The 57,671-nt window shown below is 44.3% G+C and carries 40 protein-coding genes and 3 tRNA genes (1 of these 43 running past the window's edge); 25 read left to right on the top strand and 18 right to left on the bottom strand.

Annotation, left to right across the window (positions count from 1 at the left end; genetic code table 11):
• The 3 genes from ACVBIL_RS01165 to fabV all read left to right on the top strand — a co-directional run.
• A protein-coding gene (locus ACVBIL_RS01165) for a peptide ABC transporter ATP-binding protein (RefSeq protein WP_447165158.1) crosses the window boundary here: on the top strand, positions 1-1,001 show its 3' portion. It extends 7 nt beyond the left edge of the window; 1,001 of the gene's 1,008 nt are visible here — the last part of the coding sequence; the start codon falls outside the window, past its left edge; its stop codon occupies positions 999-1,001.
• Positions 982-1,767, top strand: a complete 786-nt coding sequence (locus ACVBIL_RS01160) for a peptide ABC transporter ATP-binding protein (protein ID WP_447165157.1) — start codon at positions 982-984, stop codon at positions 1,765-1,767. The genes ACVBIL_RS01165 and ACVBIL_RS01160 overlap by 20 nt, the downstream gene beginning before the upstream one ends.
• A gap of 180 nt (positions 1,768-1,947) precedes the next feature.
• Complete coding sequence (gene fabV / locus ACVBIL_RS01155; RefSeq protein WP_447165156.1) at positions 1,948-3,150, top strand: enoyl-ACP reductase FabV; 1,203 nt, start codon at positions 1,948-1,950, stop codon at positions 3,148-3,150.
• 547 nt (positions 3,151-3,697) lie between these two features.
• Here the strand turns inward: fabV and ACVBIL_RS01150 are convergent.
• From ACVBIL_RS01150 to ACVBIL_RS01110, 9 genes are all read right to left on the bottom strand, one after another.
• Positions 3,698-5,563 carry a SurA N-terminal domain-containing protein gene (locus ACVBIL_RS01150; protein WP_447165155.1) on the bottom strand — a complete coding sequence of 622 codons (1,866 nt, stop codon included), beginning with the start codon at positions 5,561-5,563 and terminating at the stop codon, positions 3,698-3,700.
• A 213-nt stretch (positions 5,564-5,776) separates the two neighbouring features.
• Positions 5,777-6,049 (bottom strand): HU family DNA-binding protein, encoded by a 273-nt coding sequence (locus ACVBIL_RS01145; RefSeq protein ID WP_447165154.1) that lies wholly within the window; start codon positions 6,047-6,049, stop codon positions 5,777-5,779.
• Positions 6,050-6,305: 256 nt separating this feature from the next.
• On the bottom strand, positions 6,306-8,663 hold the full coding sequence (lon, locus tag ACVBIL_RS01140; protein WP_447165153.1) for an endopeptidase La: 2,358 nt from the start codon (positions 8,661-8,663) through the stop codon (positions 6,306-6,308).
• 148 nt (positions 8,664-8,811) lie between these two features.
• A complete protein-coding gene (clpX, locus tag ACVBIL_RS01135) occupies positions 8,812-10,089 on the bottom strand; it encodes an ATP-dependent protease ATP-binding subunit ClpX (protein ID WP_447165152.1) in 1,278 nt (425 codons plus the stop codon).
• Positions 10,090-10,173: 84 nt separating this feature from the next.
• Positions 10,174-10,785: an ATP-dependent Clp endopeptidase proteolytic subunit ClpP gene (gene clpP / locus ACVBIL_RS01130; protein WP_447165151.1), complete on the bottom strand. Its 612-nt coding sequence runs from the start codon at positions 10,783-10,785 to the stop codon at positions 10,174-10,176.
• 90 nt (positions 10,786-10,875) lie between these two features.
• Complete coding sequence (gene tig, locus ACVBIL_RS01125) at positions 10,876-12,180, bottom strand: trigger factor (protein ID WP_447165150.1); 1,305 nt, start codon at positions 12,178-12,180, stop codon at positions 10,876-10,878.
• 255 nt (positions 12,181-12,435) lie between these two features.
• Positions 12,436-12,511 (bottom strand) — tRNA-His (locus tag ACVBIL_RS01120).
• A gap of 8 nt (positions 12,512-12,519) precedes the next feature.
• Positions 12,520-12,596, bottom strand: a tRNA-Arg gene (locus ACVBIL_RS01115).
• Between the two features lie 63 nt (positions 12,597-12,659).
• Positions 12,660-12,736 (bottom strand) — tRNA-Pro (locus ACVBIL_RS01110).
• A gap of 468 nt (positions 12,737-13,204) precedes the next feature.
• Between ACVBIL_RS01110 and folD the strand changes: the two genes are divergently transcribed.
• Positions 13,205-14,059 (top strand): bifunctional methylenetetrahydrofolate dehydrogenase/methenyltetrahydrofolate cyclohydrolase FolD, encoded by an 855-nt coding sequence (folD, locus tag ACVBIL_RS01105; RefSeq protein ID WP_447165149.1) that lies wholly within the window; start codon positions 13,205-13,207, stop codon positions 14,057-14,059.
• A gap of 250 nt (positions 14,060-14,309) precedes the next feature.
• Here folD and cysS read toward each other — a convergent pair whose 3' ends face one another.
• Positions 14,310-15,689, bottom strand: coding sequence for a cysteine--tRNA ligase (gene cysS / locus ACVBIL_RS01100; protein WP_447165148.1), 1,380 nt, complete (start codon positions 15,687-15,689; stop codon positions 14,310-14,312).
• 298 nt (positions 15,690-15,987) lie between these two features.
• Here cysS and ACVBIL_RS01095 point away from each other — a divergent pair, with 298 nt between their 5' ends.
• Both ACVBIL_RS01095 and ACVBIL_RS01090 read left to right on the top strand, forming a co-directional pair.
• On the top strand, positions 15,988-16,482 hold the full coding sequence (locus ACVBIL_RS01095; RefSeq protein WP_447165279.1) for a peptidylprolyl isomerase: 495 nt from the start codon (positions 15,988-15,990) through the stop codon (positions 16,480-16,482).
• 10 nt (positions 16,483-16,492) lie between these two features.
• Positions 16,493-17,209, top strand: a complete 717-nt coding sequence (locus ACVBIL_RS01090; RefSeq protein WP_447165147.1) for a UDP-2,3-diacylglucosamine diphosphatase — start codon at positions 16,493-16,495, stop codon at positions 17,207-17,209.
• Positions 17,210-17,341: 132 nt separating this feature from the next.
• Here ACVBIL_RS01090 and miaE read toward each other — a convergent pair whose 3' ends face one another.
• Complete coding sequence (gene miaE, locus ACVBIL_RS01085; RefSeq protein WP_447165278.1) at positions 17,342-18,130, bottom strand: tRNA isopentenyl-2-thiomethyl-A-37 hydroxylase MiaE; 789 nt, start codon at positions 18,128-18,130, stop codon at positions 17,342-17,344.
• Between the two features lie 216 nt (positions 18,131-18,346).
• Between miaE and ACVBIL_RS01080 the strand changes: the two genes are divergently transcribed.
• Complete coding sequence (locus ACVBIL_RS01080; RefSeq protein WP_447165146.1) at positions 18,347-18,943, top strand: Yip1 family protein; 597 nt, start codon at positions 18,347-18,349, stop codon at positions 18,941-18,943.
• Positions 18,944-19,092: 149 nt separating this feature from the next.
• Here ACVBIL_RS01080 and glnS read toward each other — a convergent pair whose 3' ends face one another.
• The 3 genes from glnS to ACVBIL_RS01065 all read right to left on the bottom strand — a co-directional run bounded on the left by glnS (position 19,093) and on the right by ACVBIL_RS01065 (position 23,471).
• On the bottom strand, positions 19,093-20,763 hold the full coding sequence (glnS, locus tag ACVBIL_RS01075) for a glutamine--tRNA ligase (protein ID WP_447165145.1): 1,671 nt from the start codon (positions 20,761-20,763) through the stop codon (positions 19,093-19,095).
• A gap of 181 nt (positions 20,764-20,944) precedes the next feature.
• A complete protein-coding gene (gene feoB / locus ACVBIL_RS01070) occupies positions 20,945-23,239 on the bottom strand; it encodes a Fe(2+) transporter permease subunit FeoB (RefSeq protein WP_447165144.1) in 2,295 nt (764 codons plus the stop codon).
• Complete coding sequence (locus ACVBIL_RS01065) at positions 23,232-23,471, bottom strand: FeoA family protein (RefSeq protein ID WP_012155917.1); 240 nt, start codon at positions 23,469-23,471, stop codon at positions 23,232-23,234. Before ACVBIL_RS01065 ends, feoB begins: the two co-directional genes overlap by 8 nt.
• A gap of 442 nt (positions 23,472-23,913) precedes the next feature.
• Between ACVBIL_RS01065 and ACVBIL_RS01060 the strand changes: the two genes are divergently transcribed.
• From ACVBIL_RS01060 to panP, 16 genes are all read left to right on the top strand, one after another.
• On the top strand, positions 23,914-24,876 hold the full coding sequence (locus ACVBIL_RS01060; RefSeq protein WP_447165143.1) for a DmsE family decaheme c-type cytochrome: 963 nt from the start codon (positions 23,914-23,916) through the stop codon (positions 24,874-24,876).
• Between the two features lie 15 nt (positions 24,877-24,891).
• Positions 24,892-27,012, top strand: a complete 2,121-nt coding sequence (locus tag ACVBIL_RS01055) for an MtrB/PioB family decaheme-associated outer membrane protein (protein ID WP_447165142.1) — start codon at positions 24,892-24,894, stop codon at positions 27,010-27,012.
• Between the two features lie 34 nt (positions 27,013-27,046).
• A complete protein-coding gene (locus tag ACVBIL_RS01050) occupies positions 27,047-28,960 on the top strand; it encodes an OmcA/MtrC family decaheme c-type cytochrome (protein WP_447165141.1) in 1,914 nt (637 codons plus the stop codon).
• A 100-nt stretch (positions 28,961-29,060) separates the two neighbouring features.
• A complete protein-coding gene (locus ACVBIL_RS01045) occupies positions 29,061-31,244 on the top strand; it encodes an OmcA/MtrC family decaheme c-type cytochrome (RefSeq protein WP_447165140.1) in 2,184 nt (727 codons plus the stop codon).
• 527 nt (positions 31,245-31,771) lie between these two features.
• Positions 31,772-34,216 carry an OmcA/MtrC family decaheme c-type cytochrome gene (locus ACVBIL_RS01040; RefSeq protein ID WP_447165139.1) on the top strand — a complete coding sequence of 815 codons (2,445 nt, stop codon included), beginning with the start codon at positions 31,772-31,774 and terminating at the stop codon, positions 34,214-34,216.
• A gap of 453 nt (positions 34,217-34,669) precedes the next feature.
• Positions 34,670-36,988 carry a multiheme c-type cytochrome gene (locus tag ACVBIL_RS01035; RefSeq protein WP_447165138.1) on the top strand — a complete coding sequence of 773 codons (2,319 nt, stop codon included), beginning with the start codon at positions 34,670-34,672 and terminating at the stop codon, positions 36,986-36,988.
• A 364-nt stretch (positions 36,989-37,352) separates the two neighbouring features.
• Positions 37,353-39,398: an OmcA/MtrC family decaheme c-type cytochrome gene (locus ACVBIL_RS01030; protein WP_447165137.1), complete on the top strand. Its 2,046-nt coding sequence runs from the start codon at positions 37,353-37,355 to the stop codon at positions 39,396-39,398.
• Positions 39,399-39,514: 116 nt separating this feature from the next.
• Positions 39,515-40,501, top strand: coding sequence for a DmsE family decaheme c-type cytochrome (locus ACVBIL_RS01025; protein ID WP_447165136.1), 987 nt, complete (start codon positions 39,515-39,517; stop codon positions 40,499-40,501).
• 13 nt (positions 40,502-40,514) lie between these two features.
• The gene (locus tag ACVBIL_RS01020; protein WP_447165135.1) at positions 40,515-42,632 is read left to right on the top strand and encodes an MtrB/PioB family decaheme-associated outer membrane protein; all 2,118 of its coding nucleotides are present in this window, start codon (positions 40,515-40,517) and stop codon (positions 42,630-42,632) included.
• A gap of 471 nt (positions 42,633-43,103) precedes the next feature.
• Positions 43,104-43,682, top strand: a complete 579-nt coding sequence (locus ACVBIL_RS01015; protein WP_447165134.1) for a hypothetical protein — start codon at positions 43,104-43,106, stop codon at positions 43,680-43,682.
• Positions 43,683-43,724: 42 nt separating this feature from the next.
• Positions 43,725-44,330 carry a uracil-DNA glycosylase family protein gene (locus tag ACVBIL_RS01010; protein ID WP_447165133.1) on the top strand — a complete coding sequence of 202 codons (606 nt, stop codon included), beginning with the start codon at positions 43,725-43,727 and terminating at the stop codon, positions 44,328-44,330.
• Between the two features lie 137 nt (positions 44,331-44,467).
• The gene (locus ACVBIL_RS01005; protein WP_447165132.1) at positions 44,468-45,628 is read left to right on the top strand and encodes a sugar diacid recognition domain-containing protein; all 1,161 of its coding nucleotides are present in this window, start codon (positions 44,468-44,470) and stop codon (positions 45,626-45,628) included.
• A 3-nt stretch (positions 45,629-45,631) separates the two neighbouring features.
• Entirely contained in the window at positions 45,632-46,168 is a 537-nt protein-coding gene (locus ACVBIL_RS01000; RefSeq protein WP_447165131.1) for a pilus assembly FimT family protein, read from the top strand.
• Between the two features lie 276 nt (positions 46,169-46,444).
• Complete coding sequence (locus ACVBIL_RS00995) at positions 46,445-47,803, top strand: GntP family permease (RefSeq protein WP_447165130.1); 1,359 nt, start codon at positions 46,445-46,447, stop codon at positions 47,801-47,803.
• A 128-nt stretch (positions 47,804-47,931) separates the two neighbouring features.
• The gene (locus ACVBIL_RS00990; RefSeq protein ID WP_447165129.1) at positions 47,932-49,098 is read left to right on the top strand and encodes a glycerate kinase; all 1,167 of its coding nucleotides are present in this window, start codon (positions 47,932-47,934) and stop codon (positions 49,096-49,098) included.
• Positions 49,099-49,349: 251 nt separating this feature from the next.
• Positions 49,350-50,996, top strand: a complete 1,647-nt coding sequence (gene panP / locus ACVBIL_RS00985) for a pyridoxal-dependent aspartate 1-decarboxylase PanP (protein ID WP_447165128.1) — start codon at positions 49,350-49,352, stop codon at positions 50,994-50,996.
• A 41-nt stretch (positions 50,997-51,037) separates the two neighbouring features.
• Here panP and ACVBIL_RS00980 read toward each other — a convergent pair whose 3' ends face one another.
• Positions 51,038-51,679 carry a class I SAM-dependent methyltransferase gene (locus tag ACVBIL_RS00980; protein WP_447165127.1) on the bottom strand — a complete coding sequence of 214 codons (642 nt, stop codon included), beginning with the start codon at positions 51,677-51,679 and terminating at the stop codon, positions 51,038-51,040.
• Positions 51,680-51,998: 319 nt separating this feature from the next.
• Here ACVBIL_RS00980 and ACVBIL_RS00975 point away from each other — a divergent pair, with 319 nt between their 5' ends.
• Positions 51,999-52,343 carry a hypothetical protein gene (locus tag ACVBIL_RS00975; RefSeq protein ID WP_447165126.1) on the top strand — a complete coding sequence of 115 codons (345 nt, stop codon included), beginning with the start codon at positions 51,999-52,001 and terminating at the stop codon, positions 52,341-52,343.
• Between the two features lie 424 nt (positions 52,344-52,767).
• Here the strand turns inward: ACVBIL_RS00975 and ACVBIL_RS00970 are convergent, their stop codons facing one another.
• Together ACVBIL_RS00970 and ACVBIL_RS00965 are read right to left on the bottom strand one after the other, a co-directional pair.
• Positions 52,768-53,253 (bottom strand): VOC family protein, encoded by a 486-nt coding sequence (locus tag ACVBIL_RS00970; protein ID WP_447165125.1) that lies wholly within the window; start codon positions 53,251-53,253, stop codon positions 52,768-52,770.
• Positions 53,254-53,634: 381 nt separating this feature from the next.
• The gene (locus ACVBIL_RS00965) at positions 53,635-55,356 is read right to left on the bottom strand and encodes a phospho-sugar mutase (protein ID WP_447165124.1); all 1,722 of its coding nucleotides are present in this window, start codon (positions 55,354-55,356) and stop codon (positions 53,635-53,637) included.
• A gap of 327 nt (positions 55,357-55,683) precedes the next feature.
• Here ACVBIL_RS00965 and ACVBIL_RS00960 point away from each other — a divergent pair, with 327 nt between their 5' ends.
• Positions 55,684-56,535 (top strand): pseudouridine synthase family protein, encoded by an 852-nt coding sequence (locus ACVBIL_RS00960; RefSeq protein WP_447165123.1) that lies wholly within the window; start codon positions 55,684-55,686, stop codon positions 56,533-56,535.
• A 76-nt stretch (positions 56,536-56,611) separates the two neighbouring features.
• Here ACVBIL_RS00960 and ACVBIL_RS00955 read toward each other — a convergent pair whose 3' ends face one another.
• The gene (locus ACVBIL_RS00955) at positions 56,612-57,367 is read right to left on the bottom strand and encodes a cytochrome b/b6 domain-containing protein (protein WP_447165122.1); all 756 of its coding nucleotides are present in this window, start codon (positions 57,365-57,367) and stop codon (positions 56,612-56,614) included.
• Positions 57,368-57,671 lie beyond the last annotated feature (304 nt).

The raw sequence follows: 57,671 nt of genomic DNA, 5'->3' as shown, positions 1-57,671 counted from the left end.
TACTAGATATTCGTAACCTCACCATAGAACTTGATACGCCTCAGGGGCGAGTCAAAGCTTTGGAACGAGTCAGCTTGATGATTAATCCCGGCGAGTTGCACGGCCTTGTAGGAGAATCAGGCTCCGGTCGAACGCTGCTAGCACGTGCAATATTGGGGGTGCCGGGACATAACTGGACGATTACTGCCGATCGCATGATGTGGGATGGCCAAAACCTAATGGACATGTCCACCAAGCAGCGCCGTAATTTAATGGGCAGTGAAATAGCGGTGATATTCCAAGATCCAACAGGCAGTTTAGACCCAGCAATTTTGGTTGGCAGTCAGCTAATTGAAGCCATGCCTCAAGATAAGCAGATTTCATTTTGGAAACGCCATAAAGCGCGTAAAGCGACCGCCCACAAGTGGCTGCATAAAGTGGGTATTAAAAACGCTGAAGAGGTTATGAGCAGTTATGCTTGGGAGCTGTCAGCGGGTGAATGTCAAAAGGTGATGATCGCCATGGCCATTGCCAATCAGCCACGCTTATTAATTGCAGATGAACCAACTGACTCAATGGAGATCAGCACTCAGGCACAAATTTTTAGACTGTTAAGTAAACTGAATCAATTACACAATGTATCGATTTTGCTCATCAGTCATGAATTAGACACCTTGTCAGGATGGTGCGACCAGCTTACCGTACTGTATTGCGGCCAAGTGATGGAATCAGGCCCAACATCAGAGGTGTTAGCGCAGCCGTTTCATCCCTATACCAAAGCCTTGCTCGATAATATGCCGGATTACTCAGGTGCACTCGCTCATAAATCCGTTATGAAGACCCTACCCGGTTCTTCACCGGCCTTGCAGCACCTACCTATCGGTTGTCGACTTGGCCCTCGTTGCCCACAAGCCCAAAAACATTGTGTCAACAAACCCAGTCTATGCCATAAAAAAGGCCGCTATTTTGCTTGTCATTTCCCCTATCACAGTGAGCCATGTAATGACGACACCACTTCTTAAAGTTAATGACCTAAGCAAGAATTATTTCGCTGGTTATAAACGTTTTAAGCGCCAGTATAATAAAGCTTTATCACCCGTTTCATTTGAACTTAATCGCGGCGAGACACTTGCTATTGTGGGTGAAGCGGGTTCAGGGAAGAGTACAATTGCTCGAATTTTAGTCGGCGCTGAAATTCGAAGCGGTGGTGAGATCTTCTTTGAAGGAGAGTCTTTAGATAAACACGATCTGAAGCAGCGCTGTCGCCTGATAAGGATGATTTTCCAAGACCCCAATACTTCACTTAATCCAAGATTAACAATCGGAGAATTACTTGATGAACCGCTCAAGTTTAATACCGATTTAAGCCGTAGTGAACGAAAAGCTGAAGTAATTGATAAGCTGAGAAAAGTAGGTCTATTACCGGAACACATTGAGTTTTACCCTCATATGATCTCAGAAGGGCAAAAGCAGCGAGTGGCCGTAGCAAGGGCATTAATGCTCGATCCTAAAATCATTATCGCCGACGAAGCCCTAACCGCATTGGATTTATCTGTAAGATCGCAGATCTTAAACCTATTACTAGAATTGCAGCAAGACATGGGCTTGTCGTATATTTTCGTGTCACACAACATGAATATTATTCGGCATGTCAGCGATAAAATCATGGTACTCAAGAAAGGGGTTATGGTAGAAAAAGCCACTACAGAACAGCTGTTTAGAGCACCTCAGCATGAATATACCCAAAGGTTAATCCAAGAACAAAGCCTATTTACCCGTAAAAAATAAGTTTCCCTAACACGAGCAGTTTAGCGCTAGTTTTTGAGCGTTATTTAGCCTGAACGGATTAACTAATAGCCTGCAAACTGCTCCTACCACTGATAAAAAAGCCGATTTTCAACAAAAACGAGTGCCATTTGATGTCGGTTTAATTATCCTAGAGACAATTTTTTAAGAGAATCAAAAAATATGATCATCAAACCTAGAACCCGTGGTTTTATTTGTACTACGACCCATCCTGTTGGCTGTGAAGCTAATGTTCTTGAGCAAATCAACTTTACCAAAGCTAAAGGTAAAATCGCTAACGGCCCTAAAAAAGTCTTAGTTATCGGCTCATCAAGCGGATACGGTCTTTCTTCACGCATTACCGCTGCTTTTGGTAGCGATGCCGCCACGTTAGGTGTGTTTTTTGAAAAACCAAGTACTGAAACTAAGCCTGGTACTGCTGGCTGGTATAACTCTGCAGCATTTGACAAATTTGCTAAAGCTGAAGGCCTTTACTCTAAGAGCATCAACTGTGATGCATTCAGTCATGAAGCCAAACAAAAAGCGATTGAGCTTATCAAACAAGACTTAGGTCAAGTCGATATGGTGGTTTACTCACTCGCTTCTCCAGTCCGTAAAATGCCTGATAGCGGCGAGCTCATTCGCTCATCTTTAAAACCTATCGGCGAGACTTACACTGCAACAGCAGTAGACACCAACAAAGACATTATCATCGAAGCAACGGTAGAGCCTGCGACTGAGCAAGAGATTGCCGATACCGTTACGGTAATGGGCGGCGAAGACTGGGAGCTATGGATGCAAGCGCTTTCAGAAGCTGGCGTGCTAAGCGACAACTGTAAAACAGTTGCTTATAGCTACATAGGTACTGAACTTACATGGCCTATTTACTGGCATGGCGCACTGGGTAAAGCCAAGATGGACCTAGACAGAGCCGCTCATGCACTAGATTCTAAACTTTCAGCAACCGGTGGCAGCGCGAACGTTGCAGTACTAAAGAGTGTTGTCACTCAAGCAAGCTCGGCAATCCCAGTGATGCCGCTTTATATCGCTATGGTATTTAAGAAGATGCGAGCAGAAGGCCTGCATGAAGGCTGTATCGAGCAGATTAACCGTATGTTTAGCGAACGTCTATACAAGGCTGACGGCACTGCTGCTGATGTTGATGATTCTAATCGTCTACGTTTAGACGATTGGGAGCTTCGTGAGGAGATCCAACAGCATTGCCGCGACATGTGGCCACTAGTGACGACGGAAAACCTTGCAGAGCTCACTGATTACCGTGAATACAAAGAAGAGTTTTTAAAACTGTTCGGTTTCGGTATCGAAGGCATCGACTATGAAGCTGATGTTAACCCACACGTTGAGTTTGATGTCGTTTCAATTTAAATCACCTCGTGAATTAGCTAATACTATTCTGTATTAAAGTAAACGCCGCAATATTTTATTGCGGCGTTTTTTATTGTTTCTTACAGGCATTGACTTCATGAACGAAGACAAAAGCTACCCGCCACGGCGAATATAGCGAAGCCATGTGCTAATAAGCGAGGGCTAGGGATAGTTAACTGGCCGTTAAACACTAAAGTAATTGGAATACGGAGGGCTCAAAGTTAGGCTACAGCTCAAGCTATAAGCTTTTCCTCCGTATTCTCCGTGAAAGCGAAGCGCTTCGTGGTAAATAAGTTCTAAAGTAAAAGCCAATGCGATACACCACGGAGGACACAGAGCGCTGCGCTACACGAAGAAATCCATCGGCAGGATTAACTATAAAATAATAGCTTTGCTTTTATGCTCTCCTTCGTGGCCTTCGTGAAAGCGGAGCTCTTCGTGGTGTAGGAGCTTATTCTGCCCATAAAAAAACCGGCATCAGCCGGTTTTTTTAATGCCTCATAAGAGACTTACTTCTATTTATTCAGTAGTGCTGACTCAGCAGCGCTTACTCCGCAACAGGGTAAAGTACTTCACCCTTTGCTTTTAGCGTTGCAATTACAGCACGGTAATCGTTTTCGCTGTACTGAGAGCTTAAACGCTGCTTAAGTGCATCGATAAGGTTAGCATCAACACCTTCAGCGGCATTAACTTGCTTCAATACAACGACAGCGTAACCATTTGCTAATGCAACTGTATCAACCGAAACGTTATCTGCAGGCTGCGCCATAGCGAATGCCTTGTTTACAATCGCGCCATCGACGTCTTGCTCAAAACGTGCAAGCTTATCTTTAACGATAAAGTCGGTAGTAACACCTGAAGCTTCAACCGCTGTCATCGCATCTTGAGCTTGCTTGCGTGCCGCTTCATTAGCTTGCTCTTGCTTTAGACGGTTAGCGATTGCATTGCGCACGTCGGCTAATTCCATTGTGCCAGCCGCTTTATGAGTATTCATACGGATAACAACAACATGATTAGGCTCGACCTCTAATACATCACTGTTCATGCCATCAAGCAGGACGTTAGAAGAGAATGCTTCTTTTAGTAGCTCAGGGTTAGTGAACAGCTCTGGTGGGTTAGTACGGGTAAATTCAGCCGTAGTTTTAACTTCAACACCTAGATCTTTCGCCGCATCGACTAGTGTGTCAGGCACTTCGTAGCTGGTATCAGCTAAGACTTGCTGTAGCTCGTAGAATTTATCTACCGCTTGCTTATCTTGAAGCTGCGCAACAATCTTCTCTTTAACATCTGCAAATGGCGCTTGAGCACCTGGCTGAATGTCTAGCGCCTTAATAATGTGGTAACCAAAGTTTGTTTTCACAACATTTGAGTATTCACCTTTATTAAGTGCAAAAAGTGCTTGGTCAAACTCAGGCTCCATTACGCCTGCTTCAAACCAATCTAGTTGACCGCCTTGCTCGCCACTAAAGGTATCTTCTGATTCAGTCTTCGCTATTTCAGCAAAATCTGCACCATCTTGAAGTTGCTTATAGATGGCTTCTGCTTTAGCTTTCGCTGCAGAATCATCATCACCTAACTGCACTAAAATATGCGCAGCTAAACGCTTCTCAGCTTGAGTATACTGAGCCTTATGCTCATCATAATAAGCCTGTGCATCCGCATCAGTCACTGTCACGTCAGCAGCTAAGTCATTTGCATTAAGTTCAATGTAATCAAGACTTACCACTTCTGGGCGAATAAATTGACCTAGATTTGAATCGTAGTAGGTTTTGATCTGCTCATCGGTCACACTGATATCAGCTAGGAACGGCGTTGCATCGATAATTTTGTAATCGATATCACGTGTTTGACCTTGAAGATCCGCTAAATATTTAGCTTCACCAGGTAAAACAAACTCAGAGCCTACTAATGTCGCAACAAGCTGACGACGAGTCATATCGGTACGCATCATGTCGCGGAACGTGTTTGCTTGGTAACCTAACTGGCGCAGAATCGCTTGATAACGGTCGTTATCAAACACACCGTCAGTTTGGAACGCTGGCTCTGCCATGATTGCCGCTTTAATCTGCTCATCAGATACACGTAAACCAAGCTCAGTTGCGTTCTGGTCAAGTAGCTTTTCGGCGACTAAACGCTCTAACACACTTTGCTTAACGCTCTGCATGTAGTTGTCATCAGCTGACAGAGTGGCAAACATATCGCCTAACTGTTGCTCTAAACGACTACGTTCGTTTTGGTATGCTTGTTCTAAAGCTGAGTTGCTGATCTCTTCACCATTTACGGTAGCAGCAGCAACCTCAGTTGAAGAACCTAAATAACTACTTACACCCGTAAATGCAAAAGAAAGTATCACAAGGACTAAAATGCTTTTTGCAATGACGCCTTGTGAGCCTTCGCGAATCTTTTCTAACATCAGACTTCTCGCTTGTTGCGATTAATAAAATAAAAAGGCGCATCACTGTTTGGATGCGCCTTTTTGTAATTTAAAGGAGGAGAAAATACTTTCAAACTCCTGATAGCATAAATTTAGTGAATCCTTAATTTATGCCCTTTCTATTTGTAAAAAGCACTGCCGAGCAGTGCATTTCTACAATAGCCTTACAAAAGGCTGCATTGCTAACTATTCTTAGTTAACAGCGTCTTTTAGAGCTTTACCAGCTTTGAATGCTGGAATGTTTGCAGCAGCGATTTTGATCTCTGCACCCGTTTGTGGGTTACGACCAGTGCGCTCTGCACGTTGACGCACTTCGAAAGTACCGAAACCAACAAGAGCAATCTTATCGCCTTCTTTAAGGCCGTCAGTAACAGCGCCGATGAAAGAGTCTAATGCACGGCCAGCCGCCGCTTTAGAAATGTCAGCACCAGAAGCGATTTTCTCGATTAGTTCAGATTTGTTCATGTCATCCCCTTGAATGTAATTTGTGCGCCGCACCCAAATTCTTGTCTAGAGCGGTCTGCGGAGGCTTTTTATAACAAGCTTAGAACCAAAGTTCAAGCCTTATAGGAAAACCAAATAAATAAATTAGGATACTACTCAAAACCAGTCACTCCAAGGGCTGGAGCGACTGACTCTCCACAGACTTAGGCTACCACAGCTTTATAGCTAGGTAAGCCCTTTTTACTGTTTTTTTAAGGCAATCCTGCAATTTATTGCGTTAGTCCACGTTTTCTACGACTTCGAAGCCTTCAACTGGTCGCTCTAACGCCAACTTAAGCACTTCATCGATCCATTTAACTGGATAAATTTTCAAATCGGCAATGACGTTTTGCGGAATTTCTTCCAGGTCTCGTTCATTTTCTTTTGGAATTAGAACAACTTTCGTTCCACCACGATGTGCGGCCAACAGTTTTTCTTTCAATCCGCCAATCGGTAACACTTCACCGCGAAGGGTAATTTCACCTGTCATTGCAACATCTGCACGAACCGGATTACCCGTTAGGCTAGAAACGAGCGCTGTACACATTGCAGCACCTGCTGATGGCCCATCTTTTGGTGTCGCGCCTTCTGGTACGTGGACGTGAATATCACGCTTCTCGTAAAAGTCTGGATTAATACCTAACTGCTCAGCGCGGGCACGCACAACCGTCAATGCCGCTTGAATCGACTCTTGCATGACATCGCCAAGTGAACCGGTATAAGTCAGCTTGCCTTTACCGGGCACTGAAGTGGCTTCAATCGTTAGCAAGTCGCCACCGACTTCAGTCCATGCCAAGCCAGTAACTTGACCAATCTGGTTATTAGACTCTGCTTTACCGTAGTCACAGCGTTGTACGCCTAGGAATGACTTGAGGTTGTCTTGGTTAACTTCAACATGCTTAATACTCTTATCAAGCAAGATCTTTTTAACTACTTTGCGGCAAATCTTTGATAATTCACGCTCAAGGGCACGCACGCCCGCTTCACGAGTGTAGTAACGAATAATACCGATAATGGCACTATCATCTACTGTCACTTCTTTCGCTTTTAAGCCGTTGCGCTCAACCTGCTTCGGCAACAGATGCTGCTTAGCAATATTGAGTTTCTCATCTTCGGTATAACCCGATAAACGAATCACTTCCATACGGTCTAATAATGGACCGGGAATATTCATCGAATTAGATGTCGCTACGAACATCACATCCGACAGGTCGTAATCAACCTCCATGTAGTGATCGCTAAACGCTGAGTTTTGCTCAGGATCTAACACCTCAAGCAAGGCCGAAGCAGGATCGCCACGCATGTCGCTGCTCATCTTGTCGATTTCATCGAGCAAGAACAGTGGGTTTTTCACGCCAACTTTAGCCATCTTTTGAATGACTTTACCCGGCATAGAACCAATATATGTACGACGATGACCACGGATCTCCGCTTCATCACGCACGCCGCCTAATGCAACACGTACGTACTTACGACCAGTCGCTTTAGCGATTGACTGACCCAGCGACGTCTTACCCACACCTGGCGGTCCAACTAAACAAAGGATTGGGCCTTTAAGTTGCTTAACTCGGCTCTGAACCGCTAGATACTCTAAAATGCGCTCTTTAACTTTTTCAAGACCAAAGTGATCGGTATCTAACACGTCTTGTGCTTTGGCTAAATCACGTTTGATTTTTGAGCGTTTGTGCCAAGGCACAGACACCATCCATTCAACGTAACTTCTCACCACGGTTGCTTCAGCAGACATTGGCGACATCATTTTGAGTTTATTCAGCTCAGCAGAGGCTTTCTCTTTTGCCTCTTCAGGCATTTGTGCCTCTTCAATCTTCTTAGCTAAACTTTCAAATTCATCATGAGATTCGTCAATATCACCCAGTTCTTTTTGAATGGCTTTCATTTGCTCATTCAAATAGTACTCGCGCTGACTCTTCTCCATCTGCTTTTTCACACGGCTACGAATGCGCTTCTCAACCTGTAACAGGTCAATTTCCGATTCCATCATCGCCATTAGATATTCGATACGCTCGCTAACATTGACCATTTCAAGCACAGACTGTTTGTCTTCAAGCTTAAGTGGCATATGTGCGGCCATGGTATCGGCAAGCCTTGCAGCTTCGTCGATACCAGATAAAGAAGTTAATACCTCAGGTGGGATCTTCTTGTTGAGTTTGATGTAACCTTCAAATTGCCCAACAGCAGAACGAATAAGCACTTCCTCTTCTTTCTCAGATAAAGGCTCTGACTCTAGGTAATGGGCTGTTGCTTGGAAAATGTCATCTTGATCGATATAGTTATCAATGCGAGCACGCTGGCCGCCTTCAACCAATACCTTTACCGTACCGTCTGGTAACTTAAGTAGCTGTAATATTGACGCGACTGTACCAACGTCAAAAATATCATCGCTAGTGGGATCGTCTAACTCTGCATCTCGCTGAGCGACTAAAATGATTTGCTTACCTTGCTCCATTGCTTTTTCTAAGCAACGAATAGATTTCTCTCGACCGACGAATAACGGAATTACCATGTGGGGATAAACCACCACATCTCTTAGTGGTAGTACGGGTAGTTCGATTCGCGCATCACGCTCTGGGGACATAGCTCGATTCCGTTTTTTATGATTACTAATGAGTATATTGGGATGATTGGATAGGATTCAATGGCGAATAAAAATTATTTAAAAAAGTGTACAAAAAAGGAGCCAATTTGGCTCCTTTTCGACTCACCATCTAATTGTAGGTGACATTTTACTCAGCTGTTGCTGCTTGCGCTTCGTGATTAACGTAGATCAGGATAGGTGCTGATTCACCTTTAACCACTGACTCATCAATAACCACTTTAGCAACGTCATCAGTTGATGGTAGATCGTACATAATATCGAGTAGGATCCCTTCAACAATAGAACGGAGACCACGAGCACCTGTCTTACGAGTTTGTGCTTTAAGGGCAATCGCCTTTAACGCATCTTCTCTAAACTCAAGCTCTACATTTTCCATCTCAAATAATGCAGCAAACTGTTTAGTGATCGCATTTTTTGGCTCTGACAGAATCTGAATTAAGGCATCATCGTCAAGTTCTGACAGTGTCGCTAGTACAGGTAGACGACCAATAAATTCAGGGATCAAACCGAACTTAACTAAATCTTCTGGTTCCACTTGTAAAAGTGTATCAGAAATCGTCTTCTTGTCGGCTTCGCCTTTTACTTGCGCACCAAAGCCAATACCGGTACCAACATGGGCACGCTGCTCGATCACTTTTTCAAGCCCTGCAAACGCACCGCCACAGATAAATAGGATCTTAGAGGTATCGACTTGCAAAAACTCTTGCTGTGGATGCTTACGCCCACCTTGTGGTGGTACCGCAGCGATAGTGCCTTCAATTAGCTTAAGCAGTGCTTGCTGCACGCCCTCACCCGATACGTCACGAGTAATTGATGGGTTATCAGACTTACGGCTGATCTTATCAATCTCATCGATATAGACGATACCGCGCTGCGCTTTTTCAACATCGTAATCGCACTTTTGCAGTAGCTTTTGAATGATGTTCTCAACATCTTCACCAACATAACCCGCTTCGGTTAGCGTTGTCGCATCGGCCATAGTAAATGGCACATCAAGCACACGAGCAAGCGTTTCAGCTAACAAGGTTTTACCACTACCCGTTGGGCCGATTAGCAAGATGTTACTCTTGCCAAGCTCAACGCCATCTTTAGGGCTGGCATTTTTAAGGCGCTTGTAGTGGTTATATACTGCGACAGCAAGAACCTTCTTCGCCTTATCTTGACCAATTACATAATCATCCAAATGTGCTCTTAGCTCATGTGGAGTAGGCAGTTTATCTTGGTCTTGCTTTGGTGAAATCTCTTTAATTTCTTCTCGAATAATGTCATTGCAGAGTTCAACACACTCATCGCAAACATATACAGAAGGTCCAGCGATGAGTTTTCTTACTTCATGCTGGCTCTTTCCACAAAAAGAGCAGTACAGCAGTTTTCCGCCGTCACCGTTACCTTTGTCTTCGCCCATTACTTTACCTCTGTTTGCAGTAATTCTACTGCCTATATCTTTTGGTCACTTCTTATTTGAGCATAGCTCAGACCGAAGTAAAAATCAGCTTCGTTTTGCTATCACTGAATCGACTAAACCGTATTCAGCCGCTTCAACTGCACTCATAAAGTTGTCACGGTCCGTATCGCGCTCAATCACTGCTAAAGTCTGGCCAGTATGTTCTGCTAGCATAGTGTTTAGCTTATTCTTAATACCCAAGATCTCTTGAGCATGAATAGCGATATCTGACGCTTGACCTTGGAAGCCACCTAATGGCTGATGGATCATTACTCTTGAGTTTGGTAAGCAATGGCGTTTGCCTTCTGCACCGCCAGCTAATAAAAATGCGCCCATGCTCGCCGCCTGACCGATACATACAGTGCTCACGTTTGGCTTAATGAACTGCATAGTGTCATAAATTGCCATACCAGCAGTTACGCTGCCGCCTGGTGAGTTGATGTACAGGTAGATATCCTTATCTGGGCTCTCTGATTCCAAAAACAGTAACTGAGCAACGATAAGGTTAGCCATATGTTCTTCAACTTGGCCAACGAGAAAGATCACTCGCTCTTTTAACAGGCGAGAATAAATATCATATGAACGTTCACCTTTAGCTGTCTGTTCAACAACCATAGGAACGAGTGCGTTAAGTACTGATTCTGGCGCTTTGTGCATGATTAAACTTCCCTAAATAAAAATGGCCCGCATGAGGAACCTCATGCGGACCATTATAAATGGCTAATAGCCATTTAAGTCAAGCGATGGTTACGCGCGACCTGTAGCCTTGTTCATAAATTCTTCAAACTTGACCGCTTTTTCAGTCAAAGTTGCAGATTTTAACAAAGCTTCAACCGCTTGCTCTTCTAGAGCAACGTTGCGCATGTTCTGCATAAGTTCTTCGCTACCATTGTAGTATGCTACAACTTCACTTGGATCTTCGTATGCAGAAGCCATAGAAGCGATCAAACCTTGAACGCGTTCGTCTTCAGCTTTTAGCTCGTTAACCTTGATCACTTCGCCAAGTAGTAGACCTACTTTAACGCGACGTGCAGCTTGCTCAGTGAATAGATCAGCTGGTAGCTCAGGCATGTTCGCAGCTTGGTCGCCGAAACGTTGCATAGCTTGCTTACGCAATACTTCAACTTCACCGTCGATTAGTGCTGTTGGCAATTCAATATCGTTTTGCTCAACTAGACCATTAAGAACCTGCTCTTTAACATTCGCTTTAAGCGCTTGTTCAAGTTCACGGCTCATGTTCTTGCTGATTTCAGCACGAAGAGCGTCAATGCCACCTTCAGTGATACCGAATAGTGTAGCGAATTCATCGTTAACTTCTGGAAGGTTAGCCGCTTGAACTTCGTTCAGAGTAATAGCGAAAGTTGCTACTTTACCCTTCAAGTTTTCAGCGTGGTAATCTTCAGGGAAAGTTACTTCGATATTGAACTCTTCGCCAACTTTGTGACCTTCAACACCAGATTCGAAACCTGGGATCATACGGCCGCTACCTAATTGTAGTTCGAAATCGTCAGCTTTACCGCCTTCAAACTCTTCACCATCGATAGAACCAACGAAGTTGATTTTAGCTTTGTCACCTTCAGCCGCTGCGCGGTCAGCTACTTCAAAAGTAGCGTGTTGGTTACGTAGCGTTTCAATCATAGCGTCAACGTCAGATTCTGTTACTTCAGCAGTAGGCTGTTCAACAGTGATTGACTCTAGACCTTTTAGCTCAACTTCTGGGTAGATTTCAAAAGTAGCAATAAACTCAAAGTTTTCGCCTTCAGTTGAACCAGGAGTTAACGTTGGTGCGCCAGCTGGGTTTAACTTCTCAGCAATGATTGCTTCAACGAAGTTACGCTGCATCACTTCACCAGTGATATCTTGACGAATTGCATTACCATAACGCTTATTAATAACGCTTACAGGTACTTTTCCTGGACGGAAACCTGGGATACGGGCACGCTTAGCTTCGCTTTTTAATGCTTCTTTAACAGTGTTCTCGATCTGCTCAGCAGGTACAGAAATTGTTAGGCGACGCTCTAGGCCTTGTGTGGCTTCAACAGAAACTTGCATTTTTTTACCTCGAAATATGTCTATCGTCCTTTGCAATAGTCGAAAAATCAACTATTCAGGTATTCGTTTCTTGATCCGTAAATTTCACCCAAATGCCCATAAATACTGAAGATCGGCACAGGTATCTTTTAGTTGATAATTATCAAGACGCGACATTATAGCTATGGAATGCGCCAGAGTCGAGCCTCAAAGCGTGATTTACAGGCGTAAAAAAAGCGACCTAGGGTCGCTTTTTGAACTTCTTTACAGAATGAGTGGGGTGACTGATGGGGTTCGAACCCACGACAACCGGAATCACAATCCGGGACTCTACCAACTGAGCTACAATCACCACAAAAATGGTACGCCCGGCAGGATTCGAACCTGCGGCCACCCGCTTAGAAGGCGGGTGCTCTATCCAACTGAGCTACGGGCGCTCGGCAATGGAATTAATTCCATTTCCTGAACGGGATAACTAACGTTACACGTTAGTTTAAATGTGGTCGGTGATAGAGGATTCGAACCTCTGACCCTCTGGTCCCAAACCAGATGCGCTACCGGGCTGCGCTAATCACCGAAATTTTGAAACCTAATGTAAAGTACGTTTTCACGCTGGGACACCCTTTACTGTTTCTGGCTCTCAAAGACAACAACTTGCTGCTCGTTGAGAACGGAGCGCATAGTACCCCCACACCTAAAAGTCGTCAATGACTTTTTTCAAAAAACACGACTACCTGGCTACTTTACACACTAACAGCAGCAGCTTTAACCATTACGGATAAAATAGCCGCAATAGCGCACTCTTTTGTAATCAGCGCCTTATAAAAACTAGTTAGTAAGCCGATGAAAATAATACTAAGTGATTAACACGACATCCCCTCGCTTGTTAGCGATTTAAAAAGGCCATTCTGATACCGAGACTATAAAGTTATTATCCGTATATTAGAATTGTTTGTTAGCAGTCTAAATCAATGACACCTTTGGTCTGTCCTGTTAAAATGTCGCCGTTTTCCATTATCGCGCCGTATAAAGGACACCAACCCCAATGACAGCCCAAAACATCGATGGTAAAGCGATTGCGCAAACCATTCGAACACAGCTCAAAGATAAAGTAACCGCCCGCAAAGAGGCTGGTCAAAGAGCCCCTGGTTTAGCCGTAATTCTAGTTGGAGCAGATCCAGCATCACAAGTTTACGTCGGCAGCAAACGCAGAGCCTGTGAAGAAGTCGGTTTTGTATCGCGCTCGTACGACTTAGATAGCAGCACCTCAGAAAATGCACTTTTGTCTTTAATAGACGAATGTAACGACGACCCAAGCATAGACGGGATCTTGGTTCAGCTTCCTCTTCCTGAGCATATCGAAGAATCGAAAGTCATTGAACGTATTCGCCCAGACAAAGATGTCGATGGCTTTCACCCTTATAACGTGGGTCGTTTAGCCCAGCGGATCCCGGTATTACGCTCATGCACACCAATGGGCATTATGACACTGCTTAAATCAACCGGTGTCGATACCTTTGGTTTAGATGCCGTTGTCGTCGGTGCATCGAACATCGTTGGTCGCCCTATGTCACTTGAGCTGTTATTAGCCGGCTGCACAACCACGACTTGCCATCGTTTCACCCGTAATCTTGAAGATAAGGTAAGACAGGCCGATCTGCTCGTCGTTGCCGTTGGTAAACCTGGGTTTATTCCTGGCGACTGGATAAAACCTGGCGCTATCGTTATCGACGTAGGTATTAACCGTTTGGAAAGTGGTCAACTTGTTGGTGATGTAGAATTTGATGAGGCTGCAGAGCGAGCAAGCTTTATTACGCCCGTACCGGGTGGTGTAGGCCCAATGACCATTGCAAGCCTGCTTGAAAATACGCTATATGCTTGCGAGCAGTATCACGATTAACTGAAGGTTCTAGGTTCTAGGTTTAACAGAAGGTTCTAGGTCCTAGGTTTAAAACAAGGTCCTAGGTTTGAAACAAGGTCCTAGGTCCTAGCAAATGTTCCAGACCTAGTGACTAAAAAAGATACCAAGTTATTCCATCCATGGGATGTGGCATAAATGTTCCAAGTCTTGATGTTAAAAACAAAAAAGCCTGCATAAGCAGGCTTTTCTATGTCTGGAACTTAATGTCTGTGCTATTTATAGCTAAGAATTACTTCTTACGCCAAGTGGTCCCTTCTGGACCATCTTCTAAAATAACCCCTAATGCATTTAAGCCATCACGAGCAATATCGGCTGCTGGCCAGTCTTTTTCAGCACGAGCACGGTTACGTTCAACGATTAAGGCTTCAATTTCTGCCACTTCGTCATCAGTACCCTCACCTTTAAAAAAGGTATCAACGTCTTGACCTAAAATGCCTAGTACATCTGCCAGCTCTTTAAGTGCAACGCCTAATGCAGATGCTTTAGCCATATCGGTTAGTTTCAGGCGATTGATCTCACGTACCATATCAAACAATACCGAATACGCTTCAGGCGTATTAAAGTCGTCATCCATCGCTGACTTAAACTTAGCCACAAACTCTTCAGCCGGTGCAGCTGCAATCGTTAAATCCAAATCTTTAAGCGCGGTATAAATGCGCTCTAAGGCAGATTTAGCCTGTTTTAAGTTATCTTCAGAGTAATTAAGCTGGCTGCGATAATGACCCGATAACAAGAAGTAACGTACAGTCGCTGCGTCGTAGTGACCAAGTACATCACGGATAGTGAAGAAGTTATTCAAAGACTTTGACATCTTCTCTTTATCAACCATCACCATACCAGTATGCATCCAATAGTTTACATACGGTGTATCGTGAGCGCAGCAAGACTGAGCAATTTCATTTTCATGATGCGGGAATTGCAGATCTGAGCCACCGCCATGGATATCAAAATGAATACCTAAGTGTTTGCTGTTCATCGCTGAACATTCGATATGCCAACCAGGACGACCCGATCCCCATGGTGATTCCCAAGTAGGCTCACCTGGCTTTGACATCTTCCACAACACAAAGTCCATTGGGTCGCGCTTAGCGTCTTCCACTTCAACGCGAGCACCGGCTTGCAGTTGCTCAATATTTTGGCCAGATAAACGACCATATTCAGGGAATGATGACACACTAAATAGCACGTCGCCATTTGACGCAACATAGGCATGCTCACGCTCGATAAGTCTTTCAACCATATCGATGATTTCAGGCATATGCATTGTTGCACGAGGCTCGTTATCTGGACGCGCCATATTTAACGCATCAAAGTCACGGTGCATTTCGGTAATTAAACGCTCAGTTAATGAATCACAGCTTTCGTTGTTTTCATTGGCACGTTTAATGATTTTGTCATCAACGTCGGTAATATTACGTTGAAAATTAACGTCGTATCCGCTGTATCTTAGGTATCTAACAATCATGTCAAAAGATACAAATGTACGCCCATGGCCAATATGACATAAATCATAGATGGTCACCCCACACACGTACATGCCAACCTTTCCAGGGTGTATAGGCACAAACTGTTCTTTTTGGCGGGTAAGACTATTGTAAAGCTTCAACATTGATTATTCTCTTCAACGGCAATATTTAGAAATTAGTTGTTCAGTCTACCATTGCAAAAGTCGCTGTTCCAAGCTGTTTTCGTGTACAAAGCCTGCAAAAATGCGCAGATATAGTGCAACTAAGCAAGTTTGCGATCTTATCCCAATTTTTCACCAACGTTGCAGCAATTCTGTAGCCGTATTTAATTTCAATAACGCATTAATTAGGCAAGATAAACACTCAGTGCTTTATGGTTTTACGCAATTACGTTAGAATCCTACCATTATTAAAGCATGTTAAATGACGAGAGTTTTAAATATGATCACACTTCATACCAACCATGGCGAAATCAAATTAGCTTTAAATACTGAAAAAGCGCCAAATACTGCGGCTAACTTCTTAAACTATGCTAAAGAAGGCTTCTATGACGGTACTGTTTTTCACCGTGTAATTGACGGTTTTATGGTCCAGGGCGGTGGTTTTACTGAAGATATGGGTCAAAAACGCCCTAACGAAACAATTGAAAACGAAGCAAATAACGGTTTATCGAACAAAATCGGTACTATCGCTATGGCACGTACTTCAGATCCGCATTCAGCAACGGCACAGTTCTTCATCAACGTTGGCGACAATACTTTCCTAGACTTTAAGTCTGAGTCAGCGCAAGGCTGGGGTTACTGTGTATTTGGCGAAGTTGTTGAAGGCATGGACGTAGTTAACAAGATTAAAGCGGTTAGTACTGGTAACCGTGGCATGCATCAAGATGTTCCTCTTGAGGCTGTTATCATCGAAAAAGTAACCATCGAAGAGTAATATTGTCTCGATGCGAACTCTATTTGTGGGTGATTTGCACTTAAGTGCAAATCGCCCCGATATCACCCAAGCTTTTCTTACGTTTCTCGACACTCAACTTCACGACACCGATGCATTATACATCCTTGGCGATCTCTTCGAAGTATGGGTTGGCGATGACATCGCTGAGCCTTTTGCCAATCAGCTTGCTGATGCCATTAAACAAGCCTCAAAAAAACTGCCTATTTCCTTTATACACGGTAATCGAGATTTCTTAATAAGCACTGCATTTGCTAAACGTAGCGGCATGACACTGTTACCTGAAATCTATACCTTAGATTTGTATGGGATCTCAACCGTCATTCTGCACGGCGATAGTCTTTGTACCTTAGATAAACCTTACCAACGTTTTAGAAAATTTCGTAATATGGGCTGGGCTAAGTGGCTTTATGCGCATTTACCCCAATCTAAGCGGCTTGATATTGCCAGTAAATTACGTGCAAACAGCCAGAGCAGCAATCAACAAAAAAGCTATAGCATTATGGATGTGGAACCTGATGCGGTGCTTGGACTGCTTGACGCCACTAAAAGCCAGCAGATGATCCACGGTCATACTCATAGGCCCGCAATCCATCAACTGGGCAACGGCAAACGCCGTATTGTTGTTGGTGATTGGTATGAGCAAGGCAGTATGTTAAGTGTCAGCCAAGATAATATTGAGCTAATAGAGCTACCTTTCGGCAAGTAGTCTATCACTTGCCGTTATTTTTTCTGCTAATCCCTACTCTTGGCAAACATTAACAACATTCACTTTTAAACCTGCCTTTAAACCTACCTTTAAACAATATGGCCATGCCACTTAGCATTAAGCCGCTTAACGTTAAGCAACGTCACAATGCGTTGCAGTAACTGGCGCGCCGCTATGGAACTTAAAATCTTCATCAGCTGACATAATCAGCTCGGCTTCTATCGCAGCAAAGTGTGCCACCCGCTCACTAATATCTGTTGCTGAAATAGCCTGAGCTAAGGTTAAATAATCTTGATAATGACGCGCTTCACTGCGCAGTAAGGAAACGTAAAATTTCTTTAGCTCATCATCTAAGTGCGGCGCCAGTTTGGCAAATCGCTCACAGGATCGAGCTTCAATAAATGCGCCAACAATCAATTTATCGACCAAGGTTACAGGATCATGTGTTCTCACCTGTTTCATCATGCCTTTAGCGTAACGACCAGCACGCGCACTCTGGTACTCAATACCGCGGTTATGCATAATTTCAAGCACTTGCTCGAAATGATGGAACTCCTCTTTGATTAAGCGCACCATTTTAGCAATCAAGTCAGCACTATGAGCAAAGTCGCTGCGACCAACTAACTCAGCAGCTAATTCATTCTTCTTGCTATTGTTACCTAAGAACGTCTCTACATCTCTATCTTGGCTGTAGACAAAGTCAGCATAAGGTTTAGCCCAGGCTTGCAATACATGGCCACTTTGCTCATCAACAGCATATTTACGTACCACAAACATTGCCGTCTGAGCTGCTTTTAATTCACAGTTACAGTGATCAATCAACAGACCTTTTAATCGCTCAGGCTTTTTTGCTTCGTTAATCCAGCTATCTGGAGTTTCACATTGTAAAAAGGAATAAATTGGCGCTAATAACTGCTGTATAGCTGAGTTCATCTAGAGTCCGTCGAGGCATTGTTAATGGCACTATTTTATCAGCAAATCTCAGCACAATCCTAGCTTTAAGCCTATGCTTAATTCGACAGGCTTGACTCTTAGCAGATTTTGTTCAATAAATAGCCTTAGAGCTGTAACAAGTTCGTCTGCAGTTTGGCGAGCCAATTTAATATAAAAGTTAAATGCTAAACGAGGATAATTATAATGATATTGAATCACTTAATGGGGCTATACACTCATCCAAAGGAAGAGTGGCAAACAATTGAGAAAAACCACGAAGCACTGCGCAGTAGCTTAAGCCACATCGTCATCATTGCACTCATCCCTGCTATTTGTGCGTTTATCGGCACATCTCAAATCGGTTGGGACTTAGGTGTTGGAGAGCGTCAGTTCTTAACATCACAAAGCGCTATAATCATGTCTACTGGAATGTATTTTGGTCTAATCGCCGGGGTATTTGCCCTCGCCTACCTTGCATTTTGGATGGCAAAAACCTTTGATGCAAAACCTAGCTATACCCAAGCACTAGAGCTCGCCGCCTATACCGCTACACCACTATTTATGGTGGGTTTAGCAGCGCTATATCCTACGCTCTGGTTTATTATGGTTGTTGGACTTGCAGGCCTTGCTTACTCGGTTTACCTACTCTACACCGGCGTGCCAATTATCATGAACATTCCTGAAGAAAAGGGCTTTATTTACGCAAGCTCAATGGTAACAGCAGGATTAGTGTTACTCGTTGGACTAATGGGCTCTAGTGTGATTCTTTGGAGTATTGGTTTCGGCCCTATGTACCAATAAGCGATGCACTGTCTGTAAAAGGTTGTTCAAAAGAGTTTAAATCTAACTCTTAGTGGCGTGACAGAAAAGTAAATGACAAAAAAGCCGACATTGAGTCGGCTTTTTTAATCTCAAAACAAGCTACACATAATGTTGTAGCTTGACAGGATTTACTCGAAAGTATCTCTTAATGGCACAGTTAGGTTAAACACTAACTTGTCTTCGGTAGAGTCTTTGCTGTCGGCGCAGAAGTAACCTTCACGCTCAAACTGATAAGCTTTTTCAGCTTCAGCATTTACAAGGCTTGCTTCAACAAGACCATGCTTAACGGTTAGTGAGTGCGGGTTGAGCACTTCATCAACAGACTCTGCAGCAGCAGGGTTCGGATCGTTAAACAATCTCTCATACATACGCAGCTCAGCAGGCTTAGCAGTAGTCGCTTCAACCCAATGAATAACGCCTTTTACTTTACGACCATCGCTTGGGTTTTTACCTAAGGTCTCATCGTCATAAGTACAGAAAATAGTGGTGATGTTGCCATCAGCATCTTTTTCACAGCGCTCGGCTTGGATCACGTAAGCATTACGCAAACGCACTTCTTTACCTTGTACTAAACGCTTGTACTTCTTGTTGGCTTCTTCGCGGAAATCATCAGCATCGATAAATAGTTCACGACCAAAAGACAATTCACGCTTGCCCATCTCTTCCTTGTTAGGATGATTTGCCGCATTGATGATCTCAACTTGTCCTTCAGGATAGTTTTCGATAACCACTTTAACAGGGTTAATCACTGCCATTGCGCGTGGCGCGAATTCATTGAGTTCTTCGCGAATACATGCATCAAGCATGGCAACTTCAACCATATTATCTTGCTTAGTCACACCGATGCGCTTACAAAACTCACGGATAGAGGCTGCGGTATAACCACGGCGGCGGTAGCCAGCAATAGTAGGCATACGCGCGTCATCCCAACCTGCTACCAAGTTGCGAACCACTAAGTCATTAAGCTTTCGCTTAGACATCAATGTGTATTCAAGGTTTAGTCTTGAAAACTCATACTGACGCGTTCTGTTTGGCGCTTGGAAATCATCAAGATGATCTAAAACCCAATCGTACAGTCTACGGTTATCTTGGAACTCAAGCGTACATAGCGAGTGAGTAATGTTTTCAATCGCATCAGAAATACAGTGAGTAAAGTCGTACATTGGGTAAATGCACCACTTATCGCCCGTCTGATGATGATGAGCAAAACGAATACGGTAGATGATAGGATCACGCATGCACATAAATGGTGATGCCATATCAATCTTAGCTCGAAGCGAACACTCGCCTTCTTTGAACTCACCTAAACGCATTTTTTCAAATAGCGCCAAGTTTTCTTCAACTGAGGTATCGCGGTATGGGCTGTTCTTACCTGGCTCTTTAAGCGTGCCACGGTACTCACGAGTTTCATCACCATTTAAGAAACAAACGTACGCAAGGCCTTTGTTGATTAACTCAACAGCATACTGGTGTAGTTGGTCAAAATAGTTTGATGAATAGCGAATATCACCATCCCACTGAAAACCGAGCCACTGCACATCGGCCTGAATAGAATTGACGTAATCGATATCTTCTTTTTCAGGATTGGTATCATCAAAACGTAAGTTACATTGACCTTTGTAGTCCTGTGCAATGCCGAAGTTCAGGCAGATAGACTTAGCGTGGCCGATATGAAGAAAGCCATTTGGTTCAGGCGGAAAACGAGTTTGTACACTCGTATGCTTACCCGTGGCTAAATCTTCATCTATGATATTACGTATGAAGTTACTAGGACGTACTTCAGTGTCCACATGACTCATGGAATTCCTCTTTGCGAACGATGATTAAAGACTAAAAATGCATAATCCTACAGTTTCTGTAAAGGATCAACGGCTGAGGCTTAAAAACCTAGCTAATGGCTATAGCATAAGCACTTATAGCGAAAAAAGCAGCGAATCATCGCTGCTTTTTATTACTTGATAACAGTATACGCTATTCGCGTTATTCCGTAATCACTTTAATGCCAGGGATAATGGTTTGGGTTTTCTTACCCTTTTTCTTTAGCCATGCATAAAACACGACTAAAGCTACAGCGAAGAAGCCAATCCATAAGCTTGACTGCAATGGGTGCTGAGCAAACGTTGCACCTTGATAAAACACAGTTGCAGTGCCGTATGCCAAAGCAAATGTCCAAAGCCCTGCAAATGTTGCCCAGCGACGACCAAACTCATTCACCAATGCGCCAATAGCGGCCACACAAGGTGTGTATAGCAAGATAAACAGTAAGTAAGCAAATGCAGCAGTAACCCCAGCGAAACCAGCTTGCAGCGCACCAAAGGTTGAAGTATCCACTTCTAACTCTTCTGAAGCAGCTTCTACCGACGACACATCACCCACTGAAATCGATAACGGATCATCTGGTGCAATACCAAATAGGTTCTCAGGGATAGTCGCTAGCGCTTCGCTAAAGGTGTCACTAAATGGTGCTAACTTTTCGTCACTTGCGCCTGCATCGGAATAAAGGCTATTTAACGTACCGACTACTGCTTCTTTTGCGAAAATACCAGTAATAATACCTACTGTTGCCGGCCAGTTATCTTGCTCAACCCCCATAGGAGCAAATAGCGGAGTAACTTTTTGACTGGCGACACTCAATATTGATTCAGAGCTATCTTCATGGCCAAAAGTACCGTCAATGCCAATTGCGTTAACAAAGTTAAGCAAGGTCACGACGATAACAATGGTTTTACCCGCGCCCATGATAAAGCTCTTAGTACGCTTGCCTGTACGCGCCATCACGGTCTTGAATTTTGGCTTCTCATAACTTGGCAGCTCCATCACTACCGCGCTGCTTGAGCCCGGTAACAATGTATTGCGCAGCAACAACCCTGTACCAATGGCAGCAAAGATGCCGATGATATAAAGCAAGAACACCAGGTTTTGACCCGATTCAGGAAAGAACGCCGCGGCAAACAGTGCGTACACAGGCAGTCTTGCACCGCATGACATAAACGGCGCCATCATACCGGTAACGATACGCTCACGCTCACTGCCTAAAGTACGTGTTGCCATAATCGCCGGGACAGAACAACCAAAGCCTACGATCATAGGAACGAACGCACGACCAGGTAGACCAATTCGGCGCATTAAGCCATCAACCACAAAGGCGGCGCGCGCCATATAGCCAGAGCCTTCAAGTACAGATAGCGCTAAGAATAACGCAGCAATAACCGGAATAAAGGTCGCCACGGTTTGAATACCTTGGCCCACACCACCAGCAATAATGGTCACTAACCAAGTAGGCGCCCCTAGACTAGACATAAATGCGCCTAGATGATCAACGAAAATAGCGCCCGCAATAATATCAAAGAAATCAATAAATGAGCTGCCCACATTAATACTGAACATGAACATTAAGTACATAACAAACAAGAAAACAGGAATACCGGCAACTGGGTGCAATACGATTTTGTCTAACTTGTCGGTAAAGGTTTCGCGATTATCGCTGTTAACCGAGCTGGTAAATACCCGTTCAACGTAATCAAAACGCGTGGTTGCCACCATGATCTCAATATCTTTGCCTTGGCTAGATAATGCTTGAGAATATTGCTCGACTTCACTGGCCATTTGGCTGTTTTTGCACTTACCGCAACCTAAGCCATTAGCTAGCATAGCTAGCGCACGGCCGCGACTTAATGAGTCATCTTTAGCTAATAAGCTAGTAACACCCGCTTCGATTTCAGTGTCGTACTCAAGTATTAGCGGCGCTTCAGACACTTTACCATCTAGTAACGCAACAAATTGCTGCTTCACTTTTTCAATATCTCGCTCTTCTCGAGAACACACAGCAATGACTGGACAGCCGAGCTCTTGGCTCATTTTTTCGACATCAATATTAATGCCACGTTCAAGTGCGGCATCAATTTTGTTAAGCACAACGACTAGCGGGATCCCTAACTCACGTAGTTGCACCGTTAGATATAGATGACGTTCAATATTGGTGGCATCAACTAAGTTAATAATGCCGTCAATCGGTTGGTCAGCGAGGTATTGTTGAGCGATCTGCTCATCAAGAGAACAGTCACAGCTGTTTCCTGCAGGCAGTAGATCGTAGATACCGGGTAAGTCAGTCAAGAAGACATCTGTACCTTGCAGCGCAAATTGCCCCGTCTTTTTCTCAACCGTTACACCAGACCAATTACCGACTTGTTGATTAGAGCCAGTTAATGCATTAAATAATGTTGATTTACCCGCATTAGGGTTACCGACAGTTACGCAGTTAAATTGTTTAGCCATTCGCTTTTTCAACCTCAATAATATCTGCTAAATCGCGACGCATACATAACTTACTGCCACGGATATCCAGTTCAACGCCCGAGCCCATAGGCGCTCTGCGGATGAGGGAGAATCGAGTATTTGGGGTAATCCCCATTGAAAGGAGTTTGCGTTTTACTACAGCTGGCAAGTCTATTTGACCCACTTGAGAAATTCTGGCTACATCGCCTGGATTCAATTCACTTAACTTCATTGTGCATTCCACCTATTTACAGGCCCCGACTCTCTTTGAAATTAATGTTGATTCTAAAGGAGGCGAATAAATAATAACTTTACCTAGATCAACATTTAGGACTGTAAACGATAATAATTTTCAATTGTGTTCGCTATTATGTGACAAATCTCTCAACTAATAAACGCCTGCCTGAAGATAAACATCACCCATCTCAATACTTCCAATTAAGAATGGTTGTTATTTACACTTTTATATCACAACCATGAGCAAACCACTAAGTGTGACCGATATCACACTTTAAGAGTAAAACCCTTTAGTAACAGCAAACTCAAGTCATAAACACCCCACAATTGTTATGGGATTGTCACAGTTTTGTTCTATTATTCCATATTAGTAATTTACATTATTACTAATATTTAATTATTAAAAAATAATCGCTTTAAAGGCGAATGGGAATGAGATGATGAACAAGAACACTGGATGGTTCTCTGGCAACCTTGTGCGCCTGCTGTTAATAACGCTAGTGGCATTAAGTACAAGTGTTTTCTCCGCGCCGTGGGACGACCAAGATCCACAAGAAGTAGAAGCCATACTCGACAAAAAATTTGCCGAAGGCCAATACTCACCCAAAGGTGCAGACTCTTGCTTAATGTGTCATCGCAAGAGTGACGAAGTTATGGCGCTATTTGATGGTGTTCATGGCAGTAACGCTCAAGGGTCGCCAATGGCCGATCTTCAATGCGAGGCGTGTCATGGCCCCCAAGGTAAACATAATCGTGGTGGCAAAGAGCCTATGATTACCTTTGGTTCAAACTCCCCCGTTCCCGCTGAAAAACAAAATAGTGTTTGTATGAGTTGTCATAACGATGATCAACGTATGGCTTGGCAAGGTAATCACCATGATAATGCTGATGTCAGCTGCGCCGATTGCCACCAAGTCCATACAGGACATGATCCAATAGCAGATAGAAGTACTGAAGTGGCGGTCTGTACCAGCTGTCATACTCAGCAAAAAGCAGACATGAATAAACGCTCTTCACATCCATTAAAATGGCAGCAAATGGTATGCACCGATTGCCATAATCCCCACGGCAGCTTAGCCGATGCCAATCTTAAACAGATGAGCGTCAATGAAAATTGCTATTCCTGCCATGCGGAAAAACGCGGACCAAAGCTTTGGGAACACGCCCCCGTTACTGATAACTGTGCGACTTGCCACAATCCTCACGGCAGTGTCAATGAAGCCATGTTAACCACAAAACCTCCCATGCTTTGCCAGCAGTGTCACGCATCTGTCGGTCACACATCGAATGCCGTCTTTGGCGGCCAACCTAACGCATTTAACGCTGGACAGAGCTGTATGAACTGCCACTCGCAAGTTCATGGTTCAAATCATCCATCTGGCAAATTACTACAGCGCTAACAAGGAGTGGCCGTTATGTTTGGAATAAACAAAAATATCAACACGGGGCAGCAACTATCCATACTCGCGCTGGCAATCAGTGCCTGTATCTCTCCGGTGTTTGCAGACGGCTATGGCATACAAAATGTCAATAGAGAGAAAGCAAACACCGCTGAGTGGGAATGTAAACGCTGTAGCCTTGAATCTGGTTTTAAAGGCAGCGTCGGCGTAGGTGCTGCTTATAATGATGCATCAGATATTAATTTTGGCAATATCACAGGTACAGATACAGATGGCACCGTAGGTCACCTAGAAGCTGACTTAATCAACAAATCTGAGTCAGGTTATCAAACATCATTCGTTGCCGACAAACTAGGCTACGACACTGGCAGTGCTCGCTTAGAAACAGGACGTCCTGGGCAATATAAGCTGGCATTAGGTTATCGTGGTTTTGCTCGATACAACACAAATTATGCGCTAACACCTTATATCAATAGTGGTGATGATCTTTTACTGCCAACAAACTGGCAAGCGGGTGCAGTTACCTCGCAAATGCCAAGCCTGTTAGAAGATATCACTGACGTAGACTTAAAAATTCAACGCGATCGATTTTTAGTTGATGCGCAATACAAAAGCTCATTTTATCAAGCTGACATCAATTACCAACATGAGAAGCGACAAGGCAAACGGACATTTTCAGGAAACTTTCTCACTAATAGTGCCATGTTGGCACAACCAATCGATGACACCACCGACGAACTTGGGGCAAAAATTTACTTTAATGGTCGCGGCTGGCTCGTTGGTATTGACTCAAGCTTTAGCCAATATAAGAACGATCACACAGCCTTAGCCTGGCAAAATGCCTTTACGCCAACATTTGGCGCAGCCTATAGCGGTCAGAGTGCGGTATCCCCAGATAACAAGGCATATCGTATTGGTGCAAATGCTCAACTTGGCGGCAATGGCCATCAAATATTAATGCATTTAGGGGTAGCAAGCTTTACCCAAGATGAAGCTTTCTTGCCTGCGACAATCAATGGACCAAGCCCCGCCTTGCCAACAACCAGCCTTGACGGCAAAGTTAATACCACTGATATGAAACTCAAATACACAGGCCGTGTCATGCGAGGGCTAAGTCTAAGGGCGAGCTATGACTATTCAGATAGAGACAACAAGACGGCACTCAATGCCTACCCTCAAGTCATTACCGACAGCTATTATGCTGGCAGCGCAATCAACCCTGAGTACGATAGAACCAAGCAACAAGCCAAGCTAGGTGCTAAATACCGCTTTACGCGCGCTATCTATCTTGATGCTGGTTATCGCTATGATCACAACGATTATAGCGACTTAGATAGAGACTCTTTGCAACAAAATGGGCTGTTTGCTCGAGTGAACTACCAAATGACACCCGCTTGGAATGCTTGGTTTAAAGCTGACTTTAGCGACAGAACAGGCAGTGCTTATAAAACAGTCAACACCACTAATAGCCTGAGCAATCCTTACCTTAGAAAGTCCTACTTAGCAGACAGACAGCGTCAAGAGTATCAACTGAGTGTGAACTATAGCCCAGAGTCCAACCTCTCTGCGAGTGCGAACTTAAATGTCACTAATGACGACTACGACGATACATTAGTTGGCTTAACCAAGGTCAATACCCAAGGCTATGACATCTCTGCTAGCTATCTATTAAGCGAAGATATCATCATCAATGCTTACCTGAATCAAGATTGGCGTGATAGCGATCAAGCTGGTAGTAGCAATTTTGGTCTGCCAAATTGGTATGTCAACACCGATGACCAGTCCACCTTAGTTGGCACGGGTATCGCGTATTTACATCTATTAGATAAGAAATTGGATCTTGGCTTAGATTACGCTTATTCAGATGGTCAGAGTGATACCGAAATCACCCAAGGGCTCACCTCACCTTATGGTGACTATTTTGCCAAGAAACACAACATCAATGCCTTTGCCAAATATCAGCTTGGCGAGAAAATGGCATTACGTTTTGATTGGATATTTGAAAACTATAAGGATTCTGATTGGCTAAACCAAGGATTAACGGTCGATTCAATTCCCAACGTCTTAACGTTTGGTGACCTTAACCACAATTATAGTGCTAACTATGTTGGCCTAACATTCAGTTACCAGCTATAGCCATGTCAATTAAAAGGAATTCAAGGACGTCAATATGAAACGAGTCACTCAATCACTGCTAGCTAAAAGTATTCCTCTAACGCTAATTGCCATGTTAACCGCTTGCGGAGGCGACGATGGTTCACCGGGTAACCCTGGAGAGCCCGGTGGTCCACCAGCAAGCGAAATTAACAGTTTGGATATCACTGTAAATGAAGTGCTATTCGACTCTGGTGTAGCAACAGTTAACTATCGCATCACCAATGAAAGCGACGAACCTGTAGTGGGTATTCCATCTGCCACCTATATTGCGGCGCAACTACTGCCTCAAGGTTATACCAACGCAGGTAATGCCAGTCAGTGGCAATACTTTACCTCAGAGTCTTGCTCTAGTAGTTGTGACGGCGAATTTGTTGACCATAAAAACGGTAAGTACAGTTACACATTTAGCGCTCCGTTTAATGGCATGAACGATATTGCTTTTATTGAAGGTACAACACAACGTGTGGTGATCAAAGTTGGCGGTGACAGTTTAGCCGACGGCACAGCACTACCTATCACTAATCAATACTTAGACTGGCAAGATGAAGGCAATGAACCTGCCTATACTCGAGATATTCTCGATATGCAGAGCTGTAATACTTGTCATGATGACCTATCTTTTCACGGCAGCAAGTACAATGAAGTGGAGACCTGTGTCACCTGTCACAACCTCACTAAAGTCAACAATCCTGGCAATGTGTTCGCCCCAATGGTTCACACTAAGCACTTAACCGGATTTCCTGTATCACTGGCTGACTGTCAAACCTGCCACGCTCCCGATGAGTTACTCGCCCAAAATATGAACTGGGCTCGCGTACCGACTATGGAAGCCTGTGGTAGTTGCCATACCAATATCGACTTCCCAGCGGGTCAGGGCCACCCAACTCAAGTCGATAACAGCAACTGTGTCGCCTGTCATAACTCAGATTGGACCATGAGCGCCCACAGCCAAACAGATACAGATGCAGTGCTTGGGCAATTTAGCGCCGAAGTCATCAGCGCAGAGCTCACAGGTAATACAGTTAACTTCGCCATAAGACTGTCAAACCCGGCAACGAATGAGGTTTATACAGACAGTGCCGATAAGCTTAGCTTTATTAATGATCTGCGTGTTTATGCCAACTGGGGCATCAGTGTGGATTATACGACTCGCAGCGCTAAATCGATAAAGCTGCAAGACGCACAGCCCATATCTGGCAGTAATGGCATTTACCATTACCAAATTGCCGGACTCACCTTAAGTGCAGATCCAGCAACAGATAAAGGCACACTCGCCCTTCAAGGTAAATTATGCAGCGATGCAACTATGTTAGCTAATTGTGATGATACCGAGTCAACTACCACGATGAAGTCTAGCCATCAATTCTTTAGCGCCACGACCATTACTGAAGTTGGCCGCAGAGTCATCGTCACCAATGAGACATGTGGTAGTTGTCATGGCGATCAGCAATTGAACTATCACGGCTCTCGCAATGATCTTGAAGGTCAATGCCAAGTTTGCCACAACCGTAATATGCAAGCAGACGCATCCGCAGATAATCCTGGTGCATCAACCGCTGATTATAAGCATCTTGCCCATACCCTTCATGCAGGCTCTCGTGAGAGTTACCCTAACATCAACTACCCCGGCAATATTGGTAATTGTGCCCAGTGCCATACGTCTGATGATGCGGGCATATTAACCGCCGCCCTGCCACTTGACAGCACTGTGCAGCCACTGGCCTTTAATGATGGAACCTTCACCAGTGCAACCTCTGCTATTTGTAGCGATTGCCATTTAAGTGAAACGGCCAAATCACATATGACTCAACAAGGTGGTGTATTTAAAGGCACTGAGGCCGATGCTATGGCGGGCACTGAAAGCTGCGCAACATGTCACGGCCAAGGCGCTGCGTTCGATGTGTTAAAGGTTCACCCAATACAGTAAGAAATAGAGGCCTAGAACAGATGTTTTAGGCCTTATTTATCTGAGATAAAAAACAGTTTGTGATGTAAAACTGATGGTAAAAAACTCGCGACATAAAAGAATGGAACGCATAATTATGGATAACAAAATTAGACACTTAAAACTGAGTTTACTTGCGCTCACCGCCTCAGCCTTACTCTTTGGTTGTAGCGATGGTAACGACGGAGCTGACGGAAAAGATGGTGTAGTTGGAGTCAATATCGATTCGGCCACTAGCGTGCAGGCGCAATTTACCGAAGCAGCGGTTACTGATGGAGCTGTTACCGTGAACTTCAACTTAGAAAACGCTAACGGTGTAGCCGTACTCGGTCTAAATAAAGATTATGACTTGCGCTTTGGCATCGCCCAGCTTGCCAAAGTGAGCGAAACCATCGATGAAGTCGAGTATGACCGAGGTTATCAATGGCAAGCCTATATTAATGCGCTAAAAGAGCCTGGCACACCTCCTGCTGACACGAGCGACCTAAATCCTTCCCCACAATATCAAGCAAATGTTGAAGCTGCGAGTAATTGTGATGACTGTTTAGTCGATAATAATGATGGTAGCTACAGCTACACTTTTCAACAAAATATCGCCAACGTGACTGAACCACTCGCAATCACCTACGGTGAAGATAATACCCATAGAGCAACAATGGAGCTAAAGCTTCCCCAAGCAACGGCTAATGCACATTACGACTGGCAGCCCTCTACTGGTGCGACAACCGATATTCAAACGCGTAATGTCGTCACTATCGAAACTTGTTATACCTGTCATCAGCCTGAGAGTCTTGAGCTTCACGGCGGTCGACGCATTGCGTTAGCTAACTGTGCTAGCTGTCATACATCGACCTCTGGCGATCCAGAAAGCGGCAACAGTGTCGATTTCACTTACATGATCCATGCCATTCATAAAGGCCAAGATAGAGAAACCAGCACACCCGACGGTATGATACCAGCGCCATATAAAATTGTGGGTTACGGTGGCAGCGTGCATGACTACGGTAAAGTGATGTTCCCGCAGAAGCCTGCTGCAAACTGTGCCTCTTGCCACGTTGAAGGCGAAGGCGCACCAGCAAATGCAGACTTGTTTAAAGCTGACTTAAGTAACACAGCTTGTATTAGCTGTCATACAGAGAAGCCATCTCAAAACCATAGCAGTACCAATTGCGTAGCTTGTCATAACTCAACCGACACTTACCCGGGTACAGGTAGTGCAGAAAAACGTCACGGCGATGTGTTAAAGGCATACGTTGACGCCAAAGCCATGGGCGTTATGTTCAGTAATGTCGGCCTTGACGGTAATGGTAAACTCACATTTGACGTTCAAATTCAAGATGCTACAGGCGCTGCAATAGGCTCTGAGTTTATCGAAACTGGCACCCGCGTAGTTGTAGCCTGGGACACTAACAAAGACTTCCCAGCCTATAGCGACGCCTCATACAGCCAGCGTCGATTCAAGCTATCAGACGGCACCTATGATGCGCCAACGAAAACCTTCACGATTGTGGGTAGCACATTTGATATGCCAGTAGATGCTGATGGAAAGACCTTTGAACTTTGGTCAGCAATCGAAGTCTGCTTCAATAATGGTGGATATGCAGTAGCAGAAATCGTTATGACAGCATGTTCAGATAAGACTCGCTCGGTAGCGGTTAAAGAAGCGCCTTATCAATTTGTTTGGTCCGGCACAGGAGTCGATGACACTATGCAGGCAGCTATGCGCCGCTCGATTATCGACGCAGCAAAGTGCCAGAGCTGTCACAATCAAGAAAACTATCATTATAACAACGGCTATAACTGTCAGACCTGCCATACATCAGATAAGCCGACCAAAGAATCTGTTAGAAATTCTGGCGAATATGACAAGGCGACAAGTTATGCCTTTAAAACCCATGAGGCTGAAGGTCATTACCTTAAGTACGCCGGTGTTCATTCAGGTACCGTACTAAAAACTGATTGTACAACTTGTCATACCCTCCAAGAGGAAGACGTTGTTGGCATACAACTAGGCCGCGCTCCTGATAGAGTATGGAATTATCCAAACCTTGAAACCAAAGAACAAGCCGGTATTTGGGTGTCTTCCGATGCAGGCGCGTGCTTAAGCTGTCATCAGAAGTACTTAAGCGACTCAGGAGCAAATCATATCGTTGCCAATGGCGGTATTTTAGATGGTATGAGCGCTGATGATGTAAGAACTCGAGCTGCAGAAGCATGCTCTACCTGTCATAATCCAGCGCAGTTAATGCAGATCCACGGTAACTAACTGTCGATGTGATTAATACTCGCTAAAGTAAAACTAAAAAGAGGCTACGGCCTCTTTTTTATTGCCCTCTCACCGCTTCGACAAACAATAAGCTAAACAACAAGCTGATTGATTTAACATTAGCACCAACAAGACTCAACTCAACACAAACATCAAACACTCACTGAATAACATTCACCCCCTACAATGTAAAAATTTGGTTAACCATCAAAGCAAAACCATGGCGGCATGTTTGATTCAAATCAATTTCCTATACAAATTAACCTAATTGCTTAAGTCTAACTTAAGCTTTAACTGCTCAAAATTAATACAGGCTTAAAGCTGGCATTAGACTCGATATAACTATATGTAAATAATGGGTATTAACATAATTTAACACCCTATTATTCAGCGGATGACTCAGTTCACATTTAATCCCCTCACCTCAAAGTCAGCTACCTCTTTTGAGTAGGATCGTGTTGAGGAAGATCCTCATGCTAAAAGAGGTACAAACCTCACAGCAGATATAACCTATGCAGGGAATAAAAATGATGATGAATCAAAATAAAATTAAACATGCTGTCAAATCAGCCATTGGCCTAAGTATGCTCTCAGTAGCACTTGTCGGTTGTGGTAGTGACGGCAAAGATGGTGAAGACGGCGAAAATGGTAATATAGGAGTCGATATCCAGCAAGCCACAAGTTTGCAAGCGAGTATTCTCCATGCCACTGTCACTGAAGGCATTGTCGCCGTTGATTTTGAGCTAGAGAACGCCAATGGTGTTGCCGTATCAGGCTTAGAGTCATTCGATGACATTAACACCTTGGGCTTTGGCATCGCTAAGCTTGATGCACTGCAAAAGCGCGATATGCATGCTGTAGGCCAGCCAGCTACGCCAGAACAGTATAAAGGCACAAAGCCTACTCAATGGACCAGCTATATAAACACAGTGAAGAGCGCTAATTTAGAGCACATTCCAGAGGGTTATAACCATCTCGCTGGCAACCAAATTCAAGCTAATATTGAGACAGGCTGTAAAACAAAATGTATTGAGGTACTAGAGCATGGCACCTATCGCTATACCTTCTCAAAAGCACTGTCAGAATATGAGCAGATAGAAGCGGTCAATACTGAGTTTAATGCTGAGCTGACACACCGTATCACATTAGAGCTAAAACCAACGAGCACGTTTAGCGCTGCCACTCTGGTTAACACCCACTATGATTTTGTACCAGCACTCGATCGTGCAGCTAGAGCTGATGAAACACGTAATCTCGTTGATCTACAAGAGTCATGTATTCGTTGTCATAGCGATGACTACGGGCACGCATGGGCACCTAAGCTATCAATGCATGGTAGCAAGCGTATCGAAATTGAAAACTGCGTAGTCTGTCACACGACCTATTCAGGTGACCCAGAAACCGGCGCAACAATTGATTTCGGCTCAATGCTGCATCGCATCCATGACGGCACTTACCTCATGGCCGGTTACGGCGGTAGCGTGCATGATTATACCGATACCACCTTCCCGACAGATATGGGCAATTGCCAGACCTGTCATATCAATGAGGAGCACTCGCCAGCGCAAGCCGAAAACTTCCAGTTCCATCGCCAAGAAGCCTGTGCATCGTGTCACATGGCTGACTTCAATCCTGTTGATAATGCCGAGTGGTTAACTCCACCAGGAGAAAGTAAAGATCGTGGTTTTGTCGGTAACTACTTCCACTATTATGCAACACCAGAGAACGATGGTGTAGAAGGTGCAGATGTACGTGGCGTATTTGAAAACCAGTCCTGCTCAAGCTGCCATGCTGACGATAGTAACCCACAAGGCGCAGCTATATTCCATATGGCACATACCCATACACGTGAGCAAATCATCTCTGATATAGACTTAGAGTTAACTAACGCCACTCTGGCTGTTGGGAATGAGGCTAGTGTCATGACATTGACACTAAGTCATAAAGGCTTGGAAAGTCTGTTTGCCGATAGCGTTAGCAATGTTTGGTTAACAGCAGCAGGTGAAGCTGATAAGGATTTCACTAGTGACGTGGCTAATAACCAGTCTCGCAAAGTCTGGGATCTGATATCGAATGCCAATGTTTCAGCACAAGAGTCAGCATTCACTACAGACTTCACTATTGAGAATATCAAAGCCAATGACTTTGGTCTCGCGCATTCAGGTATGCTTATGGCGAAAGCGATTGTATGTACCGATAAAATGAGCCAAATGCTCACTTCTTGTGACGTGGCTGCAGGTGATGAGAATGAAATTGAACGATTAGAGGTCACTTTAGTTGCTGAAGGAACCGTGTTTGGTACCACTGAAAGCCGTCGCCTTGCAGCTTCAGAAGCTAAATGTATTAGCTGTCATGAAGGTGAATTCGATATCAAAGCCGTCCACAACCGTAATAGCAACCCATCAGATTCCGGATGTGGTGCGTGTCACTCACCCGTTACAGCGACCACTTTTACTGACGGCAACTGTGCAAGCTGTCATAACAGCAATATGACGATGTACCTAAACGCAACATCTAAGCACACGCCAGGTGATATTCAACCATTCCGTCAGCTAAATAATACCCTCGATTATCGTAATCTTGTACATACACTGCATGCCAGTAAGCGTACAAAGTCGTATGGTGATAAAGATGTAGATTCCATTACCTTCCCTAACCATTATGGTGACTGCTCGACTTGTCACGATAAAGGCCAGCTGGAGATGAAAGGTCTACATAGTTTACCGGCAACAATCACAGCAAGAGAAGGAGCGACTGAGCGCGGTGATGCCGTCGAGTTCTCGCCTATAGCAGCAACTTGTGCAGGCTGTCATACCAAAAATAGCAATTCACTAAAGGGACATGTTGAGTCTAATGGCGGTGTATTTGGCGCGCCACTAGGCAGCTATACAGGCGGTGAAAGCTGTGCAACTTGTCACGCTGAAGGTAAATCTTTCGGGGTAGACAAAGTTCATCCAACTAACTACAAATAGTCTTTAGCGTCCCCGTTATTAACGGGATAGCAGACTTAACTCCACAGCAAAGCGAGAAGTTTATCTTCTCGCTTTTTTTATGTCTAAAATACAATCAAACACGAGCGTATTGTCGCCACTATGTATCGGTAGCATAACGAAAAAACATCCAAGTAAAGAGGTGAAAACTTAAGCATCAACCAAGTAACATTTACGTAACGAACGACGTTTCATTTGCGAGCGATTCTTAATCGATAATTAAAAAAACCCTAAAAACACTGTTTTTTGACTACCTATAAAGAAATAGTCAGATCTCAATCACATAAAGCGGTTAAAACACCTGCTAATTGCTGCCCGCTTAGTTAGCCTTAGAGTTGGAAATAAAATTCCACACACTAATTGCTGCTAAATGAGAGTTGTTCTCATATAAGACTTGCAATTAGTGATGATTAAAAACTATTGCAGGGACAAAAAATGATGAACAAATTTAATCTAAGCGCTGCTTCAAAAGCATTGCTTACAGCTGGATTGCTATCACTAGCAATGACAGGTTGTAGCGGTGATGATGGTAAGAACGGTGAAGATGGTAAGCCAGGTCCAGTTGGCTCTCCTATTGGTGAAGTATCACAAGTTAAAGCTGATATCACTTCAGCAAGTGTGAGTGAAGATGGCTTCTTAACAGTAAACTTCAATCTAGCTGATGCTAATGGCGCAGCTGTATTTGGTTTACAACAAAACGATATCGGTGCAGTTTCATTTGGCCGCATGGGCAATGAAGACGAAGTTGGCACGACGGATATCGAAGGCTCTCCAAGAGAAGTCTGGTTAAGCTACTTTAACAAAGACAAAGGTGAAGGCCATTACACGGGTTCTTCATACTTCCAAGGTAAAAACTGTGAAGATTGTCTAACAGACAATGGCGACGGTAGCTACACACTAGTATTAAACAAAGCCGTTGATACTTTAGATAAATATGCTTATGACGCAGAAGCAACTAACGGCCTTTATTTAGGTGTTAAATCAGCAAACGATGCTGGTTCAACACTCGTTGATAATAGCTTCTTCTATTGGCAGCCGAGTTCTGATACAGCTCAAGAACAACCAAAAGCTGTTATTGCAAATGAAACATGTCAATCTTGTCACCGTCCAGGTCAAGATGGCTCATTAGCGATGCACGGCGGCAAGCACGTTACTCTTGAATCTTGTACTTTCTGTCATGCTGATTACAACACGTACATGAAGCAGGACAAAGATGAAGATGGCAATGCTGTTGGCGAAGCATATCAATTCGATGGTTCAATCAAGGGCATGGCTCACGATATTCACAGCCACTCTTACTATAACGGTATCTACCCACAGTCGGCTTCAAACTGCTTAACTTGTCACCAACCAGATGACAATTCAGTTAAAGCAACTGCCTCACTAACAATGGCAGATGCTTGGAAGGCTGATCTTGATACTGCAACCTGTATGAACTGTCACAACAGCCCATACGCAGTGCCAAGCTGGCATTGGGATGGCGATAAAATTGCTGAAAGTAAAGAGAACTGCGTAAGCTGTCACAGTAAAGAAACCAAGGGCTACCGAGGCGCTGAAGAAGGCCATTACTCTAAAAATAACAACGCTCAAGCAACTGAGCTTAAAGTTGTTTTCAACAGTATGACCTATGCTAAAGATGCTAAAGGTGTTGACACTATCACCGCTAATTTCAGCGTAAAAGATGGTGAAGAATTAGTACCGTTCGATCAAATCGACAAACGCCCATACAAATGGGGCGGCTTCAACAGCGCTATCGTTGTAAACGGCGTACTAACCGATGACTTCCTTGTGAATTACCAAAAAGTCGGTTGGAATAAATTAACAGCTAATGAAGATGACACTATCACTGCAGTAATTACTGCAGACGATTTCGAAATTGAGCCAATCATCACAGCTAATGCAACCATTACCCTAAGTAGCCAATTACATGTTTGTTATAGTGGTAGCGGTGTTCGTGCAGCCTGTGAATACGAAGTTGGTAAAAATGACGATGGTTCTGTAGCAACGGACATCTATGGCAATCCATCGACTGGTGATGGCAGTAACTCAGCTGATGCTCTTAAAGGCCAAGAAGCTCCTTACCTAGTGTCTGATACCTTCTATTTCAACAAAGATGGTAGCAAGTGGCAGGACACAAGCCCTGCTAAGAAAACCAGCCCACGTGCTCAACACGCTGAAATGAAAGCATGTCAGCAGTGTCATACCACGTCTATCACTCACCGTTACACCAACGACATGGATGGTTGTGCATCTTGTCATAACGGCACACGTGATAAGAAAAGTACTGGCTCTTCGAACTTAGCTTATATCGTTCACAGCAAACACTATATTTCTGATTCTAATGCAACTCCAGAAAAACCAAGCCTATTCTTCAAGAAAGCCGAGTGTCAAGCGTGTCACGGTGAAGATGGTTTCTCGCTAAGCAAAATCAAAGCTGATGCGACGCCAGTTGCATTTGGTAAGGTTCAGGATGGTGTAAATGCGGAAGGCAAACCTATCTATACCGATGAGCAACTTGTTGTTTCTCCACAAACAGCGGCTTGTGTAAGTTGTCACCAAGCACCATATGCATTGGATGGTTCAGCTGCTTCTCACATCCAATCTATGGGCGGCATCTTAGTACAAGAAGGCGTTTCTCTAAGTACATTGGGTATTCCTGCTTCAGACTACGATAAGCTAGATGTACAAGAGACCTGTGCGACTTGTCACAATGATAGCCAAATATTAGAAGCGCATTCTAACTGGGGTAAATAACTACTTACTAGTTATGCTCATAGTTAACGTGTAATACGAAAAAGGGAGGCTAAGCCTCCCTTTTTAATAAGAACAGCTTCCAGTAAGCTTTAAAAACTATTACACACTAACCATACACATAGGCTCAAGCTTGTTAACTTTTCGTATATCCGCCCCCTCCTCTTTATACCTCTTTAGAAATAGACAGATCTAGGTCACATCTTGGCACCTGTTATGCAGATTTTAACCCTACATTACGTTAGCCTTTCATTGGGGAATCTTATTTCCAGCATTGACTTAAAACGGAAATTAAAAAATTACAGTCGGCCTCGCTAAATTGAGCCACACGTTTAAGACAGTGCCAAACCTATGCAGGGAAAAAATGATGAATACTAACAAATCTAAAATAGCGCTGCTTCTCGCAGCTGGTGCTGTCTCTATGGCCTTAACAGGCTGTGGTGGCGACGATGGTAACGACGGTAATCCTGGCAATCCAGGTGGCCCCGCTGCCGATGTAATCAATGTACTTAATCTAAAAGTGACCGATGTCACTTATGCCGATGGCGTTCCGACAATCAATGTGTTTGCGACAAACGAAGAAGACCTACCTGTTGTAGGTTTAACTGCGCTTGAAGTGAAAAATGTCGCTCAACTTATCCCACAGGGCGCTACTGGTGCGGGTAATCGAGCCCAATGGCAACCGATAGGCTCTCAAAAACAGTTTGAAGATCAAAAGAACGGTAACTACCGCTTCACTATCGATAATATCAAGGTTGAGAAGTTCAATGCTGAACTGACTCAGCGCTACAACGTTATCGCCAGCGCTTCGACGCTAGCTGATGGTGCAACTACAGTTCCGCGCACAGAAATTTCACAAGATTTTTCTGGTGAAGGCTATGAGGCACTTTACACTAAGAATATCGTTTCTCAGCAAACCTGTGAAAAATGCCACGCAGAAGGTGAGCCTCTGACTCGTCGTCATAGCACTTATATCAATCAAGAGAGCTGCGCAACGTGTCATGATAGTGGCAACTATGGCATGGAAGAAGAGAAGCATTGGAATCACTTGATCCACAATATTCACAACACCGACAAGACATTCGAAAGCAAAGGCTATGTTTTTGATGGTGTAAAAGCTGAAGCACTTATCCAAAATAACTGTAAGTCATGCCACGTTGCGCCAGAAGAAGGCAATACAGAACTAGCTGAATGGGGCAACTGGTCAAGCGTTCCAACCATGGAAACCTGTACTAGCTGTCACAGCGATATCGACTTTAAAGCGGGTCAAGGCCACTCTCAGCAAGCTGACAACTCAAACTGTATCGCGTGTCATAACGCCAGCTGGACAGAAGAGTTACATACCTCTGACTTTACTCAAACTAAGGCGTTAATTAACCAATACGGTATTGAGACTACTTCTGTTGTCGACCCAAAAACCGAAAAGGCCACTATTACTATCCAAGTCGTTGATGCTAATGGTACCCCTATAGATATCAATACCATAAAGTCTCAGATCCAACGTATTGATATCATGACGAACGTAGGGCCAAATAACGTTGCCTTAAGTTATAACGATAAAGATAAAGTAACCGCTATTAAAAATGGTGTTGCTGTTTCTGAAGATAGCATTGTCGACGGTAAGCTAGTTTACACTACCACGGAAACCTTACCTTTCGGTGCTGCCAAAACTGACACAGATACCGCTGTGACCTTCGTTAACTGGGCTATGTGCTCTGAAAACGGTCAATTTGTAGATTGTACCGATCCTGCATTTAATGGTGGTGATGTAAGCAAATACACAGGCATGAAAGCAGATATGGCCTTTGCAACTTTATCGGGTGAAAAAGCAAGTACTCGCCATGTGGATTCAGTTAACTTTAGTGCCTGTGCTAATTGCCACGGTACAGAGTGGCAATCCCAATACCATAAAGGGACAAATAGCCCTGGTTTGGTCATGTCAGAGCAACTAGCCCATAGTAATGATGCTGATGGTAAACCAATTATTGGTCTAGATGGTTGTGTGACGTGTCATACACCAGCAGGTAGTTATGCTAGTGGTTTTAACAAAGGCGCTTTAGAGATGAAGCTTCATAAAACCCATAAAGAAAAAGCATCTCATGACCTGATCGGTGGTAAGTGTACCCAGTGTCACACTAGCTTCAATCTTGATGCTTTCAAGAAGAAAACTCCTATGGCGACTAACTCTGTAAAAGATGATTATTGGGTGTGGACAACAACTGGCTATAGCAGCCCTGTTACCGCGGTTTGTACAACCTGTCACGTTATTGGCGAGCCATATGTAAAACTGACTGAAAAGCACATAGAAGACAACGGTGGTTATTACCAATCCGGAGATAAACTTCCAGTGACAGAAAGCTGTTTCTACTGCCACAAGCCAACTGCAGACGACCACACTTCGATCAAGATGTAATTTGCGCAACTCTTATCAATGACTCAAGTAGTTAATAAGAGTTACTGAGTTTTGAAAAAAGGGGGAGGCCTCTCCCCCACTTTCTCTTCAAAATTGTGCAAATTTAGGAAGCTATTATGAAGATCACTAAAAAATTAAAAAACCTACTGCCAGCCTTGATGGCGACGGCGGTACTGTCACTTGGTTTCGCTCAGACGGCGACTGCGTCAAAGTGGGACGCCAAGATGACGCCAGATGAAGTTGAAGCCACTCTGGATCAGAAGTTTGCTGAAGGTAAGTACTCACCAAAAGGTGCTGATTCTTGCCTTATGTGTCACCGCAAGTCTGAAAAAGTAATGGACCTGTTCAAAGGCGTTCACGGCTCAGTAGATTCAAGCAAGAGCCCAATGGCAGGCCTTCAGTGTGAAGCGTGTCACGGCCCTATGGGTAAACATAACCGCGGCGGTAACGAGCCGATGATCGCTTTTGGTCCAGATTCAACTCTGGCGCCAGAGAAGCAAAACAGTGTTTGTATGAGCTGTCATAAAGACGACAAGCGTATGGATTGGAATGGTGGACACCACGACAATGCTGACGTTGCTTGTGCTTCTTGTCACTCGGTACACACTGCTAAAGATCCTGTTCTTTCTAAAAATACTGAAATGGAAGTGTGTACTAGCTGTCATACTCAGCAAAAAGCTGACATGAACAAGCGTTCAAGCCATCCAATGAAGTGGGCGCAAATGGTGTGTAGCGATTGTCATAATCCACACGGCACCATGAGCGAGGCCGATCTTGTTAAGCCTAACGTTAACGAAACTTGTTACTCATGCCATGCGGAGAAGCGCGGCCCAAAACTGTGGGAGCATGCACCCGTTACTGAAGACTGTGTGACATGCCACAACCCACACGGCAGTGTAAATGAAGGCATGCTAAAGACTCGTGCTCCACAGCTTTGTCAACAGTGCCACTCATCGGCTCATAGCGGTCAAGCGCTATTTGGCAACACTGAACAAGGTTCAACTGTTGGCGGTAACGCAATGACTGGCGGACGTAGTTGTTTGAACTGTCATAACCAGATCCATGGTTCTAACCATCCATCTGGCCAACTATTCCAGCGCTAACGGAGACGAGAAGATGAAATTCAAATTAAATTTAGTCACGCTCGCTTTGCTTACCAACGCCGGAATGTTTATGTCTGGTGCAGCTATCGCAGCTGATGGTTATGGCATTCAAAATGCGAACACTGAAAAAGTAAAATTCGACAAGTGGGTATGTAAAAACTGTAAAGTCGAAAAAGGTGTATCAGGCACTGTTGGTATCGGCGCAGGTTATAGCGACAGCGATGATATTCGCTCCGCGAATGCCTTTGCAACTGAAGGCGGCTTTGTCGGTAAAGTTGACGCTGATGTGAAATACACTGGCGAAAATGGCTACCAAGCCACTATCGAAGCTGACAATTTAGGCATGGAAAATGGTCGTGCCGAGATTAATGTCGGTAAGCAGGGTCAATACAACTTGAACCTAAATTACCGTCAAATCAAAACTTACAAAACCGATGAGGCGATGAGCCCTTATCAAGGTATTGGTGGTGATAATCTAACGCTTCCTGGCGATTGGGTTCATGCGGGTAGCACACAAGACATGACCAACTTGTCTTCAAGCTTAAACCCACTTGAGCTTTCACTTAAACGTGAACGCGCAGGCCTAGGCTTTGACTATACGTTTTCAAATGAGCAAGGTGAATCACTATGGAGCACCTACGTTAATTACCAGCGTGAAGACAAAACCGGTCTTAAACAAGCTTCTGGTAGCTTTTACAACCAGTCAATGATGCTTGCAGAGCCTGTTGATTACACAACAGATACTGTTGAAGCAGGCGTTCGCTTCTCTGGTGACAACTGGTTTACTTCGGTTAATTATAACGGCTCTATCTTCAAGAATGAGTATAGTGAACTGTCGTTTGAGAATGCGTTCAGCCCAACCTTTGGCGCGCAAACAACCGGTTACATGTCACTTGATCCTGATAACGAAGCGCATACTGTTTCGGTTCTGGGTCAATATGTTGCAGGTAGAACCGTGATGAATGGCCGATTCTACTTGGGTCAAATGACTCAAGATCAAGACTTCAGCACATCAGGTTACGGCTATCAAATGCCAAGCGAATCACTAGATGGGCGAGTTGATACTCAAGGTGCCACCCTTAAGATTGTATCTCGTATTAATCGTCAGCTACGTTTAAACGCAAGTTATGATTATAGCGACCGTGATAACAAGACCAATGTTGAAGAGTGGACGCAGATCAGCATCGATTCTACTACGGGTCAAGCGGCTTACAATACGCCATACGACATCACCACTCATAAAGCTAAGCTGGGTGCAGACTACCGTCTAGCTCGCGGCCATAAGCTTGAAGGTGGCTTTGACTACCGTAAGGATGAGCGTAGCTATTCAGATCGTGAAACCACTGACGAAAGCACACTTTGGGCTAAATACCAGCTCAGTGCATTCGCCAACTGGAACATGTGGATCAAAGGTAGTTACGGTCAACGTGATGGTTCTAAGTATCAAGCGTCTGAGTTGACATCTGATGAGTCAAACGACCTACTGCGCAAGTATAACCTTGCCGATAGAAACCGTACTCAAATCGAAGCACGTGTTACCCATAATCCAACTGATAGCTTAACGCTAGACTTTGGTGCTCGTTATGCGCTTGATGATTATAACGAAACTCAAATCGGTCTGACCGAATCGAAAGATATGAGTTATGACGCTAGTGTCAGTTACCTAATCAATGATGATATGACAGTAACGGCTTTCTATAACCGTCAGAACATCGATTCAGATCAAGCAGGTAGCACTAACCTTGGTGCACCAAACTGGTATGGTGTAGTTGAAGATCAATTCGACATTATCGGTGCAGGCTTTAGCTACAACAACTTGATGGAGCAAAAGCTACGTCTAGGTGTTGATTACACATACTCAGACTCAAACAGTAACACTCAAGTGACTCAGGGTATTACCGGTGACTATGGTGATTACTACGCTAAAGTGCATAACGTCAATGTTTACGCCTTATACAAAGCAACAGAGAAAATGGATCTGCGCTTAGACTATAAGATGGAAAACTATAAAGACAACGATGCAGCCAATGACATCGCAGTAGATGGCATTTGGAATGTGTTGAGCTTTGGTAATAACAGCCATGACTATAATGCACATTTAATCATGTTAAGCGTGAGTTACCGTTTGTAATTCAAGTATCAAGTAAACCTCGGTACATCCAAAAACCCGCTTAATGCGGGTTTTTTATTGTCTGAAATAAATGAACTCAAACAAATCTAGCTCAGCCATTACTCTTCCATAAGTGCTTATCTACCACGAAGCGCTTCGCTTTCACCGAGTTCACGGAGAAAAAGCTTAAAGATAAAACTCAACGAGCTTAGCTTTTGCCTTTCTTCGTGCCCTCTCTGTCTTTCATGGATAGCCACTTTTGCCCTAATACTGTTTAGCTAGTGCAGAAAATATAGAGTGATAAGTCAGCCCAAACACCGCAAACAATTAAGTGAAATCCCAAACAATTAAATGAAGTCTAGAACAATTGAGTGAGCTCGATCACCTCAAAGATAAAAATTCGCGCTAAAAGCTCGCTTCATCTCCATTCATCTTGAACTTATCCCTGCTTTAGTAGATCTTAATATCATTATATTCATCTAAAGAATTATCATGACTCGTTCAACAACTTTGTATAAAGCCGCTCTTCTATCAATCTTTATTGTGCCGCTACCCGCCTTTGCCATGCAGTCTGACACGACCAATGTGCTACTGCTTGCTATCACACTTGGTGGCTTTAGCTTCTTTAACCTACTACTCAACGGCCTGTTTTATTTTACTGGTAAATATCACAGCCGCGACTTTGCCAGAATGCACACCCTGATTTCGATTATTCCTGCCATTATCGCGTTATTTATCGCACTGATTTATTTTGATACTGCAGGCGCTATTTCAATGAATATTGGTGTCATTATCGCCAGTATCGGACTCAGCTTATTGCCTCTCCAGCTAAATCTATCAGCGACTAAAGCACCAACTAAAAACTGCGCGCTTATTATTGCGCTTGCCGCAATAGCACTATTAATCGCGGCTTATTACGTCACACCCGTCGCTATTTTTGCTATCGCCTGTGCCCATGTAGCCTTGATTAGCCAAGCCGATATTAAAGTGAAGTTCTTAAGCCTATCGGCACTTGCTGTTGGCTATGGTTACTTAGGCTATTGGGCTTACCAAATCATTCAATATAGCTAAGCAACTAGCACTAAAAGCAAAACCAAAACCAAGATAAATACTATGCCTAACGAACCTAGCTTCACACAGCTCCAAGCAGATATTGCGCGATGCCAGATCTGCGCGAAGGTTTTGCCGCTTGAGCCCAAGCCTATTGTTCAGTTAGGCAAGCAAGCCAAAATCCTTATTGCAGGCCAAGCTCCAGGGAAAAAAACACATCATAAAGGGCGACCTTTTGATGATGCTAGTGGCGAGCGCCTGCGCACATGGCTTGGCGTCACTAAAGCGCAGTTTTACGACCCTAACTTGTTTGCCATATTACCGATGGGGTTTTGTTATCCGGGTAGTTATTCAGCTTCTGATAAAAAAAGCGGCGATAAACCGCCCCGCCCAGAATGCGCGCCAACATGGCGCGCCGATGTATTGAAACAACTTGAGCAGATAGAGCTCACTCTAATAGTTGGAAAATATGCTATTGAGTGGCACCTAAAGCAGAAGCTTAGCGTCACTGAGTCGGTAGCTAACTGGCAAACATTGTGGCCAAACACCTTAGTGATGCCCCACCCCAGCCCCAGAAATAATATTTGGCTTAAGCGTAATCCTGATTTTGAACAGCTGATTATTCCTCAATTACAAAAGCGGGTTGCGGCATTAATCGCTACAAGCTAACCGCGGTGGACAAATGCCTACCAAGCTCACAAATAGCTTAAAAACTAATGCAACATTTCATCTGTTTAAGGCACTGTAGCAACACATTACGCCAATAAGTAATAGATAGCCCTTTCATCGTTTCAGTGAGGATAAACGTGTACTTTCTAGATGGTTCTTTGGCACGGCAAATCGTTAAGCGCACCATGAAAATCATAGGTCACAATATTAATGTGATGAATAGCCATGGAGTGATCTTAGGTTCTGGTGAGCTTCACCGCATCGGTGCAATACATGAAGGGGCATTACTTGCTATAAGCCAAAAACGTACCGTTGAGATCAGTACACATAGTACAGGTACGCTACAAGGCGTAAAGCCAGGTATCAACCTGCCACTACACCACAAAGGTGATATTATTGGCGTAATAGGCATAACAGGCGAGCCTGAAGAGTTGCGTAGTTATGGTGAGCTACTCAAGATGACCGCCGAGATTATTGTTGAGCAAGCCAATACCATAGAACAAGCACAATGGCAGTCTCGGCAAAAAGAGGAGCTGATCATTGAGCTGATTAAATCTGAGGGGGCATTTACTTCGTATCAGCGAAACTGGGCCTCACAGCTTAATATTGAACTCAATGCACCGCGTGTTGCTGCAGTTATTCAAGTACAGGCCGACGAAGAGGAAACCACAGCTAACTCGATGCTAAAGCAAGTATTGCACCTGCTAGAGAATCCGTCGCGCGGAAATCTTGTAGCGATGACCTCGATGACCGAATTAGTGATTTTAAAACCCGCTTTTCTTGACGGGAAATCTTGGGACCCGACTCTTGAAAGTGAACGTATCGATCAACTCCTCTGTAGGCTTCCAAAAGAGCTTAATAGTCGCCTAAAGATCTCACTAGGACATTTCTTTCCTAAACCTGAAGAGATCAATCGCTCCTACCAGACGGCATTAGAAACCTTGGCCATAGGCCAACAGATGCAGCCCGAACACAGTAAATACCTTTACGAAGACTATTCGCTGCAGGTGCTATTATCAGTGCTTAAGGATAATTGGCGCGGCAAAGAACTACTCAGCCCCTATCAAGCATTAGTCAAGGCTGACAAAAATGGTCAATTGATAAAAACGCTGAGTGCATACTTATTGCATTTTGGTGACTTACAGCAATGTGCTAATGTTCTTTTTATTCATCGAAATACGCTACGCTATAGACTCGATAGGATCCAGCAAATAACGGGTGCAAACCTCAATCAGCTAGATGGGTTATTGCAGCTGTATATTGGCCAAGTGATGCTAAAACAACCTAAGCAAAGGTAAGATATGACACTCAGCAAGACGGCCAAAAACGGCTTCACATTAATCGAATTGGTCGTGGTCATCATCATACTGGGAATTTTAGCGGTTATCGCCTTGCCCAAGTTTGTTAATTTTCACGCCGACAGTAAAGTCGCAGTGCTAGAGGGTATCGCTGGTGCCATGAAAAGTGGTCTGGATTTAGTCCACAGCAAGGCTGTTATTGAAGGAGAAAATGTCGATTCTGGAAGCATTGAATATGCAGGAGTCACTATTCCGCTTTACAATGGCTACCCTGCTGTCGATGGCAACGATAGCTTCGATGAGCTTAATCGTCAGGTTCGCGCTTGGCTTGATATCGACTCAGTATCACTGACCAGCATCAAACTTGATAATGATGCAGCGCCTTTCTTTGTCGACAAATCCACGCCTAATAACCATATTTATATCTTTTTCTCTGAAGATCTTAATGATAAAAGCGTCAGCTTTAACTGCCATATTCGTTATGAAAATGCCATCAACGCCACAGAGCCAATTATTACCGTCAAGCACAGTGACTGTTAAGTACACTTGCAGTTAAGCACGTTCCTGTTTAGAAATAGACTATTAAGCATTAGTTCGCTGCTAAATATCCTCTCTATAGCCTTCAAACAATTGTGCATACGCACAACAAATTAATCTTTATCCCAGTAAAATCAGTGAGTACAGCCAAAGAAATAAATTTTGCAGCGCCGCATAATATTTCGGCCTGAAAATCCTTGGTGCGCTGTCAGTCTCAGTTGTCCCAATTTGGCAAAACAAACCTTACATAAAATAAAATATACCCATACAGGGACCCCTATGAGCCTAGTACTGATCTTATTGGCCGTGATTGCGTTTATCGTCATTGCCACCGCTAAATTTAAGTTACATCCGTTTTTAACCCTTATATTGGCATCATTTCTTGCCGCATTTGCTTACGGCTTACCCAGCGCCGACATCGCTAAAACCATCACCTCAGGTTTTGGCGGGATCTTGGGCTACATTGGTCTAGTTATCGTATTAGGTACCATCATAGGGACGATTTTAGAGAAAAGCGGCGCGGCAATTACCATGGCCGATGTGGTCATTAAAGTCTTGGGCAAACGCTTCCCAACATTAACCATGTCGATTATCGGTTATATCGTGTCTATCCCGGTATTTTGTGATTCAGGCTTTGTGATCTTAAACTCGCTCAAGCAATCGATGGCCAACCGTATGAAGGTATCGAGCGTATCTATGAGCGTGGCCCTAGCAACGGGTTTATATGCCACTCACACCTTTGTGCCACCAACACCGGGCCCTATCGCCGCTGCAGGTAACTTAGGTCTTGAATCGAATTTAGGCTTAGTCATTTTTGTTGGTATCTTCGTTGCTGCGGTTGCCGCATTAGCCGGTACGCTTTGGGCAAACCGGTTTGCCAATACTCAGCCTGATGGCGAAGGGGCTGAAGAGTTATTGAATCAAAAAGAAGATTTTGACACGCTTAAGCAAGCCTATGGCGAGCTTCCAAGCCCGACTCGTGCCTTTGCACCGATTTTTGTGCCAATTTTGATGATCTGCTTAGGCTCGGTGGCTAACTTCCCATCGGCGCCACTTGGCGATGGCATCCTTTTCGATATCTTGGCCTTCTTAGGTCAGCCAGTTAATGCCTTGATGATAGGTTTGTTCTTGTCACTATCACTACTGAAAGGCAACGACAAAATTAAAGAATTCAGTGAGCGTATTAGCCAAGGCTTAGTCGTTGCAGCACCGATTTTACTTATTACTGGTGCGGGCGGTGCATTTGGCGCGGTACTTAAAGCAACTGACATCGGCACTTTCTTGGGTGAATCACTATCTGCACTTGGCATAGGGATCTTTATGCCATTCGTCGTTGCAGCAGCGCTTAAGTCGGCTCAAGGCTCGTCAACCGTTGCGTTAGTTGCAACCTCAGCATTGGTTGCCCCTATGCTAGGTGACATCGGCCTTGCCAGCGATATGGGCCGCGTATTAACCGTTATGGCCATTGGTGCAGGTGCAATGACAGTTTCTCATGCCAACGATAGTTTTTTCTGGGTGGTGACTCAGTTCAGCCGCATGAGTGTTAAGCAAGCTTACAAAGCCCAAACCATGGCCACCCTGATTCAAGGTGTTACGGCAATGGCTTTGGTTTACCTACTAAGCTTAGTGTTACTTTAACGCTCTTTGCTCGATACAAATAGGCAAGCCTTGAACGGCTTGCCTACGGTACAGACATGGATCCACACTAACATCATTACAAGTCTGTTAGCCCTTTTTTAGCCTGACTCGTTTTATAGGAATACTGCATGAAAATTGTGATTGCCCCCGACTCTTTCAAAGAAAGCCTCACAGCAATGGAAGTGGCCAATGAGATCGAGCGAGGATTTCGCACGGTTTTGCCGACAGCCGAGTACATTAAAGTCCCTGTCGCAGATGGTGGTGAAGGCACGGTACAATCCATGGTGGATGCAACCCAAGGCTCTATCGTTGAAATAAATGTGACGGGGCCACTGGGCGATCGCGTTGCCGCTTTCTACGGTATTTTAGGAGAGGGCTACCAAGGCAGTAAAAAGACCGCTGTAATTGAAATGGCCGCCGCCTCTGGCTTGCATTTAGTCGCACCAGATAAGCGCAACCCACTTATCACCACCAGCTACGGCACAGGTGAGTTAATTGTCGATGCATTAAATCGCGGTATCGAACATATTATTATCGGTCTTGGCGGCAGCGCGACTAACGATGCCGGCGCGGGTATGGCTCAGGCCATCGGCGCGCATCTACTCGATAGTGCAGGCAAAGCGCTTTCTCCAGGAGGCGCTGCTTTAGCTGAGCTAGTCAGTATTGATTTAACCGACTTACACCCGCTTATCAAAAAATGCTCTTTTGAAGTGGCTTGCGACGTTAACAATCCGCTTTGCGGTGACAAAGGCGCATCAGCAATTTTTGGCCCTCAAAAAGGCGCTACCCCTGCAATGGTAAAGCAGCTAGACAGCACGCTTAGTCACTATGCCGACATCATCGCTAAAAGTGGGTTCACAGATAATCGCGATTATGCCGGAGCGGGCGCCGCTGGAGGCATGGGCCTAGGGGTAATGACCTTTTTAGGTGCAGAGCTTAAACCTGGCATCGACATCGTTATGGAAACCGTTAGTCTCAAAGAGCTGGTTATAAACGCGGATTTAGTCATTACCGGCGAAGGGCGACTCGACAGCCAAACCTTACACGGCAAAACGCCTATGGGCGTTGCAAGTGTCGCCAAAGCGCAAGGTATTGCGGTTATCGCCATTGCCGGCTGCGTGAGTGATGATGCTAACGTGTTACTTGAGCATGGCATCGATGCGCTGTTTTCAATTACGCCAAGAGCCCTGCCCCTTGCAGAGGTGCTACACAGTGCTAAGCACAACCTCTATAGCACAGCTAAAAACATCGCAGCCCTATACTCTCTGTCGCTTTCTAAGTCACTGGCCAGATAATTCACTTGCTACATAGACGCGGTCTATATCAATAACTCGCGATGTACCGACAAAAAGATCAGGCGCTTAAACGCGCCTTTTTCATCCTATTGATGACTTCCCCCGTCCTCTCGCCCTTCTCATTCCCACCTTTTAATCGTGATATTACTTTTCTACTTGATGCACTATAAAGCATAAAGTAAAGTTACCGTCCGTTTCGAAAGGCTGTTCAGCTCAGTAAAACAGCGCGATTAGTAGAGAAAGTTAGCCTAATGACAGCAAGAAAAGCCACCGCTTCAGAAGAAGCATTACTGCGAATTTTTACCGTTCCAGAAGCCCCAGATTCAACCCTGAGCGTAATTGAACAGAATATCTCACAGAATTTAATGGGCTTCTTGCAAGAAAGCGTTGTTGCGATTGAGAAGCCGCTATCTGAAGTTGAGCTCGATTTTCAGCAATATCATATCCCAGCAGCCCCGCAATTTGTCTCTGACTACGCCGACAATATGATGCAAACGCTGGTTGCACATTCAGTGCATACCTCTGCGCCCAGCTTCATCGGTCATATGACTTCGGCCTTGCCATACTTTGTATTACCTCTGTCTAAGATGATGGTAGGGCTGAATCAAAACTTGGTAAAAATCGAGACATCTAAAGCCTTTACGCCACTTGAACGCCAAGTGCTCGGCATGATGCACCACCTTGTTTATAGCGAGGATGAAGAGTTTTACCAAAGCTGGATGCACAGCGCTAATGTCTCTTTGGGCGCATTTTGCTCAGGCGGCACAGTGGCTAACATCACCGCGCTGTGGACCGCACGCAACCAACTGCTTAAAGCGGATGGCGACTTTAAAGGCATCGCCAAGCAAGGGCTGCTCAAAGGATTACGCCACTATGGCTATGACGATTTAGCCATTTTAGTCTCTGAGCGCGGTCACTACTCACTTGCAAAAACTGCCGACCTACTCGGTATTGGCCGAGAAAACATTATTCAAGTCCCCACATCAAACGATAACAAAGTCGATGTGGTTAAGATGCGAGAGCTCGCTAAGCAACTTGAACGAGATAACGTTAAGGTTATGGCGATTGTTGGCGTTGCGGGTACCACTGAAACCGGCAATATTGACCCGCTAAATGCATTAGCCGATCTAGCCGCGGAGCTAAATTGTCACTTTCATGTTGATGCCGCATGGGGCGGCGCGAGTCTATTGTCGAATAAATACCGTCATCTGTTAGCAGGTATTGAGCGGGCCGATTCTGTCACTATTGACGCCCACAAACAGATGTATGTGCCAATGGGCGCAGGTATGGTGCTATTTAAAGATCCAACCTTTGCCAACGCCATTAAGCATCACGCCGAGTATATTCTGCGTCAAGGCTCAAAAGATTTAGGCAGCCAAACCCTCGAAGGCTCACGCCCAGGTATGGCTATGCTAGTCCATGCTTGCCTTACCGTGATAGGCCGTGAAGGCTATGAGATTTTAATCAATAACAGCCTTGAAAAGGCGCGTTATTTTGCCGATTTAATCACCGCTGAAGCCGACTTTGAACTGGTATCTAAGCCTGAGCTTTGCCTGCTCACCTACCGCTACGTTCCACAATCAGTGCAAATCGCTATGGCTAAAGCGCGTGAAATAGGCGATATAGCCTCGCTCACTAAGTTTAATACGCTACTAGACGGTCTCACTAAGTTTGTGCAGAAAACTCAACGTGAACAGGGCACCTCGTTTGTATCGCGTACCCGCATTAACCCTGAAAACCACCAGCTAATGGATATCAAAGCTGTGGTATTTAGAGTGGTGTTAGCTAACCCGCTAACTAGCCATGAGATTTTACAACAAGTATTAGTAGAGCAAACTCAGATAGCCAATAGCGAAACGCAATACTTGCCTCAACTGCTCTCACTAGCACAAAGCTAATTCAGCTATTGTGTTGTGCAAGGCTCGATTGGCGTTTTGCTTTAATCGAGTCTTGCCGTAATAAACAGATCCGTCACCTCACCGATTGGGCTAACTTGCCGCTTACGTTTAATATCTATGATGCTAAATCCAGCGGCTTCAAGCGCGCTAAGTAAAGCATCCCCTTGATGAAAATAGGTAAACATCTGGTCGCCATCACTGGATATATCTTCGCGCGCTGCTTGGTCATTCCCCTCCATGGTACTTATGTAGATAACCCCATTAGCGGTCAACCTTTGCGCCGCATCAGCAATTAACGCTAGCGCTTCGAGTTGATTTAAATAGGGTAAGCAAAAACCGCACATGATTGCGTCAAATCGCTCATCTAGGCGATTTAGTTCACGACTATCAAGCAGCATAACTTCCACTTGCGGATTATTTTGCTTCGCCAGCTTTAGCATGTTTGGCGCTAAATCGGTTGCCAGTATCGAAAGTTCAGATCTCCGAGTGAGCAGGTAACGGCAGATATTACCTGGGCCACAAGCAAGCTCAAGCACCCTGGCATTAGGTCTTGGCAGCGCATGAATAAAAGGCTCAAATGTATCAATGTACATAGCTAAATCCATATACTTATCTTGATATCGCTCTGCCACCTTATCAAAGGTATTTACCGAAATCTGGTTTCGCTCTAATTGTTCTGCCATGACATTTCTTTTTAAAGCCCGATAAATCAATCCTATCAAGTCACACTCAATATTCAAGCGCTTACGCTAACGTATTTAACCCTACGTAATTACACTTAGCCCATGTTAGTTAGCTAAGTCGAGAACTAACTAAATCGGTAGTTAGCCAATCTTGCGTGGCTTGGCCGTTACGTGAAAGTCATTGAGAAATGCTCAATTGACTCCCTGCTCATAACTCTTCAATATTTTGTAAAATCTAAGCACAGATAGAAACTTGCAGCGATTGAAAAATCAGACACATCAAGGATAGATAAAGGGTTAAGGGATAAGGGATACAAGGATGACAGATTTAAACGTTAATTTAAAAAGTGAGCTATTAGCACTAGGCTATCGAGTCGAACAACAGGGCTGCATGCTCAAAGTAAAACTTGGTGGATTAGCCACCCCAGTTTATATCGAACATGACATAGCCAAAAATAGGTTTATCGTGAATACCCAAGATCTTAGAAACGGTGTTAGTTATGGTTCGCTGTTTTTTCTTGCACAAATCTCTTTATCAGGCCCGGCACAAGCGCTGTTATTTAGCATGACTGCCATAGGTGGTTTCACCATAGTACTGACAGAACTCAAAGCACAAGCGCTAAAACAGCAAGTCGCTTTATTTAATCAAATAAATATCCCATAAAAATGGCCTCTGCAGATCAATAATCACCATGGTTCGATCAACTGCGGTGTACCTACAGCAGTAACGGCCCAAACGCAGCCCTAAGTAGCCTTCACTGCAACTCAAATATTACTAACAAAAAAGGCCGACACATGGTCTCAATGCTGGTAAATCAGGCTGAAATCTGATTATTAAACAAAACTAAGAACCCTGCACAAACTGAGTTCTTTGCTTTAAAAACGGTAAACCACGAAGCGCTCACTTCGTTTGCTACACAGAGAACACGAAGAAAAGAAAAAACTCGAGGTCGCTTTTCTTCGTGATCTTAGTGTCCTCGGTGGTCCATTCTTATCTTTCTAAGTCATCAAGTTTTCTCTGACTAACTTCCTTAACTTACCGGCATTGGACACATGGTCTGCCCTTTTATAATTACCAATAAAATCAGTTACTCATATTCAGAAGAGTATGTCTCTTGGTAAGTATGGGAGTAAAGCTCAAATAGGTTACCAAATGGGTCTTCTAGATACACCATCTTAGCTTGCTTGCTATCATCTTCTGGATGATAACGCATAATATCCATACGGACTTTGCCACCAAACTTTTCAGTACGCTCAATCACACCGTGAAAGTCATCCGTTTGCAGACAAAAATGGAAAATACCTATTCGAGAAAAATCCACTTGGTGGCGCTCTTGGCGCTGTTTCATTTCAAACAGTTCAACGCCAATACCATCTGTCGTGACTAAGTGCGCAATATTAAACCCTTTAAAACCTTCACCAAAAACCGCAACACACATTCTACCGATTGCCGTTTCACGCTCTTCTTCTACTTGCGTGTTGCCCATGACGACTTCAAGACCTAAAGCATTAGTATAAAACTCAACTGCTTTATCCATATTGCCAACCATGATACCGATATGATTCATTTTCATCATTCACTCCAAATACTTGATGGCTTGTATTCAAGTCATCAGTTCATAACTTGTTTCGATGAAATGAGTATATGGCGCAGCAATAATAATTAAAAATTATCATTCATTATCAAGATCATCACTGAATTTTATAACATTCTGTTTCAAGATTATTTTACGGAGGCTTTCCATCGCGATCATTTCACTGAGTAATCAGCGATATTTCATCGTGAAGTGAGCTACAGATGGGATGTTAGAACACTCAAAATAGATAGGGGCGATAATAGCGGCATTAAGCGGCCCAGCTTAACCCGAGCTCTGGTTCGTTAGCGCTAAGAGAGGCTCGCCTCCCTTAGCGCAAAGTGTGAGTGGCAAGCTCACTAATTCAAAAGGGCTAGCCGTTTATTTTGGCAGCGCCGCCTGATGCGCCTCGATAAAGCGCGTCATTTCTGTCTGCGCTCGATTTTCAGCGCTGGCTAAGGTGTCTTTAACAGTCATTGACTCCACGACCTCGTAATAACACTTAATTTTAGGTTCAGTACCCGACGGTCTTACAATCACCCGCGAGCCATTTTGCAGGCGATAAATCAGCACATCGCTAGCTGGAAGCGCAACCTCTTCCTCGCTCCCATCAGAAAAGAAGCGTTTACCTAGGCTAATATCATCAGTCGATATCACCTTATGGCCTGCAATCTCTACTGGAGGATGCTCTCTAAGATAAGCGCCGATATTGGGCGTTGTAGGCTTTAACGCAATACTCACTTGAGCATTAAGATGGAAGCCATGTTCACGGTAGATGGCTTCAAGACGGTCCCAAATGGTTTGCCCTTGGCTGGCAAGTTCTGCGGTTAACTGCGCAAACGCAACGATTGCCGACAAACCGTCTTTGTCCCACACCATAGAGCCTACGGTGTAACCGAGCGCTTCTTCGTAAGCAAACACAAAGCGGTTATCGTCAGTCTCTTCACTCATGCCCACATTGGTTAGCCACTTAAATCCTGTCAGTGTCGTTAGGCAAGTGCCATTTAGGCTCTGGGCAACCTTTGATAATAAACTCGATGATACAATCGTAGTGCAAGTTAAATGGTGATTGTCACTAGCGTGAGTTAACAGATAATGGCCAAATAGCACACCGACCTGATCGCCCGTTAGCATCTGATAATCACCAGAAGCAGTTCGGACTGCGACGGCAAAACGGTCAGCATCAGGATCGTTTGCACAGGCAAGCATGACATTGTGCTTTTTAGCCTCAGCAATCACCATATCCATCGCCCCTTTCTCTTCAGGGTTAGGAAAGTTTACCGTAGGGAAATCACCATCAGGCTCTGCCTGCTCGGCAACCGAATACACTTGCGTGAACCCTGCATCTTTTAATACATCGAGTGCCATCTCGTTACCCACACCATGCATGGCGGTATACGCCATACTGACCAATTCAGGTTGAGTATTATTTTGCAGCACTGGGGCTAAACTCACGCCCTGGCGATAAGCATAATAAAAGTCATCTTCAAGCATGATAAGCTGACCAGCAGCTTTTGCGATCTTAAGGTCGAGCAATGGAATGGCCACTGTAGCAGCCTTATCAATACAGGCAGCAATACCACTGTCATGGGGCGGAATGATCTGCGCGCCATTACCCCAATACACTTTATAACCATTGTATTGCGGCGGATTATGACTCGCCGTCACCACGATGCCAGCTGCGGTGCCAAGGTGCAGAACACCAAAGGCCACCAACGGCGTAGCAGCGACACTTGCAGTGAGGTAGACTTTTATGCCCAGAGCAGTCAATACACTGGCTGTATCCTGAGCAAACTGCTTTGAGTCGTGACGACCGTCATAACCAATAACCACGCCGCGAGTAGCAACATCGTTAATTTGTGCTTTAAGATATGCGCCAAGTCCTGCTGAAGTTTGCTGCACCACTAAGCGATTCATTCGAGTCGGACCGGCCCCAACCACGCCACGCAATCCCGCAGTACCAAAGGCGAGTCGACCAGCAAAGCGCGCCTCAAGTTCTGCGCTATCATCTGAGTCCAGCAAAGCTTGCAGCTCTTGTCGCATCAATGGGTCTGGGTCACTGGCCATCCAATGTTTTACTCTTAATGATAATTGCGTATCCATCACTCACTCCATTTGCTATTTACACTGGCACGGGGATCAAACAAGGCAAGCTATTTGATTTCCATTGCATCAATTTACGTTAATTAAACACTAAGCCTAGCAGCTCACTTGAACAAGACAATTTGCATTAAGTTTTCATCACAAATAGCCAAAGGCTTAAGATCCTCTAGAGTCATTAACCCCCCTCTCTTTTTGTCTAATCAAACTCGCTTGCCCACCGCAATATTAAGTTTTAAGCAGCATAAACCAATCAGTATAAGAAAGTGATTCGATAATCGTGTAAAATTACCAGCTTGCTAAATAACACCCTGTTGCGAACTGTTAATCATGAGCCCGTTAAAAATAGAAACCCATATCAAAGTCCAGTCCAGTGAAATTGATGCTGCGACCCTGCTCGCAGAAGATACGGGCTTGTCCAAGCAAATTATTAAGCAAGCAATGCAAAAAGGTGCTGTATGGCATAGCCATGGCAAACAGACTAACCGTCTTCGTCGTGCTAAAAAGGCCTTAAAAGCTGGTGATGAGCTACACCTTTACTACAATCAAGCCGTATTAGATGAACAAGTCAATGATGCTGAGTTGCTGTTTGATGAAGGGCAATACAGCGTTTGGTATAAGCCTTTTGGTATGCGTTGCCAAGGTTCTAAATGGAGCGACCACACCACCATTAATCGCTTTGCCGAAACTAACCTTGAACCCGCCAGAAGCGCTTACATCATCCATCGATTGGATCTCGCCGCCACCGGATTGATAGTCTTAGGCCATAGCAAAAAAGTCACCGCTGCGATTGCTAATCTATTTGAGACCCGTGCACTGGATAAATTTTATCAAGTGATTGTTGAGGGCAAGTTCCCCGATGGCAAGGTCACAATCGACACCGATGTTGATAATAAGTCGGCGCTGTCGCATGCTCATCGTCTTGAATACAACAGCGAGCTTAATCAGTCGAAAGTACAGGTAAAGATTGAGTCTGGACGTAAGCACCAAATTCGCATCCATATGGCAAGTATTGGTCACCCAGTGGTCGGTGATCGGCAACACGGCAATGGCAGCGAACTCACTCCTAACCTACAGCTCACCTCTTGCTATTTAAGCTTTACCTGCCCAATGAGTGCTGAGCACAAAGTATTTGAACTGCCGCAAAGCTATCGCCCAGAGTTTCAATCACAGCGTAAATAGCAAGTTGTAGACCGAACATAAAAAAGCCCGCTATATGCGGGCTTCTTATTAAATATTAGCTCATAAACTATCAAGCTTACTCGTCAACAGGCTTATCTTTAAGGTACTTTTTACCAGAGAACATCGCTGAGACAATTCCTGGTTGATGGCGTAACTCTGCGATGACGACACCGACTATATGAATAAATATCAATAGCATGAGTAAATATGAACCATAAAGGTGCACCTTACCTACAATACTTTTATAGGGCTTTAACTGTGCGACTTTCTCTTGATTAACCCCAGTGTCATCATAGGGTTTGAGTGAGTCTGGTGCGACACCATCTTGTGCTAAATACTCAGCAACCGTCCCACCTAATGGCGGGTAATACACATCTGTCCCCGCGCGGAATAATCCTGTCGCCATAATCACAATTAACAACACAAATATTGCTGCAACAGCTAATTTACCCAACGGGTTATGACCCAGATATTGTGGATTTTCTCCCGCTTTTAACGCATTTCGATAGTCACGGCTCTGCTTAAGGCTAGGCAGCATATGGGCGAAGTTTGTATAGCGACTGCCAATAACACCAAATAGCAACCGAATCGTTAGATTGACCGCAAATAGGTAACCAATAATGATATGCAGCTCTTTAAGCTTTATTTTTGCAGCTAGACCCGTAATCCCAAGTTCTGACTTAAATAACATGATCAAGCCAACAAACATCAAGCTGGTTACCAAAATAAGGTTAATCCAATGGAAAATCCTAACCGACTTGTCCCAAACTGAATATTTAACCCACTTGTTCTGTTCGCCGATCTCTTTGCCCGTCATAAATTTATCTCTCATATAATCGTTTAATATTGTTATTCAATACCGCTAAAGCTTTACCCATCTAATTTATGTGTGTCACCGCGTTAAAATCCCAGCTCGCAGCGATAAATAAGTGCAACCACATTACGAAATTTAGGCTAATGGATGGCAAACGCGAGAAGCCAAGCGTAAGGTCTGAATATACCTCAGCCCTAATACTGACTTTGATACTCACTTAAGAGCTCACTTTGATGGCTACATTAATGGCTACATTAATGGCTACATTAATGGCTACATTAATGGCTACATTAATGGCTACATTAATGGCTACATTAATGGC

This window comes from Shewanella sp. 125m-7 (assembly GCF_052977045.1).
This window is presented reverse-complemented; position numbering and strand designations above follow the sequence as displayed.

Coding starts and splice junctions, on each gene's coding strand:
- ACVBIL_RS01160 (WP_447165157.1), top strand. CDS start 982: ATGACGACACCACTTCTTAAAGTTAATGACCTAAGCAAGAATTATTTC.
- fabV (WP_447165156.1), top strand. CDS start 1,948: ATGATCATCAAACCTAGAACCCGTGGTTTTATTTGTACTACGACCCAT.
- ACVBIL_RS01150 (WP_447165155.1), bottom strand. CDS start 5,563: ATGTTAGAAAAGATTCGCGAAGGCTCACAAGGCGTCATTGCAAAAAGC.
- ACVBIL_RS01145 (WP_447165154.1), bottom strand. CDS start 6,049: ATGAACAAATCTGAACTAATCGAGAAAATCGCTTCTGGTGCTGACATT.
- lon (WP_447165153.1), bottom strand. CDS start 8,663: ATGTCCCCAGAGCGTGATGCGCGAATCGAACTACCCGTACTACCACTA.
- clpX (WP_447165152.1), bottom strand. CDS start 10,089: ATGGGCGAAGACAAAGGTAACGGTGACGGCGGAAAACTGCTGTACTGC.
- clpP (WP_447165151.1), bottom strand. CDS start 10,785: ATGCACAAAGCGCCAGAATCAGTACTTAACGCACTCGTTCCTATGGTT.
- tig (WP_447165150.1), bottom strand. CDS start 12,180: ATGCAAGTTTCTGTTGAAGCCACACAAGGCCTAGAGCGTCGCCTAACA.
- folD (WP_447165149.1), top strand. CDS start 13,205: ATGACAGCCCAAAACATCGATGGTAAAGCGATTGCGCAAACCATTCGA.
- cysS (WP_447165148.1), bottom strand. CDS start 15,689: ATGTTGAAGCTTTACAATAGTCTTACCCGCCAAAAAGAACAGTTTGTG.
- ACVBIL_RS01095 (WP_447165279.1), top strand. CDS start 15,988: ATGATCACACTTCATACCAACCATGGCGAAATCAAATTAGCTTTAAAT.
- ACVBIL_RS01090 (WP_447165147.1), top strand. CDS start 16,493: ATGCGAACTCTATTTGTGGGTGATTTGCACTTAAGTGCAAATCGCCCC.
- ACVBIL_RS01080 (WP_447165146.1), top strand. CDS start 18,347: ATGATATTGAATCACTTAATGGGGCTATACACTCATCCAAAGGAAGAG.
- glnS (WP_447165145.1), bottom strand. CDS start 20,763: ATGAGTCATGTGGACACTGAAGTACGTCCTAGTAACTTCATACGTAAT.
- feoB (WP_447165144.1), bottom strand. CDS start 23,239: ATGGCTAAACAATTTAACTGCGTAACTGTCGGTAACCCTAATGCGGGT.
- ACVBIL_RS01065 (WP_012155917.1), bottom strand. CDS start 23,471: ATGAAGTTAAGTGAATTGAATCCAGGCGATGTAGCCAGAATTTCTCAA.
- ACVBIL_RS01060 (WP_447165143.1), top strand. CDS start 23,914: ATGATGAACAAGAACACTGGATGGTTCTCTGGCAACCTTGTGCGCCTG.
- ACVBIL_RS01055 (WP_447165142.1), top strand. CDS start 24,892: ATGTTTGGAATAAACAAAAATATCAACACGGGGCAGCAACTATCCATA.
- ACVBIL_RS01050 (WP_447165141.1), top strand. CDS start 27,047: ATGAAACGAGTCACTCAATCACTGCTAGCTAAAAGTATTCCTCTAACG.
- ACVBIL_RS01045 (WP_447165140.1), top strand. CDS start 29,061: ATGGAACGCATAATTATGGATAACAAAATTAGACACTTAAAACTGAGT.
- ACVBIL_RS01040 (WP_447165139.1), top strand. CDS start 31,772: ATGATGATGAATCAAAATAAAATTAAACATGCTGTCAAATCAGCCATT.
- ACVBIL_RS01035 (WP_447165138.1), top strand. CDS start 34,670: ATGATGAACAAATTTAATCTAAGCGCTGCTTCAAAAGCATTGCTTACA.
- ACVBIL_RS01030 (WP_447165137.1), top strand. CDS start 37,353: ATGAATACTAACAAATCTAAAATAGCGCTGCTTCTCGCAGCTGGTGCT.
- ACVBIL_RS01025 (WP_447165136.1), top strand. CDS start 39,515: ATGAAGATCACTAAAAAATTAAAAAACCTACTGCCAGCCTTGATGGCG.
- ACVBIL_RS01020 (WP_447165135.1), top strand. CDS start 40,515: ATGAAATTCAAATTAAATTTAGTCACGCTCGCTTTGCTTACCAACGCC.
- ACVBIL_RS01015 (WP_447165134.1), top strand. CDS start 43,104: ATGACTCGTTCAACAACTTTGTATAAAGCCGCTCTTCTATCAATCTTT.
- ACVBIL_RS01010 (WP_447165133.1), top strand. CDS start 43,725: ATGCCTAACGAACCTAGCTTCACACAGCTCCAAGCAGATATTGCGCGA.
- ACVBIL_RS01000 (WP_447165131.1), top strand. CDS start 45,632: ATGACACTCAGCAAGACGGCCAAAAACGGCTTCACATTAATCGAATTG.
- ACVBIL_RS00995 (WP_447165130.1), top strand. CDS start 46,445: ATGAGCCTAGTACTGATCTTATTGGCCGTGATTGCGTTTATCGTCATT.
- ACVBIL_RS00990 (WP_447165129.1), top strand. CDS start 47,932: ATGAAAATTGTGATTGCCCCCGACTCTTTCAAAGAAAGCCTCACAGCA.
- panP (WP_447165128.1), top strand. CDS start 49,350: ATGACAGCAAGAAAAGCCACCGCTTCAGAAGAAGCATTACTGCGAATT.
- ACVBIL_RS00980 (WP_447165127.1), bottom strand. CDS start 51,679: ATGGCAGAACAATTAGAGCGAAACCAGATTTCGGTAAATACCTTTGAT.
- ACVBIL_RS00975 (WP_447165126.1), top strand. CDS start 51,999: ATGACAGATTTAAACGTTAATTTAAAAAGTGAGCTATTAGCACTAGGC.
- ACVBIL_RS00970 (WP_447165125.1), bottom strand. CDS start 53,253: ATGAAAATGAATCATATCGGTATCATGGTTGGCAATATGGATAAAGCA.
- ACVBIL_RS00965 (WP_447165124.1), bottom strand. CDS start 55,356: ATGGATACGCAATTATCATTAAGAGTAAAACATTGGATGGCCAGTGAC.
- ACVBIL_RS00960 (WP_447165123.1), top strand. CDS start 55,684: ATGAGCCCGTTAAAAATAGAAACCCATATCAAAGTCCAGTCCAGTGAA.
- ACVBIL_RS00955 (WP_447165122.1), bottom strand. CDS start 57,367: ATGAGAGATAAATTTATGACGGGCAAAGAGATCGGCGAACAGAACAAG.